Source organism: Sphingomonas fuzhouensis, assembly GCF_034659795.1.
GTDB lineage: Bacteria > Pseudomonadota > Alphaproteobacteria > Sphingomonadales > Sphingomonadaceae > Sphingomonas > Sphingomonas fuzhouensis.
In genome coordinates, this window is sequence record NZ_JAXSQY010000002.1 from 692,289 (window position 1) to 748,298 (window position 56,010).

At 66.4% G+C, this 56,010-nt stretch carries 55 protein-coding genes (2 of these 55 running past the window's edge); 34 read left to right on the top strand and 21 right to left on the bottom strand.

The features are described 5' to 3' along the window. A protein-coding gene (locus tag U1H82_RS07585; RefSeq protein ID WP_322964317.1) for an Lrp/AsnC family transcriptional regulator crosses the window boundary here: on the bottom strand, positions 1-160 show its 5' portion. Its footprint begins 296 nt before the window's first position; only the first 160 of its 456 coding nucleotides appear in the window; the start codon lies at positions 158-160; its stop codon lies off the left edge, out of view. A gap of 114 nt (positions 161-274) precedes the next feature. On the opposite strand from U1H82_RS07585, the gene U1H82_RS07590 reads away from it, so the two are divergent. Then, positions 275-1,489, top strand: coding sequence for a methionine gamma-lyase (locus tag U1H82_RS07590; protein WP_322964318.1), 1,215 nt, complete (start codon positions 275-277; stop codon positions 1,487-1,489). A 248-nt stretch (positions 1,490-1,737) separates the two neighbouring features. Here U1H82_RS07590 and typA read toward each other — a convergent pair whose 3' ends face one another. Further along, complete coding sequence (gene typA, locus U1H82_RS07595) at positions 1,738-3,579, bottom strand: translational GTPase TypA (RefSeq protein WP_306998546.1); 1,842 nt, start codon at positions 3,577-3,579, stop codon at positions 1,738-1,740. A 245-nt stretch (positions 3,580-3,824) separates the two neighbouring features. Next, positions 3,825-6,764: a M16 family metallopeptidase gene (locus U1H82_RS07600; protein ID WP_322964319.1), complete on the bottom strand. Its 2,940-nt coding sequence runs from the start codon at positions 6,762-6,764 to the stop codon at positions 3,825-3,827. Positions 6,765-6,953: 189 nt separating this feature from the next. Between U1H82_RS07600 and U1H82_RS07605 the strand changes: the two genes are divergently transcribed. The 14 genes from U1H82_RS07605 (at position 6,954) to U1H82_RS07670 (ending at position 16,681) form a co-directional block, all read left to right on the top strand. Further along, positions 6,954-7,673, top strand: a complete 720-nt coding sequence (locus U1H82_RS07605) for an aspartyl/asparaginyl beta-hydroxylase domain-containing protein (protein WP_322964320.1) — start codon at positions 6,954-6,956, stop codon at positions 7,671-7,673. An 80-nt stretch (positions 7,674-7,753) separates the two neighbouring features. After that, on the top strand, positions 7,754-8,323 hold the full coding sequence (locus tag U1H82_RS07610; RefSeq protein ID WP_322964321.1) for a NifU family protein: 570 nt from the start codon (positions 7,754-7,756) through the stop codon (positions 8,321-8,323). Next, a complete protein-coding gene (locus tag U1H82_RS07615; protein WP_322964322.1) occupies positions 8,323-8,913 on the top strand; it encodes a malonic semialdehyde reductase in 591 nt (196 codons plus the stop codon). Before U1H82_RS07610 ends, U1H82_RS07615 begins: the two co-directional genes overlap by 1 nt. Positions 8,914-8,920: 7 nt before the next feature. Further along, positions 8,921-9,559: a tRNA (adenosine(37)-N6)-threonylcarbamoyltransferase complex dimerization subunit type 1 TsaB gene (tsaB, locus tag U1H82_RS07620; protein WP_322964323.1), complete on the top strand. Its 639-nt coding sequence runs from the start codon at positions 8,921-8,923 to the stop codon at positions 9,557-9,559. Then, the gene (locus U1H82_RS07625; RefSeq protein WP_322964324.1) at positions 9,559-10,044 is read left to right on the top strand and encodes a GNAT family N-acetyltransferase; all 486 of its coding nucleotides are present in this window, start codon (positions 9,559-9,561) and stop codon (positions 10,042-10,044) included. The genes tsaB and U1H82_RS07625 overlap by 1 nt, the downstream gene beginning before the upstream one ends. A gap of 98 nt (positions 10,045-10,142) precedes the next feature. After that, positions 10,143-10,565 carry a Fur family transcriptional regulator gene (locus U1H82_RS07630; protein ID WP_007406973.1) on the top strand — a complete coding sequence of 141 codons (423 nt, stop codon included), beginning with the start codon at positions 10,143-10,145 and terminating at the stop codon, positions 10,563-10,565. Further along, a complete protein-coding gene (locus U1H82_RS07635) occupies positions 10,565-11,311 on the top strand; it encodes a lysophospholipid acyltransferase family protein (protein WP_375339504.1) in 747 nt (248 codons plus the stop codon). Before U1H82_RS07630 ends, U1H82_RS07635 begins: the two co-directional genes overlap by 1 nt. A 59-nt stretch (positions 11,312-11,370) precedes the next feature. Continuing rightward, positions 11,371-12,693 (top strand): tRNA (N6-isopentenyl adenosine(37)-C2)-methylthiotransferase MiaB, encoded by a 1,323-nt coding sequence (gene miaB / locus U1H82_RS07640; RefSeq protein ID WP_322964326.1) that lies wholly within the window; start codon positions 11,371-11,373, stop codon positions 12,691-12,693. A gap of 416 nt (positions 12,694-13,109) precedes the next feature. Beyond that, a complete protein-coding gene (locus U1H82_RS07645) occupies positions 13,110-14,108 on the top strand; it encodes a PhoH family protein (protein ID WP_322964327.1) in 999 nt (332 codons plus the stop codon). 15 nt (positions 14,109-14,123) lie between these two features. Further along, positions 14,124-14,393 (top strand): type II toxin-antitoxin system VapB family antitoxin, encoded by a 270-nt coding sequence (locus tag U1H82_RS07650; protein WP_322964328.1) that lies wholly within the window; start codon positions 14,124-14,126, stop codon positions 14,391-14,393. Between the two features lie 10 nt (positions 14,394-14,403). Further along, positions 14,404-14,817 carry a type II toxin-antitoxin system VapC family toxin gene (locus U1H82_RS07655; protein ID WP_322964329.1) on the top strand — a complete coding sequence of 138 codons (414 nt, stop codon included), beginning with the start codon at positions 14,404-14,406 and terminating at the stop codon, positions 14,815-14,817. Continuing rightward, positions 14,814-15,329, top strand: a complete 516-nt coding sequence (gene ybeY, locus U1H82_RS07660) for an rRNA maturation RNase YbeY (RefSeq protein WP_322964330.1) — start codon at positions 14,814-14,816, stop codon at positions 15,327-15,329. Before U1H82_RS07655 ends, ybeY begins: the two co-directional genes overlap by 4 nt. Before the next feature lie 9 nt (positions 15,330-15,338). Then, positions 15,339-16,244 carry a hemolysin family protein gene (locus U1H82_RS07665; RefSeq protein WP_322964331.1) on the top strand — a complete coding sequence of 302 codons (906 nt, stop codon included), beginning with the start codon at positions 15,339-15,341 and terminating at the stop codon, positions 16,242-16,244. Next, positions 16,241-16,681 (top strand): GNAT family N-acetyltransferase, encoded by a 441-nt coding sequence (locus U1H82_RS07670; protein ID WP_322964332.1) that lies wholly within the window; start codon positions 16,241-16,243, stop codon positions 16,679-16,681. Before U1H82_RS07665 ends, U1H82_RS07670 begins: the two co-directional genes overlap by 4 nt. 71 nt (positions 16,682-16,752) lie before the next feature. Here U1H82_RS07670 and U1H82_RS07675 read toward each other — a convergent pair whose 3' ends face one another. Together U1H82_RS07675 and U1H82_RS07680 are read right to left on the bottom strand one after the other, a co-directional pair. Then, positions 16,753-17,025 carry a hypothetical protein gene (locus U1H82_RS07675; RefSeq protein WP_322964333.1) on the bottom strand — a complete coding sequence of 91 codons (273 nt, stop codon included), beginning with the start codon at positions 17,023-17,025 and terminating at the stop codon, positions 16,753-16,755. Between the two features lie 295 nt (positions 17,026-17,320). After that, a complete protein-coding gene (locus U1H82_RS07680) occupies positions 17,321-18,130 on the bottom strand; it encodes a hypothetical protein (protein WP_322964334.1) in 810 nt (269 codons plus the stop codon). 259 nt (positions 18,131-18,389) lie between these two features. Between U1H82_RS07680 and U1H82_RS07685 the strand changes: the two genes are divergently transcribed. Further along, positions 18,390-19,718 (top strand): PQQ-dependent sugar dehydrogenase, encoded by a 1,329-nt coding sequence (locus tag U1H82_RS07685; RefSeq protein ID WP_322964335.1) that lies wholly within the window; start codon positions 18,390-18,392, stop codon positions 19,716-19,718. Positions 19,719-19,813: 95 nt separating this feature from the next. On the opposite strand, the gene U1H82_RS07690 is transcribed toward U1H82_RS07685, so the two are convergent. The 4 genes from U1H82_RS07690 to U1H82_RS07705 form a co-directional block, all read right to left on the bottom strand. Next, entirely contained in the window at positions 19,814-20,398 is a 585-nt protein-coding gene (locus U1H82_RS07690; RefSeq protein WP_322964337.1) for a hypothetical protein, read from the bottom strand. Positions 20,399-20,508: 110 nt separating this feature from the next. Further along, positions 20,509-20,811 carry a polyhydroxyalkanoic acid system family protein gene (locus U1H82_RS07695; RefSeq protein WP_322964339.1) on the bottom strand — a complete coding sequence of 101 codons (303 nt, stop codon included), beginning with the start codon at positions 20,809-20,811 and terminating at the stop codon, positions 20,509-20,511. Continuing rightward, the gene (locus tag U1H82_RS07700; RefSeq protein WP_322964340.1) at positions 20,808-21,239 is read right to left on the bottom strand and encodes a VOC family protein; all 432 of its coding nucleotides are present in this window, start codon (positions 21,237-21,239) and stop codon (positions 20,808-20,810) included. The genes U1H82_RS07695 and U1H82_RS07700 overlap by 4 nt, the downstream gene beginning before the upstream one ends. 103 nt (positions 21,240-21,342) lie before the next feature. After that, positions 21,343-22,635: a carbohydrate porin gene (locus U1H82_RS07705; protein ID WP_322964341.1), complete on the bottom strand. Its 1,293-nt coding sequence runs from the start codon at positions 22,633-22,635 to the stop codon at positions 21,343-21,345. Between the two features lie 135 nt (positions 22,636-22,770). Here U1H82_RS07705 and lnt point away from each other — a divergent pair, with 135 nt between their 5' ends. The 3 genes from lnt to U1H82_RS07720 all read left to right on the top strand — a co-directional run bounded on the left by lnt (position 22,771) and on the right by U1H82_RS07720 (position 26,844). Further along, a complete protein-coding gene (gene lnt / locus U1H82_RS07710; protein ID WP_322964342.1) occupies positions 22,771-24,315 on the top strand; it encodes an apolipoprotein N-acyltransferase in 1,545 nt (514 codons plus the stop codon). 41 nt (positions 24,316-24,356) lie between these two features. Further along, complete coding sequence (gene metK, locus U1H82_RS07715) at positions 24,357-25,556, top strand: methionine adenosyltransferase (RefSeq protein WP_322964343.1); 1,200 nt, start codon at positions 24,357-24,359, stop codon at positions 25,554-25,556. A 130-nt stretch (positions 25,557-25,686) separates the two neighbouring features. Next, the gene (locus U1H82_RS07720) at positions 25,687-26,844 is read left to right on the top strand and encodes an acyltransferase family protein (protein WP_322964344.1); all 1,158 of its coding nucleotides are present in this window, start codon (positions 25,687-25,689) and stop codon (positions 26,842-26,844) included. On the opposite strand, the gene U1H82_RS07725 is transcribed toward U1H82_RS07720, so the two are convergent. Continuing rightward, complete coding sequence (locus tag U1H82_RS07725; protein ID WP_322964345.1) at positions 26,798-27,601, bottom strand: formate/nitrite transporter family protein; 804 nt, start codon at positions 27,599-27,601, stop codon at positions 26,798-26,800. The two genes, U1H82_RS07720 and U1H82_RS07725, sit on opposite strands and share 47 nt — an antisense overlap. Before the next feature lie 80 nt (positions 27,602-27,681). Here U1H82_RS07725 and trmB point away from each other — a divergent pair, with 80 nt between their 5' ends. Continuing rightward, positions 27,682-28,362 (top strand): tRNA (guanine(46)-N(7))-methyltransferase TrmB, encoded by a 681-nt coding sequence (trmB, locus tag U1H82_RS07730; protein ID WP_322964347.1) that lies wholly within the window; start codon positions 27,682-27,684, stop codon positions 28,360-28,362. 47 nt (positions 28,363-28,409) lie between these two features. On the opposite strand, the gene U1H82_RS07735 is transcribed toward trmB, so the two are convergent. Together U1H82_RS07735 and U1H82_RS07740 are read right to left on the bottom strand one after the other, a co-directional pair. Next, the gene (locus U1H82_RS07735) at positions 28,410-28,616 is read right to left on the bottom strand and encodes a hypothetical protein (protein ID WP_322964348.1); all 207 of its coding nucleotides are present in this window, start codon (positions 28,614-28,616) and stop codon (positions 28,410-28,412) included. 72 nt (positions 28,617-28,688) lie between these two features. Then, positions 28,689-28,901, bottom strand: coding sequence for a hypothetical protein (locus U1H82_RS07740; RefSeq protein WP_322964349.1), 213 nt, complete (start codon positions 28,899-28,901; stop codon positions 28,689-28,691). Between the two features lie 150 nt (positions 28,902-29,051). Here U1H82_RS07740 and U1H82_RS07745 point away from each other — a divergent pair, with 150 nt between their 5' ends. Then, entirely contained in the window at positions 29,052-29,522 is a 471-nt protein-coding gene (locus U1H82_RS07745) for a hypothetical protein (RefSeq protein ID WP_322964350.1), read from the top strand. Positions 29,523-29,559: 37 nt separating this feature from the next. Then, entirely contained in the window at positions 29,560-30,831 is a 1,272-nt protein-coding gene (locus U1H82_RS07750) for a methyltransferase family protein (protein ID WP_322964351.1), read from the top strand. 4 nt (positions 30,832-30,835) lie between these two features. Here U1H82_RS07750 and U1H82_RS07755 read toward each other — a convergent pair whose 3' ends face one another. Then, positions 30,836-32,209 carry a glutamate--cysteine ligase gene (locus tag U1H82_RS07755; RefSeq protein ID WP_322964352.1) on the bottom strand — a complete coding sequence of 458 codons (1,374 nt, stop codon included), beginning with the start codon at positions 32,207-32,209 and terminating at the stop codon, positions 30,836-30,838. 45 nt (positions 32,210-32,254) lie between these two features. Next, a complete protein-coding gene (locus tag U1H82_RS07760) occupies positions 32,255-32,998 on the bottom strand; it encodes a 16S rRNA (uracil(1498)-N(3))-methyltransferase (RefSeq protein WP_322964353.1) in 744 nt (247 codons plus the stop codon). 75 nt (positions 32,999-33,073) lie between these two features. On the opposite strand from U1H82_RS07760, the gene ppk2 reads away from it, so the two are divergent. The 3 genes from ppk2 to U1H82_RS07775 all read left to right on the top strand — a co-directional run bounded on the left by ppk2 (position 33,074) and on the right by U1H82_RS07775 (position 35,975). Further along, positions 33,074-33,829 carry a polyphosphate kinase 2 gene (ppk2, locus tag U1H82_RS07765; RefSeq protein WP_322964354.1) on the top strand — a complete coding sequence of 252 codons (756 nt, stop codon included), beginning with the start codon at positions 33,074-33,076 and terminating at the stop codon, positions 33,827-33,829. Positions 33,830-33,909: 80 nt separating this feature from the next. Beyond that, positions 33,910-34,920, top strand: a complete 1,011-nt coding sequence (locus tag U1H82_RS07770; RefSeq protein WP_322964355.1) for a glycosyltransferase — start codon at positions 33,910-33,912, stop codon at positions 34,918-34,920. 44 nt (positions 34,921-34,964) lie between these two features. Further along, entirely contained in the window at positions 34,965-35,975 is a 1,011-nt protein-coding gene (locus U1H82_RS07775; RefSeq protein WP_322964356.1) for a glycosyltransferase family 2 protein, read from the top strand. Here the strand turns inward: U1H82_RS07775 and U1H82_RS07780 are convergent. Then, on the bottom strand, positions 35,972-36,181 hold the full coding sequence (locus tag U1H82_RS07780) for a hypothetical protein (RefSeq protein WP_322964358.1): 210 nt from the start codon (positions 36,179-36,181) through the stop codon (positions 35,972-35,974). The genes U1H82_RS07775 and U1H82_RS07780 overlap by 4 nt on opposite strands. 39 nt (positions 36,182-36,220) lie before the next feature. On the opposite strand from U1H82_RS07780, the gene ubiA reads away from it, so the two are divergent. The 8 genes from ubiA (at position 36,221) to glgX (ending at position 49,633) form a co-directional block, all read left to right on the top strand. Further along, complete coding sequence (gene ubiA / locus U1H82_RS07785) at positions 36,221-37,129, top strand: 4-hydroxybenzoate octaprenyltransferase (protein WP_322964432.1); 909 nt, start codon at positions 36,221-36,223, stop codon at positions 37,127-37,129. Positions 37,130-37,315: 186 nt separating this feature from the next. Further along, positions 37,316-38,626: an Nramp family divalent metal transporter gene (locus U1H82_RS07790; protein ID WP_322964359.1), complete on the top strand. Its 1,311-nt coding sequence runs from the start codon at positions 37,316-37,318 to the stop codon at positions 38,624-38,626. 58 nt (positions 38,627-38,684) lie between these two features. Then, on the top strand, positions 38,685-41,117 hold the full coding sequence (locus U1H82_RS07795; protein WP_322964360.1) for a glycogen/starch/alpha-glucan phosphorylase: 2,433 nt from the start codon (positions 38,685-38,687) through the stop codon (positions 41,115-41,117). Further along, a complete protein-coding gene (gene glgB / locus U1H82_RS07800; RefSeq protein ID WP_322964361.1) occupies positions 41,114-43,267 on the top strand; it encodes a 1,4-alpha-glucan branching protein GlgB in 2,154 nt (717 codons plus the stop codon). Before U1H82_RS07795 ends, glgB begins: the two co-directional genes overlap by 4 nt. A gap of 79 nt (positions 43,268-43,346) precedes the next feature. Further along, positions 43,347-44,609, top strand: coding sequence for a glucose-1-phosphate adenylyltransferase (gene glgC / locus U1H82_RS07805; protein ID WP_322964362.1), 1,263 nt, complete (start codon positions 43,347-43,349; stop codon positions 44,607-44,609). 8 nt (positions 44,610-44,617) lie between these two features. Continuing rightward, entirely contained in the window at positions 44,618-46,072 is a 1,455-nt protein-coding gene (gene glgA / locus U1H82_RS07810; protein WP_322964363.1) for a glycogen synthase GlgA, read from the top strand. Continuing rightward, positions 46,069-47,694, top strand: coding sequence for an alpha-D-glucose phosphate-specific phosphoglucomutase (locus U1H82_RS07815; RefSeq protein ID WP_322964364.1), 1,626 nt, complete (start codon positions 46,069-46,071; stop codon positions 47,692-47,694). The genes glgA and U1H82_RS07815 overlap by 4 nt, the downstream gene beginning before the upstream one ends. A gap of 142 nt (positions 47,695-47,836) precedes the next feature. Then, entirely contained in the window at positions 47,837-49,633 is a 1,797-nt protein-coding gene (gene glgX / locus U1H82_RS07820) for a glycogen debranching protein GlgX (RefSeq protein ID WP_322964365.1), read from the top strand. A gap of 123 nt (positions 49,634-49,756) precedes the next feature. On the opposite strand, the gene cyoD is transcribed toward glgX, so the two are convergent. Genes cyoD through U1H82_RS07845 form a run of 5 tightly spaced genes read right to left on the bottom strand, consistent with a single transcriptional unit; the run spans position 49,757 to position 54,185 of the window. Continuing rightward, positions 49,757-50,140, bottom strand: coding sequence for a cytochrome o ubiquinol oxidase subunit IV (gene cyoD, locus U1H82_RS07825; protein WP_322964366.1), 384 nt, complete (start codon positions 50,138-50,140; stop codon positions 49,757-49,759). Then, positions 50,140-50,772: a cytochrome (ubi)quinol oxidase subunit III gene (locus U1H82_RS07830; RefSeq protein ID WP_322964367.1), complete on the bottom strand. Its 633-nt coding sequence runs from the start codon at positions 50,770-50,772 to the stop codon at positions 50,140-50,142. Before U1H82_RS07830 ends, cyoD begins: the two co-directional genes overlap by 1 nt. A gap of 13 nt (positions 50,773-50,785) precedes the next feature. Continuing rightward, positions 50,786-52,798: a cytochrome o ubiquinol oxidase subunit I gene (gene cyoB / locus U1H82_RS07835; RefSeq protein ID WP_322964368.1), complete on the bottom strand. Its 2,013-nt coding sequence runs from the start codon at positions 52,796-52,798 to the stop codon at positions 50,786-50,788. Further along, positions 52,795-53,682, bottom strand: a complete 888-nt coding sequence (cyoA, locus tag U1H82_RS07840; protein WP_322964369.1) for a ubiquinol oxidase subunit II — start codon at positions 53,680-53,682, stop codon at positions 52,795-52,797. The genes cyoB and cyoA overlap by 4 nt, the downstream gene beginning before the upstream one ends. A 59-nt stretch (positions 53,683-53,741) precedes the next feature. Next, positions 53,742-54,185, bottom strand: a complete 444-nt coding sequence (locus U1H82_RS07845; protein WP_322964370.1) for a hypothetical protein — start codon at positions 54,183-54,185, stop codon at positions 53,742-53,744. 118 nt (positions 54,186-54,303) lie between these two features. Here U1H82_RS07845 and U1H82_RS07850 point away from each other — a divergent pair, with 118 nt between their 5' ends. Next, positions 54,304-55,137 (top strand): HpcH/HpaI aldolase/citrate lyase family protein, encoded by an 834-nt coding sequence (locus U1H82_RS07850; protein WP_322964371.1) that lies wholly within the window; start codon positions 54,304-54,306, stop codon positions 55,135-55,137. A 151-nt stretch (positions 55,138-55,288) separates the two neighbouring features. On the opposite strand, the gene U1H82_RS07855 is transcribed toward U1H82_RS07850, so the two are convergent. Then, a protein-coding gene (locus U1H82_RS07855; protein ID WP_322964372.1) for an acetyl-CoA carboxylase biotin carboxylase subunit crosses the window boundary here: on the bottom strand, positions 55,289-56,010 show its 3' end. Its footprint extends 1,276 nt past the window's final position; the window shows 722 of its 1,998 coding nt (coding positions 1,277-1,998); its start codon lies beyond the right edge, outside the window; its stop codon occupies positions 55,289-55,291.

The window sequence follows — 56,010 nt, forward strand, 5'->3', positions numbered from 1 at the left end:
CGATCGCGCCGTATCCCTGAATGACGCCCGCCTGTTCGAGCAGGCGCACCCGCCGCAGACAGGGTGACGGTGACAGGCCGACCCGCTCGGCCAGGTCCTGGTTGGTGAGCCGCCCGTCCTGCTGGAGCAGGCGGACGATCTGGCGGTCCTTGGCGTCCATGCCCGATCTTAGCATATCCTGCCAATCCACCAGCCAGTTTTGGCAAAGAACGCAATTTCGGTAACCGCAATCCGGCTTAGAATGGCGGCATCCCCAATAGAAAGCCCGCCTGCCATGTCGCCCCCCACCCCTTTCGGTTTCGCCACCGCCGCCATCCATCACGGTTACGATCCCCAGGACAATGAGGGCGCGTTGACTCCGCCGCTGCACCTGACCTCGACCTTCGCGTTCGAGAGCGCGGAGGACGGTGCGGCGCGTTTCTCGGGCGAGCGGCCGGGTCATGTCTATAGCCGCATCTCCAACCCGACGCTCGACCTGCTGGAGCGGCGCATCGCGCATCTGGAGGGGGCCGAGGCGGCGCTGGGGACCGCATCGGGCATGGGCGCGATCACCGCGACGCTGTGGACGCTGCTGCGCCCCGGCGACGAAATCCTGACCGACATGACGCTCTATGGCTGCACCTTTGCTTTCATGCAGCATGGGCTGGGCCGGTTCGGCATCCGCGTCACCCATGTCGACATGACCGACATCGCCGCGGTCGAGGGAGCGTTCGGACCGGACACGAGGCTCGTCTATTTCGAGACGCCCGCCAATCCCAACATGCGGCTGGTCGATATTCAGGCGGTCTGCGCACTCGCCAAGGCCCACGGCGCGTGGAGCGTGGTCGACAATACCTATGCCACGCCGCTCATCACCCGCCCGATCGCGCTGGGGGCGGACTTCGTCGTCCACTCCGCCACCAAATATCTGGGCGGGCATGGCGATCTGGTCGCGGGCATGGTGCTGGGCCGCGCGGCGGATATCCAGCAGATCCGGCTGTTCGGCATGAAGGACATGACCGGCGCAGTGCTAGCGCCGTTCAACGCCATGCTGATCCTGCGCGGGCTGAAGACGCTGGAGTTGCGCGTCCAGCGTCATGCCGCCTCGGCGCAAGTCATCGCCGAGCGGCTCCAGGCGCATCCGGCGGTGCATGCGGTCCATTATCCAGGGCTGGAAAGCTTTGCCCAGCACGATCTGGCCCAGCGGCAGATGGCGCTGCCCGGCGGTATGATCGCCTTCCGGGTGCGCGGCGGGTATGAGGCGGGCAAGCGGGTGATGAACCGGCTCAAGCTGATCCAGCGCGCGGTGTCGCTGGGCGATGCCGAGACGCTGATCCAGCATCCCGCCAGCATGACCCACTCCACCTATCCGGTCGAACAGCTGATCGCGCACGGGATCATGCCCGATCTGGTCCGGTTGTCGGTCGGGCTGGAGGATGTCCGGGACATCTGGAGCGATCTGGGCGCCGCCCTCGACGCGGAGCGGGAGACGCTGCCGCACGCGGCGTGATCGGTCCATCTATTCCTCCCCTGCAAGGGGAGGTGGCAGGGCGCAGCCCTGACGGAGGGATGTCGAGCCACCGATAGGGCGACACCCCTCCACCATGCTGCGCATGTGCGCGAGCGAGATGGTGCCCCCGGCACCATCTTGACGTGCCGGGGGGCACGTCAAAGCTCGCACACCCTCCCCTTGCAGGGGAGGAATGATGCAATCCCCAAAGAAAAAGGGCCGGACGTTTCCGTCCGGCCCCTTGTCTCTTACGCCGCCTTCGAGCGAGCCGCGCGCTTGCGCTCGTTCGGGTCGAGGTAGCGCTTGCGCAGACGGATCGACTTCGGGGTCACTTCGACCATCTCGTCGTCGTCGATATAGGCGATCGCCTGTTCCAGCGTCATCTTCTTCGGCGGGGTCAGGCGGATGGCATCGTCCTTGCCACCCGAGGCGCGGAAGTTGGTCAGCTGCTTCGCCTTCATCGGGTTGACCTCGAGGTCATCCGTCTTGGCGTTCTCGCCGATGATCATGCCTTCGTACAGCGCTTCGCCGTGACCGACGAACAGAATGCCGCGCTCTTCGAGCGGACCCAGCGCGTACCCTTGCGCTTCGCCCGCGCCGTTCGAGATCAGAACGCCGTTTTTGCGGCCTTCGATCTTGCCCTTGTGGGGCCCGTAACGCTCGAACAGGCGGTTCATGATGCCGGTGCCGCGCGTGTCCGACAGGAACTCGCCGTGATAGCCGATCATGCCGCGCGAGGGCGCCGAGAAGGTGATGCGGGTCTTGCCGCCGCCCGACGGGCGCATGTCGGTCATCTCGGCCTTGCGCAGGTTCATCTTCTCGACGACCGTGCCCGAATATTCCTCGTCCACGTCGATGATGACGGTTTCATACGGCTCGGTCTTCTTGCCGTCCTCGTCCTCGCCGAACAGCACGCGCGGGCGGCTGATGCCCAGTTCGAAGCCTTCGCGGCGCATCGTCTCGATCAGAACGCCCAGTTGGAGTTCGCCGCGACCGGCCACCTCGAAGCTGTCGCGGTCGTCGCTCTCGGTGACCTTCACCGCGACGTTCGATTCCGCTTCGCGCATCAGGCGGTCGCGGATCATGCGGCTGGTGACCTTGGTGCCCTCACGGCCCGCCATCGGCGAGTCGTTGACCGCAAAACGCATCGACAGCGTCGGCGGATCGATCGGCTGCGCCTGGAGCGGCACGGTGACCGAAGTGTCGGCAATGGTGTTCGCGACAGTAGCGACGGCCAGACCCGCCAGCGAGATGATGTCGCCCGCCTTGGCTTCCTCGACCGGCACGCGGTCCAGACCGCGGAAGGACAGGATTTTCGACGCGCGGCCGGTTTCGATGACATTGCCATCGGCGTCGAGCGCGTGGATCGCCTGGTTCAGCTTGACCGTGCCCGAATTGACGCGGCCCGTCAGGATACGGCCGAGGAAGTTATCGCGGTCGAGCAGCGTCACCAGGAAGGTGAAGGGCACGTCCTCGACTTCGACCTTCGGGGCCGGAACGTGGTTCACGATCGTCTCGAACATCGGGATCAGCGTGCCTTCGCGCGCGTCCATGTCGGTCGAGGCATAGCCGTTGCGGCCCGAAGCATAGAGGACGGGGAAGTCCAGCTGCTCGTCATTCGCGTCGAGCGAGACGAACAGGTCGAACACTTCGTCCAGCACTTCCTGGATACGCGCGTCGGCACGGTCGACCTTGTTGACGACGACGATCGGCTTCAGGCCCAGCGCCAGCGCCTTGCCGGTCACGAACTTCGTCTGCGGCATCGCGCCTTCCGACGAATCGACCAGCAGGACGACGCCGTCGACCATCGACAGGATGCGCTCCACCTCGCCGCCGAAGTCGGCGTGGCCGGGGGTGTCGACGATGTTGATGCGGATCGACTCGTCGCTGCCCGGCGGAGTCCAGTCGACCGAGGTCGGCTTGGCGAGAATCGTGATCCCGCGCTCCTTTTCCAGGTCGTTGGAGTCCATCGCGCGCTCTTCGACGCGCTGGTTGTCGCGGAAGGTGCCCGACTGGCGGAACAGCTGATCGACCAGGGTGGTTTTGCCATGGTCGACGTGCGCGATGATCGCCACGTTGCGGAGGCTCATGCAAATTTCTCTTGTTCGGAGGGTATGTCGCCGCGCGCCATAGCCGAAAGCTGCGCAAAGCGAAAGGGCGGCGCGGTTATTGCGGCGCACAAATATGGTAAGCGGGTAAAACGATGTCGACGCGAACAAGTTCCTCCCCTGCAAGGGAAGGTGGCAGCCCAAAGGGCTGACGGAGGGGTGTCACCATCAGCGGGGCACCCCTCCACCGTGCTCCGCACGGCCCCCCTCCCCTTGCAGGGGAGGAATTATTTGGCCTTCGGCACCACCTTCAGCGTCCAGTCGGTATCGGGCCGCAGATATTTCGCCGCGACCGCTTGCAGGTCCGCCGGGCCGATCGACACGAAGTCCTTGGCCAGCCGCTGGGTCGCTTCGATCCGCTTGGGGTCATAGGCCGCGCCGCCCAACCGCTGCATCCAGAACATGTTGCCCGAGGCCATGCGCGCGAGGCGCTGCGCCATGGGCCGTTTGATCCGTTGCAGTTCGTCGGCATCGATCGGCTTGGAGGCCAGGTCGGCGGCGATCGAGCGGGCGGTCGCCAGGAAGAAGTCGACCTTGTCGGGCGCGACCATGCCGATCGCGATCATCCGTCCGCCGCCGGGCAGGCCGATCGGCCATTGGCTGGCGACCTGCGGGCTGTAGCTCGCCCCCGCCTGCGAGCGGAGCCGGTCGAACAGCCGGTCGGCAAAGACCTGCGCCAGCACGTCCAGCCGGTTGCGGACCCGGTCATCCGCCGAACCGCCGCCGGTCGGCCAGGCGATCACCACCGCCGCCTGGTCGGCCGGGCCGGTATGATAGCGCACGACCGGCGTCGCGACATGCGCGGGGAAGCGGATTGGCGGCACCGGACCGGTATCCGCTTTACGCGCCGGGATCGCGCCGAAGCTGGCCGCCACCGCCTTGATCGCGTCGTCGGCCTTCACGTCGCCGAACACCGACACCTCGATCGGGCCGGAGGCGAGCAGCGGCGCCCAGAGCGCCTTGAACGCCTGGGGCGTGGTCGCCGCCACCACGTCGCGCGGCGGCGTGCCCCAGCGCGGATCGCCGTCTCGCAAGAGCCGCTCCAGATCATGGCCCAGCACCCCGTCGGGCGAGGAGTCGAACCCGTCATAGCCCGCCAGCATCGCCGCCTTGGCCCGGTTGACCGGCGCGGCATCCCAGCGCGGCGCGATGAGCTTGGCCGCCATCAGCTTCAGGTTGTCGGCATAATCGCCCGGCGAAGACAGCGCGTTGAAGGCGAAGGCATCGTCGTCGATGTCGAAGTCCATACCCATGGTCCGCCCGGCGGTCAGCCGGTCGAGATCGCCCTGGTCGAACTTGCCGATCCCGCCCGCGACCAGTGCCAGGTCGGCCGCCCAGGCCGGGCTCTCACGGGTCGCGGGCAAGGCGTCGTAACCACGCCCGAACCGGACCCGCAGGTAAACACGCCCCGTCTCACCGTCATTGGCCAGCAGCAACAGGCGCACGCCATTGGCGAAGGTCACCCGCTCCAGCCCCAGATCGGACACCGTCTCGCGCGACACGACCTTGCCCGGCGTGCCAAGCTTGGGGAGTTGCGCGAAACTGACCGCGCCCTGTCGGCGGCGCTGCTCGGCGAGCGGGCGGACATCGGCCTTCAAGGCGGCGGTCAGCCTGGCGACCGCATCGGCTTGCGCGGTGCGGGTGTTGACCAGCCCACGGGTCGCGGTGCCCTGGAAGATCTTGCGGGTCGAGGCCAGCACCGTGTCGGGCGTGAACATTTTCGCCGCCACCGCCTGCTTGAAGATCTGATAGCTGGTCTCGGGCGCGGTGACGGTTTCGCGGATGTCGAGCGCGCCGACCATGTCATCGGCCTGTTTCGCCCCCGCCTCGACCCGTGCGGTTTCGACCTGGTTGCGCAGGATGCCGTCATAATCGGCGAGTTCACGGTCGATCTCGGCTTGGGTCGGCGGGGTCGCCATCGCATCAGCGATGACCGCACGCACGTCCTTCAGCGCGGCTTCCCAATTGTCGCCGAGCGGCACGACATTGACCGTCGTCATATTGGCCGAGCGCGACACGTCGTCGAGCGCGACGCTGGCCTGCAGGAAGCTGCCCCCGGCCCGCGCCCGATTCTCCAGGCGGCGGCTGATGAGGCGGGCGGCGACCATGTCGACCATCCGCTTCTGGTTGAAGATCGCGGTGTCGTCCTGATACTGCCAGGGGCGCAGCACCGCCATCGCGACGACCGGCGGCATCGACGGCTCGACCAACGCACCCGCGACCGGCGCATCGGCCTTGGGCTTGCCGAAGTCCGGGTCGGGCGGATTGGGGCCGACGCCCTGCCAGCCGCCGAAATTCTTCGCCACCAGCTTGGCCAGCAGCAGCGGGTCCATATCGCCCGAGATGATGACGGTCGCGCGTTCGGGGCGATACCAGCGGTCGTGGAACGCCTTCACCGTCTCGGGCGTGGCGGCCTCCAGCGTGGCGAGCTGGCCGATCGGCGATCGCTCGGCCAGCGGCTGGCCCGCAAAGAAGGTCTCGCGCAGCTTGTCCGAATAGCGGACCTGCGGCCCCGGCTGTTCGCGCCGCTCGGCCAGCACCACCGGGCGCTCGGCATTCAGCGACTGGGCGGTCAGCGAGGGGGCCGCCATCATGCCCGCCAGAATCTTGAGGCTCTCGTCCAGCCCCGCCTCGGTCGCGCCGGGCAGGTCGAGCTGATAGACGGTCTGGGTCGGCGTGGTGGACGCATTGGAGTCCGAGCCGAAGGTCGCGCCCAGCCGCTGCCAGATGCGCTTGGCCTCACCGTCGGGGACATGCTGCGATCCGCGGAAGGACAGATGCTCGATCAGATGGGCGAAGCCGCGCTCGGACGCCTGCTCGTTCAGCGACCCCGCATCGATCCGCACCCGCACCGCCACCTGCCCCGGCGGCACGCCGTTGCGCCGGACGGCGAAGCGCAGGCCATTGGCCAGCCGCCCGAACTTCCACATCTTGTCCTGCGGCAGGTCCGATCCCTTGTAGAGCCAGGGGGTCTGGTCGACGCCGGGGATGGGCGGCAGCGGGGCCAGCGGGTCGGGCGCGGTTCCAACGACGGTGGCGGGAACGGGCAGCCCCTGCGGCACCGAACGGTTGTCGGTCTGGCCGGGAACCTGGCCGATGACGGGAATCGCCAGTCCGAGAAGGACCGGCAGGGCAAGGCTGCGCATCGCGCGGGACGGAAACGCCATGGCATCCTCATAGCCCGCCGCTCGCCGGATCGCCAGCCGCCCCTAAATCGCCCCAATGCGGCGCGGATCGGGCGCGGAACGCCATCATTTCGACCCAGTGGCGGCGTAGCAGGACCAGGCTGATCCCGCGTCACAAGGGCCGTCGATGCCCGGGGCGCCAAGGGTCGGGCCGGGGATGTTCGGAACGTGATGACCAAGTCGATCAAGGCCAGTGCCCAGCGTCAGGGACCGGCCACAATATGGCACAATTCGGGCGAGGCCGAACGGCCCACGCGCCCGGTTCCGACCCTGGTTGCCTCGGTCCCCAGCCTGCCCTCGCCCCCCGCCCTGCCGCATCCCGCACTGGCCCGTCTCTGTCACCTGTTCGACGGCGCGATCGCCGCCTCGTCCTTGGTATCGAACGATCCGGTGCTCGACGTCCGCGACTTCGACTGGACCGCCGGCTTGCGTCGCCAGTGGCGCGCGATCCGGGACGAGGCGCTGGCGGTGACGGGCCCGGCGGCGACAAGCCGGATCGTGCCGCTGCTGCGCGACGGCGCGACGGCAGATCGCTGCGCGGTCGCGACCGCCGTGCTGGCCGAGGTGCCGGGGCTTCACGACGCGGCCTTCGCCCTGCTCGCGCCTGGTGCACATGTCGCGATGCGGCGCGGGACGACCAAGGGGCTGCTGACCTGTCATCTGGGTCTGGCGGTGCCGCGCGACGGCGACGCGCGGATGCGGGTGCGCGACCGGATCGTCCGCTGGGCCGAGGGCGAGACGCTGATCTTCGACGACACGCATCCGCATGAATTGTGGAACGAGGCGAGGGCGGCGCGGATCGTCCTGCGCCTGCGCTTCGCCCGTCCCCTGCGCCAGCCCGGCCGCGCGGTCGCCGACGGAGTGCTGCGCCTGCTGGGCAGCGCGGCCTGACGCTATAGATTGCAGACGGGAAACGCATCCTTTCCCGCGCCCTGCTTGATCCCCGTCGCCACCCGCGCCACATGGGGGTCATGCTGATCGAGACCGAACCGACGCCCAACCCGGCGACGCTGAAATTCCTGCCCGGCCGCAAGGTCATGGACAGCGGCACCCGCGACTTCGCCTCGCCCGAGGAAGCCGAAGCCAGCCCGCTGGCCGAGGCGATCTTCAATCTGGGCGATGTGACCGGCGTGTTCTTCGGCCGCGATTTCGTCTCGGTCACGATCGCGCCGGGGGCCGAATGGTCGGACGTGAAGCCCGATGTGCTCGGCATCCTGCTCGATCACTTCTCGGCACAGATGCCGCTGTTCCGTCAGGGCGCGGCCGATTTCTCGGTGCCGTCGGAAGAAAGCTTCACCGACGATCCCGAGGACGCCGACATCGTCGCGCAGATTCGCGAGCTGATCGACACGCGCGTCCGCCCCGCCGTCGCCAATGACGGCGGCGACATCGTCTATCGCGGCTTCGACAAGGGCAAGGTCTACCTGAAGATGCAGGGCGCCTGCGCCGGTTGCCCCTCGTCCACCGCGACGCTGAAGAACGGCATCGAGCAGTTGCTGCGTCATTATGTTCCCGAAGTCACCGAAGTAAGGGCCGTCTGATGAACCCGATCGACGACGCCAGCCTCGACCGGCTGTTCCGCGAAGGCCGCACCTTCAACCATTATCTCGACACGCCCGTCGGCGAGGACGAGATTCGGGCGATCTGGGATCTGATGAAGATGCCGCCGACCTCGACCAACCAGAGCCCGGCGCGCATGGTCTGGTGCCTGAGTGCGGAGGCCAAGGAAAAGCTGGCCGCCTGCGCTTCAGACAGCAATGCCGACAAGATTCGCGCCGCGCCCGCCGCCGTCATCATCGGCATGGACGTGAATTTCCACGAAACCCTGCCGCAGCTTTTCCCGCATGTGGACGCGAAAAGCTGGTTCGACGGCAATACCGAATTGCGCGAGGCTTCGGCCTTCCGCAACAGCTCGCTCCAGGGGGCCTATCTGATCCTCGCGGCGCGCGCGCTGGGGCTGGATACCGGTGCCATGTCGGGCTTCGATCAGGGCGCGGTGGACAAGGCGTTCTTCGCCGACCAGCCGGGCGTACGGTCGAACTTCATCGCCACGCTGGGCTATGGCGACACGTCCAAGCTGCATCCGCGCCACCCCCGGCTGGCGTTCGAGCAAGCCAACCGGATCGCCTGAGCCGAACTTGCGCACGCTGGTCATCGACACCGCCACCGCCGCCTGCTCGGTTGCCCTTCTCGACGGCGACCGAGTGGTGGCGCGCGCGCATGACGTGGTCGGGCGCGGCCATGCCGAAAAGCTGGTGCCGATGATCGCAGGCTTGCCCGATGGCGGCCGCGCGGAGCGCATCCTGGTCGATTGCGGGCCGGGCAGCTTTACCGGCATCCGCGTCGGCATCGCCGCGGCGCGCGGGCTGGCGCTGGGCTGGGGCATCACCGCTTCGGGCTATCAGTCGCTGGCGCTGGTCGCCGCCGCCGGGTTCGCAGGCTGCGACGACGAGGCGTTGTCGGTCGTGCTGGAGGGTGGGCATGGCGAAGTCTTCGTCCAGCCCTTCGCCCGCGACCTGACGGCGCTTGCCCCCTTCGCCTCGATGAAGCCCGATGCCGCGCTCGCCGCGCTGGAGGGTCGGACGGCGATCGGCAACGGCGTACGCTGGCTGACCGCGCTGTCGCCAGACCTGCCCGTCATCGAAGCGCTGCCCGATGCGGCCGAGGCGTGGCGGCTGCCCTCCGAACTCACCGCCCTGCCCCCGCGCCCCGTTTACGGCCGCGCGCCCGATGCCAAGCTGCCCGGCGGGATCACCCCGCCCGATATGGCCGCCTGATGGCCAGCATCGGCATCTCGCTTCGCCCCGGCGACGCGCGCGACGCCGGGGTCGTCGAACAGGTCATGGCCGCCGCCTTCGACCCGCAATGGGGCGAGGCCTGGACCCGCTCGCAGCTGCTCGGCGTCATGGCGCTGCCCGGCATCAAGCTGTTGATCGCCGAGGCGGGCGAGGAGCCGGCGGGCTTCGCGCTGACCCGCTCGGTGCTGGACGAGGCCGAACTGCTGTTGCTGGGCGTCGTGCCCGACCATCGGCGCGCGCGGATCGGCAGCCTGCTGGTCGAGGCGGTCGTCGCCGACTGTGCCGCGCACGGCGTCGAGATGCTGCATCTGGAGGTGCGCTCGAACAATCCCGCCATCCTGTTCTATGCGACCCACGGCTTTGCCAAGTGCGGGGAACGGCGCAATTATTACAAGGGCGCGGACGGGCGGCATTACGACGCGCACACCTATCGACGCCCTATCGGAACCGAGGCCATCGGCTGACCCGATCACTGTTTCCGGGTTATTGCGAGTCGCTATCCCCTTTTCGCAATTAGGCTTTGCGGGTAGAGAGGGGTTCGCCTGAGGAGTTAGACGTTACCATGGCCCGCAAAATCGATCTGGAAGCGCTGTGCGCACAAAAGGGACTGCGCATCACCGAACAGCGCCGCGTGATCGCCCGCGTCCTGTCGGAAGCGGAGGACCATCCCGATGTGGAAAAGGTCTATGAGCGCGCCGCCAAGATCGATCCGGGCATCTCGATCGCGACCGTGTACCGCACCGTCCGCCTGTTCGAGGAAGCGGGCATCCTGGACCGCCACGATTTCGGCGACGGTCGCGCCCGTTACGAGCCTTCGCCCGAGGCGCATCACGACCATCTGATCGATGTCGAGACGGGCCGGGTGATCGAGTTCGTCGACCCCGAACTGGAACAGCTGCAAAAGGCGATCGCCGAAAAGCTGGGCTTCCGCCTGGTCGATCACCGGATGGAGCTTTACGGCGTCAGCCTCGACCGCAAGGGATGATGGCGGTCGCCGCCTCGTCCCAAGCCGACAGCAAGGGCGGCCTGCGTGCAGCGGGTCGCCTTTTGTGCATCGTGGGCGCGCTGCTGATCGCGCTGGCGCTGCATGGCCTGTGGCGGGCGCTGGGGCGGATGTCGCCATGGCCGCCTCGTTTCCTGCGCCGGGTGGCGATGATCCTTGGGGCAGACATTCGCGTCGTCGGTCAGCCGGAGCGCCATGATGTCATGATCGCGGCCAATCATTTGAGCTGGATGGACATATTGCTGCTGGCAGGCACCTCGGGCGCGCGCTTCGTCGCCAAGGCGGAGGTGGCGGGCCTGCCCCTGATCGGCTGGCTGGCGGGGCTCAACCGCACGCTGTTCGTGGAGCGCGCCGACCGGCTGGGCGTCGGCGACCAGGTCGCGACGATCCGTACCGCGCTGTCCGATGGCCAGCCGCTGGCGGTGTTTCCGGAAGGGACGACGGGCGACGATCTGTCGCTCCTGCCGTTCAAGCCCGCCCTCTTTGCCGCGCTGGTGCCGCCGCTGCCCGGCATCCGGGTGCAGCCGGTACGGATCGACTATGGCGCGGCGGCGGCCGATCTGGCGTGGCTCGGCACCGATCCGGGCGATGCCCATGCCAAGCGGGTGCTGCGGCGACCGGGACGGTTCACCGTGACGCTGCACTATCTCGCCCCCTTCGACCCAGCTGAATTCCCCGACCGCAAGGCCATCGCGGCCGAAGCGCGCGCGCGGATCGCGGCCCGCTGAGGCGCAAGTCGGGATCACCGACGCTGGCGAGCGAACGCGATTTGCGATAAGGGGCGCGGATGCCCGCATCCCCCAAGACCTTTCACGTCAAGTCCTTCGGCTGTCAGATGAACGTCTATGACGGCGAGCGCATGGCCGAGCTGATGGCCGCGCAAGGCCTGACCACGACCGACGATGCCAGCGCCGCCGATCTGGTCGTGCTCAACACCTGTCACATCCGCGAGCGCGCGACGGAGCGGGTCTATTCGGAGATCGGCCGTCTGCGCAAGGACGCGGGCGAACAGGGGCGCAAGCCCATGATCGCGGTCGCGGGCTGCGTCGCCCAGGCCGAAGGGGCGGAGATCGTCCGCCGCGCCAAGGTCGATGTCGTGGTTGGCCCGCAGGCCTATCACAACCTGCCCGATCTGGTCGCCAAGGCGGCGGCAGGCGAAGCCGCGCTCGACACCGACATGCCGGTCGAGTCGAAGTTCGCCCACCTGCCCGGCCGTCGCAAGGTGAACCCGTCCGCCTTCCTGACCGTGCAGGAAGGCTGCGACAAATTCTGCACCTATTGCGTCGTCCCCTATACGCGCGGCGCGGAGGTCAGCCGGTCTTATTCGGCGATCATGGACGAGGCGCGGGCGCTGGTCGATGCGGGCGCGCGCGAGATCACGCTGCTGGGCCAGAACGTCAATGCGTGGAACGACGCGGACGACCGGGGCCTGCACGGCCTGATCCGTGAGATGGACCGGATTCCGGGGCTGCACCGCATCCGCTACACGACCAGCCACCCCAATGACATGACGCAGGGCCTGATCGACGCGCACCGCGATGTCGAAAGCCTGATGCCCTTCCTCCATCTGCCGGTCCAGTCGGGCAGCGACCGCATCCTGAAGGCGATGAACCGCCAGCATAGCCGCGACAGCTATATGCGGGTGATCGACCGGGTGCGTGCGGCCCGCGCCGACATCGCGCTGTCGGGCGACTTCATCGTCGGCTTCCCCGGCGAGACCGAAGAGGATTTCGCCGACACGCTGAGCCTGGTCGATGCGATGAGCCATGCCCAGGCGTTCAGCTTCAAATACTCGCCCCGCCCCGGCACCCCGGCGGCGACCATGGCGGATCAGGTTCCGGCCGAAGTCATGGACGACCGGCTCCAGCGCTTGCAGGCCGCGCTCAACCGCGACCAGCATGCGTTCAACCTCGCCAGCGTCGGGCGGACCTGCACCGTCCTGATCGAGCGGCGCGGCAAGCTGCCCGGCCAGATGCTGGGCAAGTCGCCTTGGCTCCAGTCGGTCCACCTGATCGGCGACCACCAGATCGGCGACCTAGTCGAGGTCGAACTGGTCGCGGCCGGGCCGAATTCGCTGACCGGGCAGGCCAAAGTGAAGGTGGCGGCGTAACCTCCGACATCCGTTCAGGCTGACCGAAGTCGAAGCCCGCGCTTCCTCGTGATTTTTTCGCGCGGAGACGCGGAGGCGCGGAGATGTCCGGCTTGCCGATGGTTCATCCGGCCCTCGCGACCGGGAGACCTAATTGATGCAGACACGCCAGGATCGCGGCTGGATACCCCCTCTCCGCGCCTCCGCGTCTCCGCGTCTCCGCGCGAACCTAAATCTTCTTGATCGCGCAGAGGCGCAGAGCGCGCAGAGGAAGAAGAAGGTCTTCCGATCGCCACGCGGGCACTTCTTCTCCGCGCTCTCTGCGCCTCTGCGCGCCAAAAACCTTGCAAACGTCACACCTATGTCACGCAATTTCGCTGGCGTTCCGAGGCGGGTCACCCCATCTTGGCGGAACCTACTGACGGTGAAAGGACCGCATGAGCCGCAAGCCCCTCCCCGCCCAGGCCGGTGAACGCAGCCGGGCGGAACTCAGCTTCGACAAGCCGCAAGTGCTGGCGCAGCTGTTCGGCCAATATGACCGCAATCTGGTCGCGTTGGAAAATCGATTGGGCGTCTACATTACCGCGCGGGGCAACCGGGTCGGGCTGGAGGGCTCTGCCGAGCAGGTGGCGCTGGCGCGCGACGTGCTCAATGACCTGTACGCCCGCATCCAGCGCGGCGAAGAGATCGACACCGGGCTGGTCGACGCCTCCATCGCGATGGCGTCCGAACCCACGCTCGACGGCATCCTCAGCGCGGAACGCACCGCCGCCCCGCCGATCATGATCCGCACGCGCAAGAAGACGATCGTGCCGCGCACGCCCGCCCAGGCGCATTATATGAAGCAGCTCGTGTCCAACGACATGATCTTCGCGCTGGGACCGGCAGGTACCGGCAAGACCTATGTCGCAGTGGCGCAGGCGGTGGCGCAGCTGATCACCGGATCGGTCCAGCGGCTGATCCTGTCGCGCCCGGCGGTCGAGGCGGGGGAGCGGCTGGGCTTCCTGCCCGGCGATATGAAGGAGAAGGTCGATCCCTATCTCCGCCCGCTCTACGATGCGCTCTATGACTGTCTGCCCGCCGAGCAGGTGGAGCGGCGCATCGCCAGCGGCGAGATCGAGATCGCACCGATCGCCTTCATGCGCGGCCGGACGCTGGCGGATGCCTTCGTCATCCTCGACGAAGCGCAGAACACCACCCCTGCGCAGATGAAGATGTTTCTGACCCGCTTCGGCCAGAATAGCCGCATGGTGATCTGCGGCGATCCCAACCAGGTCGATCTGCCCGGCGGCATTCCGGCGTCGGGCCTGGCGGACGCGGTGCGTCGCCTGGAGGGGGTGGAGGGTATCGCGATGAGCCGCTTCACCGCCGCCGACGTGGTCCGCCACCCGATCGTCGGGCGGATCGTCGATGCCTATGAAGGGCCGAATGCCTGAGATAGGATGCGGGTCATGGCCGAACGCGATCCCTATCCGCCGCTGACGCTGGGCTCCGAAACGCGCGAACAGGTCGCGCGGGCGGCCCAGCGGCTCGGCGTCAGCGAGGAGGAGGCGATTCGGCGGGCGCTGGCGGAGCTTTTGGCAAAGCGCGTGCCCGAAAAGCCCGAACAACGACCGTTGCGAGACGTTATCGCGGAACTGCACCGCACTTCGCCGCTGCCGCCGCCGACAGGGATCGTCATCGACAAGGCATTTTACGACGATCTTTCGGGCGGCCTGTGAAGCTGCCCCGGTGAGCCTGTTCGTCGACGCCTCCGCCTTGGTTGCGATCATCCTGAAAGAACCGGACGTCGAAATGCTCGTCGATCGGCTTGAGCGTCACCAAAGCCGTTTGACCAGCGCCATCGCACTCTGGGAGACGATGGCGGCGATCCGTCGCGCACGCGATACGAGCGTCGAATTGGCATGGGCCGAGGTGGAGAGATTTCGCCTGGCCCTTGGTCTCCGTCTGGTACCGATCGGCGCCGAGGAAGCCCAACAGGCCGTCTTGGCCCATGCCCGCTACGGCAAGGGCCATCATCCCGCCCGCCTCAACATGGGCGATTGCTTCGCCTATGCCTGCGCCCATAGCCAAGACGCGGAACTCTTGTACAAGGGCGACGATTTTGCCCTCACCGACCTGGCGGACATAGAAAGGCTCCGATGATCGAGATTGCGCTGATCCATGAAGAGCCCTGGTCCGGGGACGAGGAAAGCTGGGAGGCGCTCGCCACCCGCGCCGCGCGCGCCGCGATCGAGCGGACGCCCTATGGCCCCTTGCTGACCACCCCCGCGCTGATCGAGATTTCGGTGCGGCTGACCAGCGATGACGAGGTCCACGCGCTCAACCGCCAGTATCGGCAGAAGGACAAGTCGACCAACGTCCTGTCCTTCCCGATGGTGCAGCCCGACCTGATCGAGACGGTCACGCAGAATTCCGACGATGGCGAGGTGCTGCTGGGCGACATCGTCTTGGCCCACGGCGTCTGCATCGCGGAGGCGGCCGAGCGCGGCATCGCGACCGAAACGCATGCGACTCATCTTCTGGTGCATGGCGTGCTGCATCTGCTAGGCTATGACCATATGAACGATGACGAGGCGGACGCGATGGAGGCGATCGAACGTGACGCGCTGGCCAGCCTCGGCATCGGCGACCCTTATCTGATACGCGAGGACTGACACCCCCCGATGGCCGACGGCCCGAGTAGCAGCACCGGCAACGGTGACTCCCACGAATCCGGTATCTGGCGGGGGCTGAAGTCCCTGATCTTCGGCGGCGATCAGGAAGAATCGCTGCGCGACCAGTTGGAAGAGGCGATCGACCGGCATGAGGGCGATCCCGGTCCCGATGCCAAGGGCGACCTGACCCCGCTGGAGCGGCAGATGGTCCGCAACCTCCTCCATTTTGGTGAGCGGGATGCGGGCGACGTGGGCGTCCCCCGCGCCGACATCATCGCGGTGGAGGAGCGGACGACCTTCGACCATCTCGTCCAGATCTTCGCCGAGGCGGGGCATAGCCGCCTGCCCGTCTATCGCGAGACGCTCGACCAGATCATCGGCATGGTCCACATCAAGGACGTGTTCAACATCCTGGCGACCGGTGCGGAGCATCCCGCGACCATCGCCGGGCTGATCCGCGATCCGCTCTATGTGCCCATGTCGCGCGGCGCGCTCGATCTGCTAGCCGATATGCGCCAGAAGCGGGTGCATCTGGCGGTCGTGCTCGACGAATATTCGGGGACGGAAGGCCTCGTCACCATCGAGGATCTGATCGAAGAGATCGTCGGCGAGATCGAGGACGAGCATGACGACGCGCCGCAGGCGCTGCTGGTGCCGCTCGACGGCGGTGCCTGGGACGCCGATGCCCGCGTCGGGCTGGAGGAGGTCGGCCGCGCGGTCGATCCGCAGCTCGAAGAGGCGGAGGACGATGTCGACACGCTGGGCGGCCTGACCGCAGTGCTGGCGGGACAGGTCCCCCCGGTCGGCACCTGCATCGACCACCCCAGCGGCTGGCGGATCGAGGTGACGCAGGCCGACGAACGCCGCATCCACCGCCTGCGCCTGCATCCGGCGGTGGCGGCCGCGGAGGAGTGATCCGCGACTATCGGGCCGAGGACCGCGAGGCTTGTCTGGCGCTGTTCGATGGCAACAGCGCCCCCTATTTTGCGCCGTCCGAGCGCGCCGACTTTGCCCATTTCCTCGATCACGAGGCGGAGAAATGGATGTTTCAGGTGGCGGAGCGGAATGCGCGCATCATAGGCTGCGGCGGCATGGCGATCGGTGCAGACGGCCAAACTGCGCATTTCTGCTGGGGCATGGTCGACCGCACCTTGCATCGCCAGGGCATCGGCACCGCGCTGGTCCGGGCACGACTGGACAGGGCGGCCCAAGCAGGCGTCCGCGAAGTCCGGCTGGATACCAGCCAGCATAGCCGGGCGTTTTACGAGCGGCTGGGTTTTCGCATCGAGATCGTGACGGCAGACGGCTATGGGCCGGGGCTGGATCGCTGCGATATGGCGCTGACGCTGTGAACGCAGCTTGTGGAACGACATGGACGGCGGTTTGCCGGATGATTCGACAAACCGCTGCCTCCTCATCTCCTCTATGCTTGTTGATACCGGAACCGCATCAGACTGGCGGTCTGCGATCCGTCGCGCGGTGCGGTGCAACGCATCGCCGTCTCACGCTCGACGCATTCGTCATAGCTTGAATAATAAATGTCCAGGCGGGGCCGCCCTGCGACGTCATGGCCTGAACAGCGGATTTCCACTTCCTGCTCGCACGTCGGCAAAGCAAGGGCGGGCGTTGCGGTTCCCGCAATGGCGACCGTCGCCAGTGCGACGAACCCCGGAATGGACAGCGCAAATTTCTTCATCTTGGCCTCCCTGAACATGCCCTGTGGCACGGTGGAGTGTAGGCTAGGGGTCACGACCGACAACGGTCTATGGGTCCGTTTCGGACACAATGTCAGCGCCCACCCTAAAATCACCTGATCGATCACAGACCCCATCTTATTGCATTATCTCGATCGAACCGCCTCCCCTATGTTCTGCCGAACAGAAACATCGACCCCAGGCTCCCAGGTTCGATGGCGCGAAATAACTCCCTGACTTTCGCGCCATCGACGGCCGCCGGTGCGCTCCCGTGGCACCGGCGGCCAAATTCATGTTTCAGGAATGAAGCAGCGTACCGACGTCCCGCGCCGCCACAACCCAGCGGTAAAAGGCGTCGTCCAGATAATAACGCAACTGAACGGGTTCCATCGTCACCTTCTTGGCATTTCCGACACACGGTCGGGCCTTATCCAGCACCATCAGGGTCAGACGTTCCTGCAACGCAGGATCGCCATGGGCCTGGACCAGGCGCGTCACCAGATCCGGGCGCAGCCGCGTCATGCAGATGCCGATCTGGAACAGCAGCCGATCGGTCGGAATGCGCCGTGCGTTGCGCCCCGCTTCCCGGACGTTCAATCGTTGCTGAATGACCGGATCATTCACCTCCGCCTCGGTCAGCGTCGCGTCGGGGGCATAGCGCGCCATCGCCTCTTCCAGCAGGGCCCCGCGGTCGTACAGATTGCGGCACGTCACGATCTCGGCCTGCACCACCGGATTGCACTCGCCCAACTGGGGCGGCGCGTTGGCATAGGGCAGGTCGGAATAGCAGCTGGAATTGGCGCGAATGATACGGTCGAGCGCGTAGGTCTGCGGCGCGCTGTTCATATCACCGTCGATCAGCGGACCCAGCATCTGCGCATCGATATTCTTGGCGCATTTGGCGAAGCTTGCCGACCGACTGGCGACCATCGCAAAGCTTTGCCCGGTGATGATCTTGTTGATCCCAGGCGGGGGTGGTGCCTTGCGGTCGTTATTACCCTGAACGACGATATCACCGGACTGCCCTGTCTTACCGGAGTTTTCCGTCTTGGGCTTTTCCTGCCCCGCCGCGACAACCTGCCCGGTCGGCAACATCATTGTCGCCATGACCAGTATCAATGCCCTGAACATGCCCCCTCCCGAAAATACAACCCATCGCATCTATGGAGCCAAATACGGCTCTTGACGATGACTTTCTGGAAATCGTGGAAATACTTGGATTTTGCTGGACCTGCGCCTCGCCGACAGCCATCGGATCATCCTGCAGCCCGCACAACGGACTGAACGAGTAAGGTTTTCGAAGAAAAAGACGGGACACCTCACCTTCGTTCTTTCCCCCGCGCCGCGCTCATCCTATCCTCGGGCCATGCGCAAACATGTCCTGATCGTCCTCGGCATCATCGTCCTGATCGGCATCGGTGCCGTCACCTGGCTCGCCTGGCCCGATACGGCGCGGTTGAGCGTCGATCAGGTCGCCGGGTCGCGTCCGACGCTCGAGGCACCGCGCGAGCAGGTCATTCCGACCGTCGACATCGCCAAGCCCATCGGCTGGGCGAACGGTGCCAAGCCCAGCGTGGCGCCGGGGCTGGCCATTCAGGCGTTCGCGACCGGGCTCGACCATCCGCGCTGGCTGTATCAATTGCCCAATGGCGACGTGCTGGTCGCCGAAACCAATTCGCCGCCACGGCCCAGCGCCGGGATCACCGACCGGGTGATGAACTTCTTCCTGGGCCGGGCGGGTGCGGCGGTGCCGTCGGCCAACCGGATCACCCTGTTGCGCGATACCAATGGCGACGGCGTGGCGGACCTGAAGACGCCGTTCATGACCGGGCTCAACTCGCCCTTCGGCATGGTGCTGTTCGACGGGCAACTCTACATCGCCGATACCGATGCGCTCGTCCGTGTCCCCTATCGCGACGGTGAGACGAAGATCACCGCCAAGCCCGAAAAGGTCATCCCCCTGCCCCCGGCGGGCAATCACTGGGCGCGCAACGTCATCGCCTCGGGCGATGGGCAGACACTGTTCGTGTCGGTCGGCTCGTCGAGCAACATCGCCGAGAACGGCCTCGACGCCGAGAAGAACCGTGCCGCGATCCTTCAGGTCTGGCCGAAGGACAAGAACTGGCGCATCTATGCGGCGGGCCTGCGCAACCCGACCGGCATGGCGCTCAATCCGCAGAACGGGCGGCTGTGGACCGTGGTCAATGAGCGCGACATGCTGGGCTCCGACCTGGCGCCCGACTATCTGACCCAGGTCGAGTTCGGCGATCACTTCGGCTGGCCTTGGTATTATTGGGGCGGCTATCCCGATAACCGGGTCCAGCCCGCCAATCCGCAGCTGCAGCAATATGTGAAGCGTCCCGATTACGCGCTGGGGCCGCACGTCGCCGCCCTCGGCCTGACCTTCTCAGAAGGTGCCAAGCTGGGCGCCCAGTTCGCCCAAGGCGCCATTGTCGGCGAGCATGGTTCGTGGAACCGCAAGCCGCCCTCGGGCTACAAGGTCGTCTATGTACCGTTCGGCGCGAACGGCTTCCCGGTAAAGGGCGCCAAGCCGGTCGACATGGCCAGCGGCTTCCTGAACGCCAAGGGCGAGGCGCAGGGTCGACCCGTGGGCGTGATCGTCGACAAGACCGGCGGGCTGCTGGTCGCGGACGATGTCGGCAATGTGGTGTGGAAGGTCAGCGCGGCGAAATAGTCGCGCCGATAGCCGCCGCCTGCGGCGATGCGGCCCGGTCGCGACTGCCGGAACGCCCGCGGCATCAACGGGCGCTCCGGCAGTCGGCGAAGGACCTATTGCCCGGCGCCGACTACCAATTGGCGCACCATACGGATTTCGACACCGCTGCGGGCCCGGCCGTCCGCACCCTTTGGCGCCGTAGTGAAAAGGTAGAAGGCCTCCATTGCGCCATGGGGACCCGGCTTTTGGGCACCGCTGGCCTCGATTTCGGTATTGCCGGTTTGAAATCGGCGCGTCGGCATCTCGGTAAAACCACCGCCGGCCCTCGCCTGCGCTGCTGCGATCAAACGCTGCCAAATCGGCTTGTCGATCACGCCATCGGTATTGGTCATTCGGATGGCGCAGGCGCGCACGGGCGCATGTTCCAGGGTGACGACGATATCACTGGTGCCTGCCGGAATGATCCAGCCCTGACCAGGATCGTCCCTCAAATAGGTACGAACTTCATCCGGCTTGAGCGCACGGGCACTCGGCAATTTGCCCATGACCTCGGCAATCCGGGCATCGTCGGGGAAGACATGATTGCACAACATGTCGAAAAGCCGCATTTGCCCTTCACCGCGAAATCGCGGCGCATCCGAAGCCTGCGGCGCAGCAGCCTGAACCATCAAGGCAAGTAAAGCCGTCGAAATCATCATGCCCCCCGACCACGCAACCTATTGATAGCGCATGGCGGGCGCAAAATCCTCTATCTTTTTTGGAGCAGAGCAGAGCTGCAATACTGTTCAGCTTATTCGAATGCCATATGTCATTTCAACAGCTTCGGCGCTTCCGACCGGATCACCGCCTCCAACTGGCTGGAAAACAGCGACAGGAAGGCGGGCAGGTTCACCACCGCATGGACCTTGTCCTCGAACACCGTGGCCTGCGCGCCGATCGACTGGCCCATCGCGCCGACGGTGAAGTGCATCGTGTCACCGTCCCAGCGATGCTCGACGGTCGCGCCGCCGGGGATCATGCGGCCGATCTTGCCGATGCCGCCGTCCAGACGCTGGCGAACGCCTTCCTTGCCGAGCTGGTGCGGAATATCGAGCGAAATGGGGGCGCTCATCGGGGCATCTCCGTGGCAAAGAGCATCGCGTCATCGGCAAAGGCCTTGAACTCCAGCGCGTTGCCGCTGGGGTCGCGGAAGAACATCGTCGCCTGCTCGCCGGGCTGCCCCTTGAAGCGGACATAAGGCGCAATGCCGAAGGGCACACCCGCCGCCTCGACGCGGGCGGCCAGCGCTTCCCAGTCCGGCATCGTCAGGACGACGCCGAAATGCGGCACCGGCACCTGATGGCCGTCGACCGCATTCTCGACCGCGACCGGCCTGGCGGCGGGGTCGAGATGCGCGACGATCTGATGCCCGAACAGGTCGAAGTCGATCCAATGGTCGCTCGACCGCCCCTCCGCACAGCCCAGGATCGTGCCGTAGAAATGACGGGCCTCGGCCAGATCATGGACCGGGAAGGCGAGATGGAAGGGGCGCAGGGTCATGATCTGAACCTAGGAACGCCACCGCCGCTTTGCCAGCCTTTGGAAGAGGCCATTGGAAAAGGATGACATGAGCTGGATCGGGTCAAACCGATGTCATCCCGCTCTAGAAGATGATGGTGGCGCGCAGGCCGGGGGCGATGACGCTGGGCGTCCGGCGGCCCGCCTGGGCCTCGCTGGTCGCCGGGTTGACGACGAGTTGCACATTGGGATGGAGCGAAAAGGCGGAGGTCCACTGGAATAGGTAGCCCAGCTCGATCACATCCTCCGACCGGGGCGGCGGCGCGCTCGCCAGCGTGCGGGTGATCGCGACATGCGTCCAGCCCAGCCCGATCGCGTCATGCGGCCGCGATGCCGACGGCCCGGTCAGCACCAGCCCACCATCGAGATAGAAGGGCACCAGATTGCGATCGGCGGGCGACACGGTGGCGCGGGCAAAGGCGCTGAGGCGGCCCACCTCCTGCCCTTCCGGCGTCAGGCGAATGTCGACCACGCCATACCCTGCCCAATTGCCGCGATAGGTGACGCCGGGAAACAGGTCCGCTTCCTCCACCTGGGCGAAGCGGTCGAAATGCCGCCAGCCGCCCAGCTTGAAGACGGCGGGGCCCGCCTTCACCGCGACCTCTGCAATGGCGAAGGGCTGGCCGCGCAGCGCGAAGGCGCGAAAGCCATGGCCGTCCGATCGCTGCGGGTCGGGGCCGTACTGGCCGGAGGGGCGTCCGGCAAAGACCGCCGCCGACAGCCGCACCGGCGCATCCGCCGAACTGCTCGCCATCACGCCGGGCGCGGACAGCGGCCAGGCGGGGCCGCCATCGGGCAGGTCGCTGCCGAAGCTGGTCGGCCAGCCAAAGGTCGTGTTGACGAAAAACGCCGCGGTATCGCTGGTGACGAAGGTCGGGGTGGCGGGGAACTTGCCGATGCGCAGCCGGATCGGGCCGACCGGCATCTCGATCCAGGCCTGGTTCAGCCGGGTCGCGGGCTCCGCCTCGATGCTGGAAACCTGCGAGATATTGCCGATATAGGTGCTCGACAGGCCGGTGCCGTGGATGGTGATCGCGCTGGCATGGGCGATGACGCCGTTCAGCCCGATCAGCCGCCCCAGATCGGCATCGACCACCACCGACGCCTTGCCGAGCACCGCCGCGCCGCCCGGCCCGCCGCCAGATTTCGTGATCGCGGCATTGGCGTCGAGATTATAGCTGCCCTGCACCCGCACCGGATCATCGTCCTCGCCGGGCGTGGAGGGCACTTCGAACTCGGGTTGCGCGACCGTGGGAATGGAGCGGCGCGGGCGATTCGATGCCCGATCCGCTGCGACCGGCTGGGGATCGGGGACCGCATCGGCCTGTCCGGCCTCCGCCTGAAGCATCGCCATGCCCAACACCGCCAACCCGATCATGTCACGTCCTCCCCCAGCCCCCATTCTACCGCTTAATCTATTTTATTTGAAGCATTCTTCGCGAATGAGGAGCCTTGCGACCGCAGCGGCCCATCACATCGCGCATTGCTCCTGTCACAGGGGCTTGCCATAGCCATGCCCGTGACCCGCTATCCCGCTTTGATCGCGCTGCTTGCCGGTGCCGTCGCCGCCTGTGGCTTTGCCCCGCTCGACCTCTGGCCGCTGCTGCTGGTCGGGCTGATCGTCCTGCTTGCGGTGGTGCATGACGCCCCCAGCATCCGGGGCGCGCTGTGGCGGGGATGGGCGTTCGGGGTCGGGCATTTCACCGTCAACAACAACTGGTTCCAGCACGCCTTCGACTTTCAGGACAAGATGCCCCCGGTGCTGGGCTATTTCGCGGCGGTCGGGCTGGCGCTGTATCTCGCCATCTTCCCCATGGCGGCGGCGGGGGTCGCGTGGCGATTTCGCGGGCGGCGGCCGGATGCGCCTTACGTCCTGATCTTCGGCGCAGGCTGGATCGCAACCGAATATCTGCGGGCGAGGCTGTTCACCGGCTATGCCTGGGACCCGTTATCGGTGGCGTGGTTGCCGGTCATCGGCGTCGCGCGGATGAGCGCGTTCGTCGGCACCTATGCGCTGTCGGGGCTGACCGTGGTGCTGGCGGGCGCGATCTGGCTGGCGCTTCGGCGGCGCTGGCATCTGGCGGCGGTGATGGTCCCCGCCACCGGGCTCGCCGCGCTCTCCGCCCCGCTCACCCGCGCGCCAGAGCCGGGTCCCGACGCGCCGCTGGTCCGCGTGGTCCAGCCCAATGTCAGCCAGGATCAGCGCGGGCAGAGCGACGGCCCGTTGCTGCTCGAACGGCTAACCGAACTGTCGGGACGACCCGGCCCCCGCCCCCGTCTGGTCGTCTGGCCCGAAGGCGTGGTGCGCGACATGATCGAGGATGGCTATCCCGACTGGGCCTATTTCGGCTTCAACTATGCGCCGCCCGCCTGGACCCGTCGCCAGATCGCCGCCGTGCTGGGCCCGCGCGACACCGCTTTGGTCGGCGGCACCGCACTGATCTTCTCGCCCGACCGCGCGCGGGTGAACAGCGCGACCAACAGCGTCTTTGCGATCAACCCACGCGCGCAGATCACCGGCCGTTATGACAAGGCGCATCTGGTGCCCTATGGCGAATATCTGCCCATGCCGTGGCTGTTGAAGCCGCTGGGTCTGGCGCGGCTGGTGCCCGGCGACATGGACTTCACCCCCGGTCCGGGCCCACGCAACCTGCGCGTGCCCAGCTTCGGGCCCGTTGGGGTACAGCTCTGCTACGAGATCATCTTCTCGGGCCAGGTGGTCGACGAGGCGCATCGCCCGCGCCTGCTCTTCAACCCGTCCAACGATGCCTGGTTCGGCCGCTGGGGCCCGCCCCAGCATCTGGCACAGGCGCGGATGCGCGCGATCGAGGAAGGGCTGCCGATCATCCGCGCCACGCCCACCGGCATCTCGGCGATCATCGCCGCCGATGGCCGCCTGATCGCCACCGTGCCGCACGAGACGGCGGGCGCGGCGCAAGCCCCCCTGCCCGCCGCGCTGCCGCCAACGGTTTTTTCACGGGTCGGCAATATGCTGGCCCTGGCAATCGCCCTGGCGCTGGCCGCGATCGGCGTTGCCATCCGTCGTCGCGCCCGCTAGGACCGATATAAAGCTATCTTTATATCCTTATGAGGACGAGAATGCGGAACTCGTACATCTTCACCTCGGAATCGGTTTCCGAAGGTCACCCCGACAAGGTCGCAGACCAGATCAGCGACGCCATCGTCGACCTGTTCCTGTCCAAGGATTCGGAAGCGCGCATCGCGTGCGAGACGCTGACCACCACCAACAAGGTCGTGCTGGCCGGTGAAATCCGCTGCAAGGGCGTGTTCGAGAACGACCAGTGGGCCGAGGGCGCGCTGGAAGAGATCGAGCGGACCGTGCGCGATACCGTCAAGCGCATCGGCTATGAGCAGTCGGGCTTCCACTGGGAGAATTTCGACTTCTCGAACAACCTGCACGGCCAGTCGGCGCACATCGCGATGGGCGTGGACGAGAGCGGCAACAAGGACGAAGGCGCCGGCGACCAGGGCATCATGTTCGGGTATGCGACCGACGAGACGCCCGGCCTGATGCCCGCCACCCTCTATTACAGCCACAAGATCCTGGAAAAGATGGCGGCCGACCGCCACTCCGGCGCGGCCCCCTTCCTGGAGCCGGACGCCAAGAGCCAGGTGACGCTGCAGTACGAGAACGGCGTGCCGGTGCGTGCGACCGCGATCGTCGTGTCGACCCAGCACTCGGCCGAACTGTCGAACGAGGCGGGCCAGGCCAAGCTTCGCGACTATGTGACGTCGGTGCTGACCAAGGTGCTGCCCGAGGGCTGGCTGCCCGAAGAGAAGCAGATCTACGTCAACCCGACCGGCCTGTTCGAAATCGGCGGCCCGGATGGTGACGCAGGGCTCACCGGCCGCAAGATCATCGTCGACACGTACGGCGGCGCCGCCCCGCATGGCGGCGGCGCGTTCAGCGGCAAGGACCCGACCAAGGTCGACCGTTCGGCGGCCTATGTCGCGCGCTACCTCGCCAAGAACGTCGTTGCGGCGGGCCTGGCCAAGCGCTGCACCATCCAGCTGTCCTATGCGATCGGCGTCGCCGAGCCGCTGTCGGTCTATGTCGACCTGCACGGCACCGGCACCGTCGAAGAAGCCAAGCTGGAGGCCGCGCTGCCCAAGCTGGTGCGCCTGACGCCCAAGGGCATCCGCGAGCATCTGAAGCTGAATGCGCCGATCTATTCGAAGACCGCCGCCTATGGGCACTTCGGCCGCGAAGCCGAAGGCGCGCTGTTCACCTGGGAAAAGACCGATCTGGTCGACCAGATCAAGGCCGCCGTCGCCTGATCCTGTCGAACCGGTAGGGGAAAGACGCCCGTGCGGGGATGACCCGCGCGGGCGTTTTTTCATGCGTACCCGCCTCGCCCCGGATAAGCGTTTCGATTATGCGGGCCCCTCGGGAGGGGCTGGGGGCAGGATGGCGTCGGCAACGGCATGGGTGGATGAGCGCGGCAAGGACGCGCCCCTGGGCGAGAAGGGCCGCGGCTACCCTGCCTTGGACGGCTTTCGCGGTCTCGCTGCGATCATCGTCGTCTATTACCACGTCATGGGGCTGGCCACCGCCTTCCAGAGTCCAGGCCTGGGGCATGGCCATCTGGCCGTCGACCTGTTCTTCGCGCTCAGTGGCTTTGTGCTGTTTCACGCCTATTTCGACCGATTTCGGCAGGGCCTGTCGCCCCGCAAACTCCTGATATTGCGGTTGATCCGGCTCTATCCGCTCTATGCCGTCGGCCTGTTCATCGGCATATCGGCCCAGATTTTCATCCTGCTGATCGACCCGGCACAGGCCATGTCGCCGCTCCGATTGCTGGCGAACATCGTGACGGGGCTGTTCATCCTCCCCTCCTATCCGCCACGCGATGCGCTGTTTCCGCTAAACGGTCCGTTCTGGACGCTGATGTTCGAACTGATCGTCAACATTCTGATGGCGATCCTGTGGCGACACATCGGTTTCCGACGGATCGCGATCCTATGCGTGGTGTTGGCCGCGATCCTGGCGGCCTATGTCATCGGGCATGGTGATGCCGCCGCCGGCGATACATGGAAGGGCCTTGTCTTCGGCTTCGTGCGATGTGCCTCGTCCTTCTGCATCGGCATCCTGGTCTATAGGATCGCACATGGTCGACGGATCACGATGATCCCGCACAATCTGCTGTTCGGCATCCTATGCGCCGCGATCGTCGGCTTTCTGCTCTGGCCGCCGCCCGTCGCCTATGCCGCTATCTACGATCTGGTCTTCATCCTGCTGATATCGCCGCTGTCCATCCTGCTGGGATCGCGCATCGTTCTGACCGGACCGATGGTGCGGCTCTGCACCCTGCTCGGCGTGACGTCCTATGCCTTTTACGTCACGCACTGCCCGATGATCCGTGTGCTACTGTTGTGGTGCGACAGGACGGGCGCCATCGATTATCGCGATCATCTGGTCCTGTTCGCAAGCGGCTATACGCTGGTCTTTGTGATCCTGGCCTATGCGCTGGATCGCTTCTACGACTTTCCGGTTCGGCGCTGGCTAAGCCGCCGCGCCGCTATTCGCGTGTCTCGCCCTGTACCTGACCATGGGCGAGCAGGGTGAACAGCCCCGCGCCGCCGACCAGATTGCCCAGGATCGCCGGGATCAGCAGGCCGAACACGGTCCGCCCGACACCAGCCTGACCGCTGAAGAGCAACAGGAACGCCTCGTCCGCGCCGACGATCGAATGGCTGAACCCGGCGATGGCAATGACATAGGTGATCGCCAGGATGATCCAGAAAGCCTGGGTCCGGCCATTGGGCAATATCCAGGCGACCACCGCGATCAGGAACCCCGCCGGGATCGCGTTGACGAAGGTCGACCAGCCGTCCAGTTCCAGGATGCGCGCCGACACCGCGACCATCGCCTCGCGAATCTCGGCATTGCCCAGCGCACCGGCGGCGACCATCCCGGCGGCGAGCGCCGTGCCGATCAGATTGGCGACCAGCACGATCGCCCAGAGCCGCAGCGTCCGCCGGAGCGCCCAGCCCGATGGCTTCGTCACCAATGGCAGCATCGCGGTGATCGTGCTTTCGGTGAACAGCTGCATCCGCCCCAGGATCACGACCAGAAACCCGACCGGATAGCCGAGCGCGGCGACCAGCCCGCGCCACGGCGCCTCGGGCAGCCCGGCATGGAGCGCGCCCTCGGCGATCAGCGAACTATGGATCGCGATCCCTGCCGCCAGCCCCGACCAGAACAACGCGCCCGCGGGGCGGTCCAGCTCGCTCTCCCCCGCCTCGCGCACCGCACGGTGGAGGTCCTTGGCATCGGCGGCCTTCTGCGCCTTGCCCTCGGCTTGGGGAGTCTCGTCATCCATCTGCCCGCGCCAACGAGCGAGGTCAGCCTTGGCTCCCGCTCCCCTTGGCTCTCCGCCTTACGCACGCTAAGGGCCCGGCGATGAACGATCCGACGACGATCCGCCGCCTTTATGGTCGGCGTCAGGGCCACAAGCTGCGCCAGGGCCAGGCTGCTTTGGTCGAGGACATGCTGCCGACGCTCAGCGTGCCCGAGGATGGGCCGCTCGATGCGATGCGGTTGTTCGGCGAGGATCGCCCGCTTCAGGTTGAGATCGGCTTCGGCGCGGGCGAGCATCTGGCGGGCCAGGCCGAGGCGACGCCCGGCACCGGCTTTATCGGCTGCGAGCCGTTCCTGAACGGCGTGGTCGGCGCGCTCGGCCATATCCGCGACCGCGCGCTCACCAATGTCCGCCTGCACATGGGCGACGCGCTGGAGGTGATCGAGCGGCTGCCCGATGCCAGCCTGACCCGCGTCTACCTGCTCCATCCCGATCCCTGGCCCAAGGCACGCCATGCCAAGCGGCGGATGATGAACCACGGCCCGCTCGACACGATCGCGCGCAAACTGAAGTCCGGCGGCGAGTTCCGGCTGGGCACCGACGACCCGACCTATTGCCACTGGTCGATGATGATCATGAACGGCCGGGACGATTTCGAATGGCAGGCGCGCACGCCCGCCGATTTCCTCACCCGCCCCGCCGACTGGCCCGAGACGCGCTACGAGCGCAAGGCACGGCGCCAGGGGCATGAGGTGTGGTATTTCCGGTATATCCGGCAATAAGGCTGTTTGGCGCCACCACCGACGTTCCCGGTCCGGGACCTGTACCGTCAGTGGTCGTGCGCATCCGGATGGGTGATGGCCGGATGGGTGATGGATTGCCGCATGGCGCAGCTTGCCAGGCGCAGATCGGCGGCGCGCTGACGCGTGGTCACCGCCGATTCACGTTGCAGACGACAGGCCTGTACCAATTCCGATGACCGTCCGAGCACGCCGGTTACTCCTGCCCAGCTGTCGCGCCACCCGTCTTGGTCCATGTCGTGCCCCATTGCCCCCGATAGCCAAGCCGAACGGCCAAAGCGCCGGGGAGTTCCGGGCGTTTCGTTCGCTCAGATGCGAAGCGCGACGCTCCGCCCATCCGCGCGGTGGGTATCGAGCAGTCCCGGCATGGCCGCGATCGGACGCAGGCCGCGCTGGGTCATCTCGGCCTGGATGACTTGCGCATCGTCGCTGCCCGGCGTGGCGCTGGCCATGGCGAAGGCCAGCAGCAGCGATTCGTCGTCCATGAATTCAATAAGGTCGGGGTCGAGCATCGGGTTCATCACCATCCTCCCTGTCTATTCTGCATCAATAACAAGCAGATCACGCTCGGGTTGCCAAATGGCCTTGTTCGCGTGACCTCGGCCGTCGATCCCTCTGGATAGGGCGGGCCGAGCCGCTATAGACGGCGGCCTTGAATCAAGGGGGCCGACATGGTCGATGACAGCTGGGGCGTGACGCCGCCGCGTGGCGGACTGCGCGTCCGGACGAATGACAGCCTGGAAGAGCGCGCCGCCGCACGCGCCAGGGCACGCGAGGCGCGGGCGGGCGAACGCGAGGCGCTGATGGCCGGGCGGATGGAGGCGCGGGCGGCCTTTCGCGAGCGCGAGACGGCGGCGCGGGAGGCCGACCGCACCGCACGCCGCGAGGCCGAGACGATCGCCGCGGCCAAGGACCCCCATGCCGTCGCCGCCAAGCGGCACCGCAGCTCGGGCCGCAAGGATGTGGTGCGCGAACAGCGCGACACGCGCGGCTATACCACCTTGGTCGATGAGGGCCGGATACGCGAATTGTCCAAGCGGGGCGCCTCGCTGTCGGGGCTGGCGGCCGCGTTCGGCATCCCGGCGGACGAGGTGGAGCGGATTCTCGCGGCCGAGGATGAGGGGGCTACGCATTCGGCCTAACGCCTTGCTTACCGAATTGCGCTAAAGCCCCCGCTCCATGGCCGATTCCGTCCCGCCGCCCGTGCGCCCGCCGCGTCCCCGCTCCGCCGTCAGCCATGGCGTCGGGCTGGCGGGGCTGGTCGGATCGCTGGCCTGGATCGCTATCGCGCGCTGGCGGCATCTCGACGGGCCCTATGCGGCGCTGCTGCATCTGGCCTGCGCGGGCGTGCCGATGCTGCTCTGGTCGGTGCTGGTCGACCGGGTCCATCGCCATGGCTCGACTGGAATCGACTGGGCCAACCCCCGCCCCGCGCACGAGACGCTGGATATCAGCCTGACCAAGCTGGCCGGGTTATGGGCGACCTTTGGCGGGATCGCGCTGATCTTTGCGACGGGGCGCTTCTATTGGCAGGGGATTTTCGCCTTTGCGATGTGGTGCCTGGGCTGGATCGCGCCGGTGCTGTTCCTGCTCTCCATTCCCTATGTGATCTGGCTCGACCGGCGGCTGGTCGAGCCCAAGGACGGCGCGTGGATGCTGGGTGCGTGGCTGACCGGGCAGCCGGGGGTCGAGCCGGAGGCCATCTACGCGCATCTGCGATCCTGGGCGGTGAAGGCCTTCTTCCTGCCCTTCATGCTGGGCGTCGTGCCGAGCGGGTTCGGAATGTTCGTGCGGACCGACCTGAACGCCGCGCTGCATGATCCGGTGGCGCTGGCCAACTGGCTGATTACCCTGATGTTCCTGATCGACGTCGCCTTTGCGACGATCGGCTATCTGCTGACCCTGCGGCCGCTGGATGCGCATATCCGATCGGCCAATCCTTATGCGGCGGCCTGGACGGCGGCGCTGATCTGTTACCCGCCGACGATCCTGATGGGCGATGGCGGCCCGCTCAACTATCGGCCGGGGACCACCGAGTGGAGCTATTGGTTCGCCGGGCATCCGGTCATCCTGAGCGCGATCGGGGCCATGCTGGTGGTACTGACCGCCATCTATGCCTGGTCGACCGTCGCGTTCGGCATCCGCTTTTCCAACCTGACCCATCGGGGCATCCTGACCCACGGGCCCTATGCGGTGTCGCGCCATCCGGCCTATTTATCGAAGAACATCTTCTGGTGGATCGCGACGATCCCCGTGCTGTCGACCGGGACCTGGGTGGATGCGGGCCGCAGCACCTTGCTGCTGGGGGTGGTCAGCGGCATCTATTACTGGCGTGCCCGCACCGAGGAGCGGCATCTGTCCGCCGATCCGGCGTACCGGGATTATTATGACTGGATGGCGCGGTACGGGCTAGTACCGCGCTTCTTCAAATGGGTGACGGGGCGAACCTAAGCCGTCAGAAGCTCGCCTCGTCATAAACCCGCGAAATGTCGCCGCCCCATTCGCCATGATAGCGGTCGAGCAGCACCTGCGCGGGCACCTTGCCCGAACGGACGATCTCGCGCAGCGGATCGAGGAAGCCGGTCTCGTTATCCCCCGCCCCGTTCAGCCGCCCGCGCGCGGCCAGCCCTGCATGCGCGATGTCGAGCACCTCGCCCGCGATATCGCGCAGACGCCCGCCACCCGGCAGCGGCGCATCGAGCGCCAGTTCGGGCACCGAGTCGCGCAACGCCTGCCGCTCGGTCAGCGACCAGCCCTTGACCAGATCCCACGCCGCATCGAGCGCGCCATTGTCATAGAGCAGCCCGACCCAGAGCGCGGGCAATGCGCAGATACGGCTCCACGGACCACCATCGGCGCCGCGCATCTCCAGGAAGGTCTTGAGCCGCACTTCGGGGAAGGCGGTCGACAGATGGTCGTTCCAGTCGTCGATCGTCGGCAGTTCGCCCGGCAGGACGGACAATTCGCCCTTCAGGAAGTCGCGGAACGACAGCCCAGCCGCGTCGATATATTTGCCCTCGCGGTAGACGAAGTACATCGGCACATCGAGCGCATAGTCCGCATAGCGTTCGTACCCGAACCCGTCCTCAAACACGAAGGGCAGCATGCCGGTGCGCGCGGGGTCGGTGTCCGACCAGATATGGCTGCGGAAGGACAGCTTGCCGTTGGGCTTGCCTTCGGTGAAGGGCGAGTTGGCGAACAACGCGGTCGCCAGCGGCTGCAGCGCCAACCCGACGCGGAACTTCTTCACCATGTCGGCTTCCGACGCGTAGTCCAGATTCACCTGGATCGTCGAGGTCCGCAGCATCATGTCGAGCCCGAGCGAACCGACGCGCGGCATGTGGCGCAGCATGATCGCATAGCGCCCCTTGGGCATGATCGGCAGCTCGGCGCGGGTCTTGTCCGGCCACATGCCCAGGCCCAGGAATCCGACGCCCAGCGTGTCGCCCGCCGCCTTCACCTGCTGCAAATGCCGCCCCGTCTCGGCACAGGTCTGGTGCAGATTGTCGAGCGGCGCACCCGACAATTCGAACTGTCCGGCGGGCTCCAGGCTGATCGAGCCGTCCGCGCCGGTCAGCGCGATGACGTTGCCGCCCTCCAGCACCGGTTCCCAGCCATATTGCTCCAACTGCCCCAGCAACGCGCGGATGCCCGATGCCTCGTCATAGGAGGGGGCGTGATGGTCGCTCAGCGCATAGACGAACTTCTCGTGTTCGGTGCCTATCCGCCAGCGATCACTGGGTTTTTCACCGCGCGCAAAGCTGGCGATCAACTGGTCGCGCGACTCGATGATGGCGCCCTTGGCGGTGCTCGCGGTCTTGGTGCTCATGAACCGCGCCTTACGCGGGCGCGGCGCTGTACGCCATAGGGTGAATCAACCCCAGTCGCCCGCCGCCGCCATCCACAGCGACACCGCCGCCGCCGCCGCCGTATCGGCGCGCAGGATGCGGGGGCCGAGGCCGATGCCGATCGCCGCCGGGTGCGCGCGGATCGCCTCGCGCTCTTCCGCATCGAAGCCGCCTTCGGGGCCGATCAGGATCGCCGCCGGGCCCTTATGCGCGCGCATCGCGTCCAGCGCGGGTGCGCCACCCGTTTCATCGGCGAAGAACAGCGCACGCTCGGGCGACCAGTCGCGGAGCAACGCGGCCAGCTTCACCGGCTCGGCGACGTGCGGCAGCGCGGTGCGGCCGCATTGCTCGGCCGCCTCGATCATATGGGCGCGAAGCCGCTCGGTATTGGGCTTGTCGACCACGGTGCGGCGGGTGACGACCGGGACCAGCCGTGCGACGCCCAGTTCGCAGGCCTTTTCCGCCAGCCAGTCGACCCGGCCCTTCTTCAACGGCGCAGCGCAGAGCCAGAGGTCGGGCACCGCCTCGCGCGCGCGCAGAAGCTGGGTGACGTCCAGCGTCAGGTCGCGCTTGCCCACCGAGGCCGCGACGCCCAGCCACTCGCCGGTGCGGTCGTCGAACAGCTTCACCGGATCGCCGACCTTGGTGCGCATCACCGACACCAGATAATGCGCCGCCGGGCCGTCGATGCGGATCGGCCCTTCGGCCAGCATCTGGTCGACGAACAGGCGGGGGGTGGATTGCGGCGGCCAGGCGGGGGTAGCGGGCATGGGGGACGCTTACACGCCTCGCGCGCGCCATGCCACTTTTGCCGTCCTGCGCGTTTTCCGGGGCAGGAGGTGACGATGGCGAAACATTATCAGGAGGAGCTGGAGGCGCTGCAACGCGCGCTGGTCCGCACCCAGATGGCGATGATGGGGTCCGATGAGCGCGTGGTCATCGTGCTGGAGGGTCGCGACGGCGCAGGGAAAGACGGCACGATCAAGCGGATCACCGAGCATCTCTCGGTCCGCGCCACCCGCGTCGTGGCGCTGCCCAAGCCGTCCGACCGCGAACGCACCCAATGGTATTTCCAACGCTATGTCGCGCATCTGCCCGCGGCCGGCGAGATCGTGATCTTCAACCGCAGCTGGTACAACCGGGCCGGGGTCGAGGTCGTCATGGGCTTTTCCACCGCCACCGAGCAGGAGGCGTTCCTGCGCGACGCGCCCGATTTCGAGCGGATGCTGGTCGAAAGCGGGATCAGGCTGGTCAAGATCTGGCTCGACATCTCGAAGAGCGAGCAGGAGAAACGGCTGGAGGCGCGGCGGACCGATCCGCTGAAAGCGCTGAAGGTTTCCGACATGGACAAGGTCGCACAGGCGAAATGGGCCGATTATTCGGCGGCGCGCGACACGATGCTGACCCGCACCCACACCCCCTTCGCGCCCTGGCATATCGTGCGCGCCGACGACAAGAAGGACGCACGGATCGCGATCATCCGTCATATCCTCCACCGCATCGCCCCCGCCGACATCGCGGACGCCGTCGCCGCGCCCGATCCGGATATCCTGTTCCCCTTCGCGATGGCGGCGCTGGAGGATGGGCGGCTGGCGAAATAGGGTTATCGCCGCATTAGGCAAATCTTCATGGGGCGGGGGGTAATCACGGCACAAATCCCCAGCGTCGAGGACTGCCCAGGATGTTGCCCCCTGCCCCCCGTATCGCCGCGACGCTGATCGTCCGTAACGAGGCGCGCTGCCTCGCGCGCTGTCTGGAAAGCGTCGCGCCGTTCGTCGATCGGATCGTGGTGCTCGACACCGGGTCGACCGACCGAACCGTCGCCATCGCCAAGGCGGCGGGCGCCGAGGTGCATCACCTGCCCTGGCCCGACGACTTCGCCGAGGCGCGCAACCATGTGCTGGCCTGCGCCGATGCCGACTGGAACCTGATGCTCGACGCCGACGAGTGGATCAGCGCGGGCGGCGAGCAGCTGCGTCGCTGGTGCGCCGGGCCGCCCCGGCTGGGGTCGGTCTGCATCGAGAACGCCGTGGACGGCAGCCCCGATCCGACGCGCAGCTGGATTCCCCGCCTGTTGCCGCGCGGTGCCTATTATCAGGGGCGTATCCACGAGCATGTTGTCTCGCCTCTGCCGATCGTCCGCACCCCGATCCATGTCGGCCATGACGGCTATCTCGCGGCGCAGAAGGCGAAGAAGATCGACCGCAATTACGAGCTGTTGCAGCGCGAACTCGCCGCGCAGCCGGACAATCCCTATCTGATGTTCCAGTTCGGCATGGAGGCGCAGGCGCGGCGCGATCTGACGACGGCCTGCGACTATCTGGAACGCGCTCTGGCGACCGCGCCGCGCGATGCCGGTTGGCGGCACCCGCTGGTGACGAGCGCCATGACGTTGATGGCCCATATGGGGCGGCGCGACGAGGCGCTGGCGCTCGCCGATGCCGAATTTCCGCATTGGCCGCACTCGCCGGACTATTTCTATGTACTGGGGGACATATTGTTCGACCGGGCGCTGGCCGATCCGGCGCAGGCGATCGACCATTGGCTGCCGCTGGCGCAAGGAGCCTGGGAACGCTGCCTGGCGATCGGCGAACGCCCCGACCTGGACGGCAGCGTCGCGGGGCGCGGCAGCTATCTGGCGCAGCAGAGCCTGGACATCGTCCGCTCGCAACTGGCGACGCTGGCCGCCTGACACGAACATCCGACCCCCACTGCCCTCATAATCCGATAGGCTTCATGTCTCCGCCAGCATCCATCGCCGCGACCCTGATCGTCCGTAACGAGGCGCGCTGCATCGCGCGGTGCCTGGCCAGCGTCGCACCGTTCGTGGACAAGATGGTGGTGCTCGATACCGGTTCGACCGATGACACCGTCGCCATTGCCAAAGGGCTGGGCGCCGAGGTCCATCACCTGCCCTGGCCGGACAGTTTCGCGGTCGCCCGCAACCATGTGTTGACGCTTGCCGATGCCAACTGGAACCTGATGCTCGACGCCGATGAATGGATCATCGATGGTGGTGCAAATTTGCGCGACTGGTGCGCGGGGGATACCGATCGGCTGGGCTGTCCCTGCATCCATAACGAGGCGGAGGGGGCGGAAACCGCCCTGCGCAACTGGATCACACGGCTGATCCCGCGCGGGGTCCGCTATGAGGGGCGTGTGCATGAACAGGTCGCATCGCCCCTGCCCCGCTACCGCATCGCGCTCGACATCGGGCATGACGGATATCGTGCGGCGCAGATCGACCGGAAGAAGGATCGCAACCATCGGCTGTTGTTGGAGGAACTCGCCGAACGACCCGATGACGCCTATCTTCTCTATCAGATCGCCAAGGACGCGCAGATGCGCGACGACCGCGATACGGGTTGCGCCTTTTACGCCCGCGCGCTGGCCGCCACGCCGCCGACCGCGAATTGGCGGCACGATCTGGTGATCCATGCGGTGCCATTCCTGGCCAAGGTCGGGCGGCTGGACGACGCGCTGACGCTGGCGGATGGCGAGTTTCCCAACTGGCAGGACTCGCCCGATTATTTCTTCGTGCTGGGCGAACTGCTGCTGGACCTTGCGATCGCCGAGCCGGGCCGCGCGGTCGACCATTGGCTGCCGCTGGCCGAGGGGGCGTGGGAACGCTGCCTGGCGATCGGCGAACGCCCGGACCTGGAAGGCAGCGTCGCCGGGCGTGGCAGCCATTTGGCGCAACACAATCTGGAGGTGATCCGCTCGCAACTGGCGATGCTGGCCGCCTAACGCCGTCGCCGGATCACCCACCACAGCACGCTAAGCGCGATGCCGACGAGCAGCACTACGCCGCCGATCATCCCCGCGACACGCAGGATCGCCCAGAACAGCGCCTCGACGAAACGGCCGACCGCGACCGACAGGCCGATCATGAGATGGGGAACGCGCGGGAGGTCACGCGGGCGACGATAGCCGCGAACGGGCTTGCGCGCCACGGGTCGCCCCCATAGGCCCCCGTCATGACGATAGAGCCGATGACCATCGAGATCGTACCCGATAGCGAGCATAAGGGACTGGTGGGCCGCTTGCCGCCCCGGCTGCGGGGGCTGGCGCTGCTGGCGCGGTTCGACCGGCCGATCGGCTGGTGGCTGCTGTTCTGGCCGGGCGTCTGGGCGATCGCGCTGGCGGGCGGGCTGCCGCAGCGCTGGCCGCTGATCCTGTGGTTCCTGCTCGGTGCGATCGCGATGCGCGGCGCAGGCTGCGTGTTCAACGACATCGTCGACCGCGATCTGGACGCCAAGGTGGCGCGGACGCGGGCACGCCCGATCCCCTCCGGGTTGGTATCGGTAAAGCTGGCGGCGATCTGGCTGGGCGTATTGTGCCTTATCGGGCTGGTCGTACTCGTCCAGTTGCGCCCGCTCGCCGTGATTGTCGCAGTGGCCAGCCTGGCGCCGGTCGCCGCCTATCCCTTCATGAAGCGGATCACCTGGTGGCCGCAGGCCTGGCTGGGCCTGGTGTTCAGCTGGGCCGCCCTGGTCGGCTGGGCCGAAGTCGCGGGCGAACTCTCCGCACCGCTCTGGCTGCTCTATGCCGGGTCGATCGCCTGGGTGATCGGTTATGACACCATCTATGCGCTTCAGGACCGCGAGGATGATGCGCTGATCGGCGTGCGCTCCTCGGCGCTGCGCATGGGCGCCTATGTGAAGCCGGGCGTCGGGGCCTTTTATCTGGCGGCGGTGCTGTTGTGGGCGGGGGCGATCTGGCTGGTGCGGCCCGACATTCTGGCGGTCGCGGCGCTGGTGCCGGTGGCGCTGCATCTGGCGTGGCAGGTGGTGACGCTGAACCCGGAGGACGGCGTAGGCGCGCTGCACCGGTTCCGGTCGAACCGCTTTGCCGGACTGCTGATGGCGCTGGCCTGCGCGGTGGTGGGCAGTTCCCTTTAGCTCCTCCCTTGTAAGGGGAGGGGGCAGTCCGAAGGACTGACGGAGGGGTGTCCACGCTGGCGGTTACACCCCTCCACCACCGCTTCGCGGCGGTCCCCCTCCCCGTGCCGGGGAGGAATGCCTTGATCTCACGCAACGCTTTGGCGGGTTGTCGGTTCTCGGAAACTCCGTCACATCTGAAAGTCGATGACCGTAGCCACGCCCGCCACCCGCTCGCTTGCCGAAAGCCATCGTTCGATCGCCATTCCGGAGGGTGCGTCCTTCCTGCGGCGGCTGTTCGCCTTTGCCGGGCCCGGCTATCTGGTCGCGGTCGGCTATATGGACCCCGGCAACTGGGCGACCGACATCGCGGGCGGATCGGCCTATGGCTATGCGCTGCTGTCGGTCATCCTCTTCTCCAACATCATGGCGATGATCCTGCAGGCGCTGTCGGCGCGGCTGGGCATCGCCGCCGGGCTGGACCTCGCCCAGGCGTGCCGGGCGGCGTATTCCAAGCCGGTTTCGCGCATATTGTGGCTGCTGTGCGAGATCGCCATCATCGCCTGCGACCTGGCCGAAGTGTTGGGCACCGCCATCGCGCTGCAACTGCTGTTCGACCTGCCTTTGGTGTGGGGCGTGCTCATCACCGGGTTCGACGTCTTCCTGATCCTGGCGCTCCAGCGTTACGGGTTCAGGAAGATCGAGGCGTTCATCATCGCGCTGCTGCTCATCATCGGCGGCTGCTTCCTGTACGAACTGATCGCCTCGCGCCCCGATCCGGGCGCGGTGATGGCGGGCTTCCTTCCGACGACACGGATCGTGACCGATCCGGCGATGCTCTACATCGCGATCGGCATCCTCGGCGCGACGGTGATGCCGCACAATCTCTATCTTCATTCCTCGGTGGTGCAGACCCGCGCCTATGGCCTGACGACTGAGGGCAAGCGCGATGCCATCAAAATGGCGACGATCGACAGTACGGTGGCGCTGTTCTTCGCCTTCTTCATCAACGCCGCGATCCTGATCGTGGCGGCCGCCACCTTCCATGTCGCAGGGCGAACCGACGTGGCGGAGATCGACCAGGCGTACCGGCTGCTTGCCCCGATGCTGGGCGTCGGCGGGGCGAGCGTGGTGTTCGGCATCGCGCTGCTCGCCTCGGGCCAGAATTCGACCGTGACGGGCACGCTGGCCGGACAGATCGTGATGGAGGGGTTCCTCGACCTTCGGCTCGCGCCCTGGCTGCGGCGGCTCATCACGCGGGGCCTGGCCATCATCCCGGCGGTGCTGGTGGTCGGCGCGTCCGGCCAGGCGGGGGCGACCAAGCTGCTGGTGCTGAGCCAGGTGATCCTCAGCCTCCAGCTCCCCTTCGCGGTGGTGCCTTTGGTCCGCTTCACGGCCAACAGGGGGATGATGGGGCCCTTTGCCAGCCCGGTCTGGCTGCGCATCGTCGCCTGGGTCATCGCAGCGGCGATCATCGGTCTCAATCTGACCCTGCTCTGGGGCATCGCGACGGGGTGACTTCGGCCCAAGCGGGGTTAAGCTGACCGGGACTGGACCGATAGGGACGCCCGAATCAATGACGACCACGATCACCACCCTGCATGTCGACGATACCGGGCCGCTGGCCGACGCCATCGTCGATACGCTGGTGCACCGGATCGGCAAGGATGCCGCCAATGCCCGCCCGCATGACTGGCTGGCCGCGACGATCCTGACCGTCCGCAACGACATTATCGAACGCTGGATGGCCTCGACCCGCGCCGCCCATGCGGCGGGCGCCAAGCGGGTCTATTATCTCAGCCTGGAGTTCCTGATCGGGCGGCTGCTACGCGATGCGCTGTCCAATCTGGGCGTGATGGCGCAGGTGGCGGGCGCGCTGCAATCGCTGGGCGTCGACCTCGCCGAACTGGAGGAGATGGAACCCGACGCCGCGCTGGGCAATGGCGGCCTGGGACGACTGGCGGCATGCTTCATGGAGAGCCTCGCCAGCCTCGACCTGCCCGCTTACGGCTATGGCATCCGCTATGTGAACGGCATGTTCCGCCAGCGGATCGATGACGGCTGGCAGGTGGAACTGCCCGAAACCTGGCTGAGCCATGGCAACCCCTGGGAGTTCGAGCGTCGCGAGAGCGCCTATTTCGTCGGCTTCGGCGGCGAGGTGGTGGGCACCGAAACCGGCGCGGTCCACTGGAAGCCGGCCGAGGCGGTCGAGGCGATCGCGGTCGACACCCCGGTCGTCGGCTGGCGCGGCAAGCGGGTCAACACGCTGCGGCTGTGGACGGCGCAGGCGATCGATCCCATCCGGCTCGACCGGTTCAACGCGGGCGACTATACCGGCGCGCTCGCCGGGGCGCTCGCTGCCGACACGCTGGTCCGCGTCCTCTATCCGTCGGACAGTTCGCCTGCGGGCCAAGAACTGCGGCTGCGGCAGGAATATTTCTTCTCCTCCGCCTCGATCCAGGACATCGTCCGGCGGCACATCCAGTATTTCCATGACATCCATACCCTGCCCGACAAGGCGGCGATCCAGCTGAACGACACCCATCCGGCGGTGTCGGTCGCCGAGCTGATGCGGCTGCTGGTCGATCATCATGACCTGGGTTTCGAGGAAGCGTGGGACATCACCCGCCGCACCTTCGGCTATACCAACCACACGCTGCTGCCCGAGGCGCTGGAAAGCTGGCCGCTGCATCTGTTCGAACGGCTGCTGCCGCGTCACATGCAGCTGATCTATGCGATCAATGCCAAGCTGCTGCGCGAGGCGCGCGAAATGGCGGGGGTGGATGACCGCGCCATCGCCGCGATCAGCCTGATCGACGAGGGCGGCGAGCGGCGGGTGCGCATGGCGAACCTGGCCTTTGCGGGCAGCCACAGCGTCAACGGTGTCGCCGCGCTCCACACCGAATTGATGAAGCAGACGGTCTTTGCCGACCTGCATCACCTCTATCCGACGCGGATCAACAACAAGACCAACGGCATCACCCCGCGCCGCTGGTTGCAGCAATGCAATCCGCAACTGACCGCGCTGATCCGCGAGGCGATCGGACCGGGTTTCCAGGATGACGCGGAAAAGCTGATAGCGCTCACGGATTTTGCGCAGGACGCGAATTTCAGGGAACGCTTTCTGGCGATCAAACGTTCCAACAAGGTGGGGCTGGCAAATTATCTCCGGGAATCGAGCGGGCTGCGCATAGACCCCGATGCGTTGTTCGACGTCCAGATCAAACGCATCCACGAATATAAGCGCCAATTGCTCAACATCATCGAGACGGTGGCGCTGTACGACCAGATTCGCAGCCATCCCGAGCGCGACTGGACGCCGCGCGTCAAGCTGTTCGCGGGCAAGGCGGCGTCGAGCTATCATAACGCGAAACTGGTCATCAAACTGGCCAATGACGTGGCCCGCCGGATCAATTCGGACCCCAGCGTCGGCCATCTGCTGAAGGTCGGGTTCATCCCCAATTACAATGTCAGCCTGGCCGAGAAGATCATTCCCGCCGCCGATCTGTCCGAACAGATTTCAACCGCAGGGATGGAGGCATCGGGCACCGGCAACATGAAGTTCGCGCTGAACGGCGCGCTGACCATCGGCACGCTCGACGGCGCCAATGTCGAGATCAAGGAACATGTCGGCGACGAGCATATCGTTATCTTCGGCCTGACCGCCGACGAGGTCGCGGCCAAGCGCCGCGACGGCTACAACCCGCGCGCGGTGATCGAGGGCAGCCCGGAGCTGCGCCAGGCCGTCTCCGCCATCGCCTCGGGCGTATTCTCGCCCGATGATCCCGGCCGTTATGCCGGGCTGATGGGCGGGCTGTATGACGGCGACTGGTTCATGGTCGCCGCCGATTTCGACGCCTATGCCGCCGCGCAGCGTCAGGTCGATGCTCGCTGGCAGGACCAGGCGGGCTGGGCGACCTCGGCCATCCACAATGTCGCGAAAGTCGGCTGGTTCTCCTCCGATCGCACCATCCGGCAATATGCCGAGGAAATCTGGAACGTGATGTGAAGCCACCCCGTGCCGCTCTGGATGCCCTGATCGAGGGCCGCAACGCCGATCCCTTCGCGTTGCTGGGACCTCATGAAGGGCCGGGCGGCACGTTCCTCCGCGCACTCGTGCCGGGGGCGGAGGCGGTCACCGCCTTCGACCTGGCGGGCACGAAGCTGGGCGACCTGAAGCCGGTCGACACGCGCGGCCTGTTCGAAGGTCCGGTGTCGGGTGAGCCGCAGCCGGTCAAATATTGCGCCAAGGGCCACGGTGCGGAGTGGTGGATCACCGATCCCTACAGCTTCGGCCCGGTGCTAGGCCCGCTCGATGATTTCCTGATGGGCGAAGGCAATCACTTCCGCCTCTATGACAAGATGGGTGCGCACCTGATCGCGCATCAGGGCGTGACCGGCGTCCATTTCGCGGTCTGGGCCCCCAATGCCGAGCGGGTCGCGGTGGTCGGCGACTTCAACGACTGGAATCCCGGCCGCCATGTCATGCGCCGCCGCCTGGATGTCGGCGTCTGGGAAATCTTCATCCCCGATATCGGCGAGGGCCGCGCCTACAAGTTCGCCATCACCGGCCCGCATGGCGCGGAACAGCCGATGAAGGCCGATCCCTTCGCCTTTGCCGCCGAACTTCGCCCCAAGACCGCCTCGATCACCACCGCGCCCCCTGCGCATCGCTGGCAGGACAAGGCGCACCGCGAGCATTGGGCCACGGTCGATCCGCGCCGCGTGCCGATCAGCATCTATGAAGTCCATGCCGGATCATGGGACCGCGACGAAAATGGCTGGTACTTGAGCTGGGATGCGCTGGCCGACCGGCTGATCCCCTATGTGGTCGAGATGGGCTTCACCCATATCGAATTCCTGCCCATCTCCGAACACCCCTATGACCCCAGCTGGGGCTATCAGACGACCGGGCTTTACGCGCCGTCGGCGCGGTTCGGCGATGTCGAGGGCTTCTCCCGCTTCGTCGACGGCGCGCACCGGGCAGGCGTGGGCGTGATCCTCGACTGGGTGCCCGCCCATTTCCCCACCGACGCGCACGGGCTGGCGCATTTCGACGGCACCGCGCTCTACGAGCATCAAGACCCGCGCCAGGGTTTCCACCCCGACTGGAACACCGCCATCTATAATTTCGGGCGGCGCGAGGTGGCGAGCTTCCTGGTCAACAACGCGCTGTTCTGGCCCGAGCGTTACCATATCGACGGGCTGCGCGTGGATGCCGTCGCCTCGATGCTCTACCGCGATTACAGCCGCAAGGACGGCGAGTGGGTGCCCAACGAACAGGGCGGGCGTGAGAATTGGGAGGCGGTCGAGTTCCTTCGCCAGGTCAACCGACAGGTTTACGGCCAGCATCCCGGCGTCTTCACCGTCGCCGAGGAATCCACCGCCTGGCCCGGCGTCTCGGCCCCCGCGCATGACGGCGGCTTGGGCTTCGGCTTCAAGTGGAACATGGGCTTCATGCACGACACGCTCCAGTACATGGCGCGCGAGCCGGTGCATCGGCGGCACCATCATGGCGAGATCCTGTTCGGCCTCCACTATGCGTTCGACGAGAATTTCGTCCTGCCGCTCAGCCATGACGAGGTGGTGCATGGCAAGGGCAGCCTCCTCACCAAGATGGCGGGCGACGACTGGCAGAAATTCGCGAACCTGCGCGCCTATTACGCCTTCATGTGGGCCTATCCGGGCAAGAAGCTGCTCTTCATGGGCCAGGAATTCGCCCAGCGCGAGGAATGGTCGGAAAGCCGCCCGCTCGACTGGCATTTGCGGTGCAGCCATTCGCACGAAGGGGTCCGCTCGCTGGTGCGCGACCTGAACCACCTCTACCGCGAGACGCCCGCGCTGCATGCCCGTGATTGCGAGCGCGAAGGGTTCGAATGGCTGGTCGCGGATGACAGCGCCCATTCGATCTTCGCCTGGCTACGCAAGGCGCCGGGCGAGAAGCCGGTGGCGGTCGTGGCCAATATGACGCCGGTCGCCCGCGCGCCCTATCGCCTGCCCCTGCCGCATGACGGCCGCTGGACCGAGGTGCTGAACTCCGATGCCACGCAATATTGGGGATCGGGCCTCGGCAATATGGGCGGCGTCGATGCGAGTGACGGCGCGGCCTGGGTCACGCTGCCGCCGCTCGCCACCGTCATCCTGCGCTTCGACGGCTGATCTGGATCGAGGCTTTTACAAGAATACCAACGCCTTGCCTGCGCGTTGCGACATGAACACAAGGGACGGGAGACGGACGATGGACCTGAGGCGCGGACAACCGCTGGCGCGCGATGCCATGGCCTATGTGCTGGCGGGCGGCCGCGGCAGCCGCCTGATGGAAATGACCGACACCCGTGCCAAGCCCGCCGTCTATTTCGGCGGCAAGGCGCGGATCATCGACTTCGCTTTGTCCAACGCGATCAACTCCGGCATCCGCCGCATCGGCGTGGCGACCCAGTACAAGGCGCACTCGCTGATCCGTCACCTTCAGCGCGGCTGGAACTTCCTGCGCGACGAACGCAACGAGAGCTTCGACATCCTCCCCGCCAGCCAGCGGATCAGCGAATTCCAATGGTATGAGGGCACGGCCGACGCGGTCTTTCAGAATATCGACATCATCGAGAGCTATGCGCCCGAGTTCATGGTCATTCTGGCGGGCGATCATGTCTACAAGATGGACTATGAGCTGATGCTCCAGCAGCATTGCGACAGTGGCGCCGACGTCACCGTCGCCTGTCTGGAGGTCAGCCGCGCCGAGGCCAGCGCCTTCGGCGTGATGCATGTCGACGAGACCGACCGCATCGTCGATTTCGTCGAGAAGCCCGCCGATCCGCCCTCCATCCCCGGCAATCCGGACGTCGCGCTGGCGTCCCTGGGCATCTATGTCTTCCGCACCGCTTTCCTGTTCGAGCAATTGCGCCGCGATGCCGCCACGCCCGGCTCGTCGCGCGACTTCGGCAAGGACATCATCCCCTATCTGGTCGAACACGGCAAAGCCCAGGCGCACCGCTTCTCCGCCAGCTGCGTCCGCTCGCATGACGAGCCCGGCGCCTATTGGCGCGATGTCGGCACGGTCGACGCCTATTGGGAAGCCAGCCTCGACCTGACCGACGTGGTGCCGCAACTCGACCTGTACGACCGCAGCTGGCCGCTCTGGACCTATGCCGAGATCACGCCGCCCGCCAAGTTCGTCCATGATATCGATGGGCGTCGCGGCTCGGCGGTCGCCAGCCTGGTCGCGGGCGACTGCATCGTGTCGGGATCGTCGATCCACCGCTCGCTGCTGTCGACCGGCGTGCGCACCCACAGCTTCGCGATGCTCGACGAAGCGGTGGTCCTGCCCTTCTGCCATATCGGGCGGGGCGCGCGGCTGCGGCGCGTGATCCTCGATCGCGGCGTCAAAATCCCCGACGGGCTGGTGGTCGGCGACGATCCCGTGCTCGACGGACAGCGCTTCCGGCGCACCGACAAGGGCATCTGCCTCATCACCCAGCCGATGATCGATCGTCTGGCCAACTGAAAGTCCCCATGACCCTCTCCGTCCTGTCGGTCGCCTCGGAGGCGTTTCCGCTCATCAAGACTGGCGGCCTTGCCGATGTGGTCGGCGCGCTGCCCGAGGCTTTGGCGCCGCACGACATCGCCGTCACCACGCTGATCCCCGGCTTTCCCAAGGTGATGCGCGCGATCGGCGAGGACGCGCCGCGCGTCCATCACTGGACGCATATCATCGGCACCGACGCGTGGCTTCGCGAGGCGAAGATCGGCACCCACCGGCTGCTGGTGATCGAGGCGCCGCAGCTTTGGGAGCGCGAGGGGTTGCCTTACGTCGATACCGCCGGGAATGACTGGCCCGATAACTGGCGGCGCTTCGCGGTGCTGGCACGCGCCGGGGCCGATCTCGCCTCGGGCACGGTGCCGGGTTACGACTTCGACCTGCTCCACGCGCATGACTGGCAGGCGGCGCTGGCGCCTGCCTTCCTCCATTATGCGCCTGGCCCCGGCAAGGTCGCCAAGAGCATCGTCACCATCCACAACATCGCCTTTCAGGGCTCGTTCGCGGCGCATCACTTCCCCGATCTCGGCCTGCCGCCCGAAGCGTGGAGCGTCGAGGGCGTCGAATATTATGGCCAGATCGGCTATCTGAAGGCGGGTCTGCGCACCGCCGATGCGATCACCACGGTCAGCCCGACCTATGCCGAGGAAATCCACCGCACCCAGTACGGCATGGGCCTGGAAGGGCTGATCGCCGCCCGCGCCGAGTGCGTCAGCGGCATCGTCAACGGCATCGACCCCGCCATCTGGAGCCCCAAGGCCGACGCCGCCCTGCCCGCACCCTTCACCGTCGACACCCTGGACGACCGCATCGCCAACAAGCGCGCGGTCGAGAAGGCGTTCGGGCTGGACGAGGATGACAGCCCGATCTTCACCGTCATCAGCCGCCTGACCTGGCAAAAGGGCATGGACGTGCTGGTCGAGGTGGTCGACGACCTGGTGGCGCTGGGCGGACGGCTGGTCGTGCTGGGCACGGGCGACCCCGCGCTGGAAATCGCCTTCGCCACCGCCGCGCTGCGTCATCCGGGCCGCGTCGCGGTGCGGATCGGCTATGACGAGCCCGTCTCGCACCTGCTCCAGGGCGGCTGCGATGCAATTCTGATCCCGTCACGGTTCGAGCCGTGCGGGCTGACCCAGCTTTACGGCCTGGCCTATGGCTGCGTCCCCGTGGTCGCGCGGACCGGCGGGCTGGCCGATACGATCATCGATGCCAACGAGGCCGCGCTGGCGATGGGCGTGCCCACCGGCCTGCAATTCGACAATGTCACCACCGACAATATCGTCGCGGTGCTGCGTCGCACAATGAGACTATACGCCGACCAAGACCAATGGCGGACCATGCAGGTCAATGGCATGAACGCCGACTATAGCTGGCACCATAGCGGCCGCCACTATGCCGAACTCTATCGATCCGTGCTGGGGAACCCATGATCAAGACCGTCGCGACCGAGCCTTATCTCGACCAGAAGCCCGGCACCTCGGGCCTGCGCAAGAAGGTCCGCGTCTTTCAACAGCCCAATTATGCCGAGAATTTCGTCCAGTCGGTGTTCGACGCGTTGGGCGACGAAAAGACCGGCCAGACGCTGGTAATCGGCGGCGACGGGCGCTTCCTGAACCGTGAGGTGATCCAGGTCGCGATCCGCATGGCGGCGGCCAACGGTTTTGCCCGCGTCGTGGTCGGCCAGGGCGGCATCCTGTCGACCCCGGCGGCCAGCAACGTGATCCGGCAGCGGGGGGCACTGGGCGGCCTGGTCCTGTCGGCCAGCCACAATCCCGGCGGCCCGGACGAAGACTTCGGCATCAAGTACAATATCTCGAACGGCGGCCCCGCGCCGGAGAAGGTGACGGACGCGATCCACGCCAACACCAAATCGATCAGCCGCTGGCTGACCGTCGAGGCCGATGACATCGATCTCGATACGCTGGGCGAGGTGACGGTGGGCGGCATGACGGTCGAGGTGATCGATTCAGTCGCCGACTATGCGGCGCTGATGGAGAGCCTGTTCGACTTCGCCGCGATCCAGCGCGCGGTCGAGGGCGGCTTCACCATGTCGTTCGACGCGATGAGCGCGGTGACCGGGCCGTACGCGATCGAAATCCTGGAAAAGCGCCTCGGCTTCGCAAGCGGCACCGTGAAGAACGGCACGCCGCTCCCCGATTTCGGCGGGCATCATCCCGACCCCAATCTGGTCCATGCCAAGGAACTCTACGACCGGATGATGGCAGCAGCCGCGCCCGATTTCGGCGCGGCGTCGGACGGCGACGGCGACCGCAACCTCATCATCGGGCGCGGGCGCTTCATCACACCGTCGGACAGCCTGGCGATGCTGGCGGCGAACGCGCATCTCGCGCCCGCCTATGCCGGTGGCCTGAAGGGCATCGCCCGCTCGATGCCGACCAGCGCCGCCGCCGACCGGGTGGCCGAGAAGCTGGGCATCCCGGCCTATGAGACGCCGACCGGCTGGAAGTTCTTCGGCAACCTGCTCGACGCCGGGATGGCGACCATCTGCGGTGAGGAAAGCGCGGGCACCGGCTCGGACCATGTGCGTGAGAAGGACGGGCTGTGGGCGGTGCTGCTCTGGCTCAACATCCTCGCCGCCTCGGGCAAGTCGGTCGACCAGATCGCGCGCGATCACTGGGCGACCTATGGCCGCAATTACTATGCGCGCCACGATTATGAGGGCGTCGAGAGCGAGCGCGCCGATGCGCTGATGGCCGACCTGCGCGCCAAGCTGCCGACCCTGCCGGGCGAGAGCTTCGCCGGCCTGACGGTCGAGACGGCGGACGACTTCGCCTATACCGACCCGACCGACCAGTCGGTCAGCCGCAACCAGGGCATCCGCGTGCTGTTCGAAGGCGGCAGTCGCGTCGTGTTCCGCCTGTCGGGCACCGGGACCAGCGGCGCGACTTTACGCGTCTATCTGGAGCGTTACTCCGCCGACCAGCTCGACCGCGAGACGCCCGAGATGCTCGCCGACATCATCGCGGCGGCGGACGAGATTGCCGGGATCACCCAACATACCGGCCGCACCGAACCCGATGTGGTGACGTAAGGTTTCTAAAATTCCTCCCCTGCAAGGGGAGGGGGACCAGCGAAGCTGGTGGAGGGGTGTCCCCGCTGGCCGTGACACCCCTCCGTCATCGCTGACGCGATGCCACCTCCCCTTCTAGGGGAGGAATTGCAATGCTGGCGCCATGACGAATCAGCCTGCCCTTCCCCTCGGTGCGACGCCGATCCCAGGCGGCACCCGCTTCGCCGTACGTTCGACCGCCGAACGGGTGGAGCTTTGCCTGTTCGAAGGGGCCGACGAACGCCGCGTCACCATGACCCGCGAGGGCGACATATGGACCGCCACTGTTCCCGGCCCCGCCCCTCTCTACGGCTACCGCGCACATGGGGAATACGACCCGGCGCGCAATCTGTGGTTCGACCCCGCCAAGCTGCTGGTCGACCCTTATGCGCTCGAACTCGACCGTCCTTTCGTTCAGTCGCCGCGTCTTGGCATCTACGGCGAGGACACCGCCGACATCGTCCCCCGCGCCCGCGTCGTCGCCCCCCTGACCGCCACCCCGGCCCTGCCGCTCTTCCGGCCCGGCGGGCTGATCTACGAACTCAATGTGCGCGGTTTCACCATGCGCCATCCCGCCATTCCGACCGAACAGCGCGGCACATTGGCTGCGCTCGCGCATCCGGCGGTGCTCGACCATCTGCGCAAGCTGGGCGTGGCGGCGGTCGAACTCATGCCGATCACCGCCGCCATCGACGAGCGGCATTTGCCCCCGCTCGGCCTGCGCAACGCATGGGGTTATAACCCGGTCGTACCGATGGCGCTCTGCCCCGAGCGGGTGCCGGGGGGCGTCGCCGAACTGGCCGCCACGATCGCAGCGCTGCGTAAGGCTGGAATCGGCGTCATCCTCGATCTCGTCTTCAACCATATGGGCGAGAGCGATGTTCAGGGCGGCACCTTGTCCGTTCGAGGCCTCGATCCGGAGGTATATGCACGGAACCCCACCGGCACGCTCATCAACGATGCGGGCACCGGTAACACGCTCGACGCCAGCCGCCCGAGCGTCCGCGCGATCATCCTCGACAGCCTGCGCCATTTCGCGCGGGCGGGGGTGGACGGCTTCCGCTTCGACCTCGCGCCGGTGCTGGCACGCGGGCCGGGCTTCGATGCCCACGCCCCCATCTTCGCCGAGATCGCCGCCGATCCCATCCTGTCGACCCGCGTCATGATCGCCGAGCCCTGGGACATCGGACCCGGCGGATACCAGCTCGGCAACTTTCCCGAGCATTGGCTGGAATGGAACGACACATATCGCGATCAGCTGCGCCGTTTCTGGCGTGGCGACGGGCGCAGCGGCGATCTGGCGACGCGGATCGCGGGGTCGGCGGACGTGTTCGCCAGCGCCTATAGCCGATCGGTCAATTTCGTCGCGGCGCATGACGGCTTCACCCTCGCCGACCTGACCGCCTATGCCGCGCGCCACAACCACGCCAATGGCGAGGACAATCGCGACGGCCATGGCGACGAGGTGTCGTGGAACCATGGGCAGGAAGGCCCGACCGACGATCCCGCCATCCGCGCCGCCCGCGCCCGATCGGTCCGCGCGATGCTGGCGACGCTGTTCCTCTCGCGTGGCACCCCGATGCTGACCGCAGGCGACGAGTTCGGCCGCAGCCAGCGGGGCAACAACAACGGCTATGCCCAGGATAACGAGACGACATGGCTCGACTGGGACGCGCGCGACGCGGTGCTGGAGGATTTCGTCGCAGCGCTCAGCCGGTTCCGCCGGGATACGCCGCTCGACTGGATCGACTGGCTGACCGATGCCGAGTGGCGCACGCTATCGGGTGATCCGATGACGGCGGCGGATTGGGACGGTGACGGCTTCGTGCTTCATCTGCCGTTGGGCGACCAGAGCCTGATCCTGCGCTTCGATCGGACACACGGCGTCTCCGCCATCCGGGGCACAATGTTAGCAAGCTAAAACATACATACTCCCCTCCCCTTCAGGGGAGGGGCCAGGGGTGGGGCGCTTCCGCAAACGCGACGCTTGTGGAGAAGCCCCACCCCAACCCCTCCCCTGAAGGGGAGGGGCTCCAAGCGATGGTCACGGCGTCGCCATCGGCCCCATCAGATTATGGTTCAGATGCCCCATGATCCAGATCGAACCCAGCAGCACCAGCGCCACGATCAGCACCCCGAACAACAATGCCAGCACATTGTTGGTATTGTCCGGCCCGGTCGTGATGTGGAGGAAGAAGACCAGGTGCACGCCCATCTGCCCGATCGCCAGCGCCACCAGGGCGGCGGGCACGGCGGGGCCCCAGACGATGTCGAACTGGACGAGCGCAAAGGATGCCGCCGTCAGGATCGCCGCCGCGACCAGCCCGACCACATAGCTGCGCACGCCGCCGACGATCGAATCCTGCTCGCTCTGTTCGCCCGGTGCGGTTTCGTCTCGGGCCATTTCCTCGTCGGGCCGCTCGCTCATCAGCGTATTCCCATCAGATAGACCATGGTGAACAACGCCACCCAGATGATGTCGAGCGCATGCCAGAACAGGCTGAAGCACAGGATGCGGCGCAGGACATCCTCGCGAAACCCCTTGGCCCAGGCCTGCGCCATCATCGTGCTCAGCCAGAGCAGGCCGAGCGTGACGTGAAAGCCATGGCACCCGACCAACGCGAAGAACGCCGACAGGAAGGCGCTGCGCCCCGGCCCATAGCCTTCGCCGATCAGGTGGAGAAACTCATAGGCCTCCAGCGCCAGGAACCCCGCGCCCAACAACCCCGTCGCCGCCATCGCGATCTGGAACCAGCGCATGTCGCGCGCCAGCGTGGCGATCCCGGCCAGCCCGCAGGCGAAGCTGGAGAGGAGGAGCAGTGCCGTCTCCGCCTCGACCAGCTTCAGTTCGAACAGTTCATGTCCCGAAGGACCGCCCGCCGTCGCGTCCTTCAACACCGCATAGGCAGCGAAGAAACATGAGAACAGGATGAAGTCCGACAGCAGGAAGATCCAGAAGCCATAGGACACCACGATACGCTTGGGCGCGGGACCATCGGGGTTCGGCTCGCTGTCCCGGCCCAGCTTGTTGGGATCATGCGCCTTGGCGGTCTGGCTCATGCCAAGCTCTTGTTCATGACAGGGCCTCTTCGGGCAGGTCGAGCAAGGTCGCCTTGCTGCGGCGGCGCGCCTGATCGAGCCGCGCGACCTCATCGACCGGGATTTCATATTCGGCCTTGTCGCGCCACGCGAAGACGATGAACGTCCCCCAGGCACCGAAGAAGCCCAGGATCACCAGCCACCAGATATGCCAGATCAGCGCAAAGCCCATGGCGGTGGCGAAAAAGGCCGCGACGATCCCGGTCGGCGAGTTGCGCGGCATCTCGATCGGTTCGTAATCGGGGCGGTCGGACAGAGCGCGGTTCTCGCGTGCACGCGCCTTGATGCCCCAATAGGCCTCCTCCCCCTTCACATCGGGCAATACCGCGAAGTTGAAAGCGGGCGGCGGCGAGGTGGTGATCCATTCCAGCGTGCGCCCGTCCCAGGGATCGCCGCTCTCGTCGATGCGGTCGCCCCGCGTCTTGATCGAGACGTAAAGCATCCTGATCTGGCACGCGATGCCGCCCAGGATCAACAGCGCGCCGAACGCCGCCGCGATCAGCCAGGGATGCCAGCCGGGCACGTCATAATGCTGCATCCGCCGCGTCATGCCCATCAGGCCCAGGACATAGAGCGGCATGAAGGCGAGGTAGAAGCCGCTCAGCCACAGCCAGAAGGCACGCTTGCCCCAGGTCTCGTCCAGCGTGAAGCCGAACATCTTGGGGAACCAGAAGGTGAAGCCCGCAAAGGCCCCGAACAGCACGCCGCCGATGATGACGTTGTGGAAATGCGCGACCAGGAACAGCGAGTTGTGCAGCACGAAGTCGGCGGGCGGGACCGCCAGCATCACGCCGGTCATGCCGCCGATGACGAAGGTCACGATGAACCCGATCGACCACAGCATCATCGAGGTGAAGCGGATGCGCCCGCCATACATGGTGAACAGCCAGTTGAAGACCTTCACCCCCGTCGGCACCGCGATGATCATCGTGGTGATGCCGAAAAAGCCGTTCACATCGGCCCCGGCGCCCATGGTGAAGAAATGGTGCAGCCAGACCATGAAGGACAGGATGCAGATCACCATGGTCGCGATGACCATCGACCGGTATCCGAACAAAGGCTTGGACGAAAAGGTCGAGATCACCTCGGAAAAGATGCCGAAGGCGGGCAGTACCAGGATGTAGACCTCGGGATGACCCCAGGCCCAGATGAGGTTGACGAACATCATCTGGTTGCCGCCCATTTCGGGGGTGAAGAAATGAAAGCCCAGATAGCGGTCGAGGATCAGCATCGCCAGACAGGCGGTGAGCACCGGAAAGGCCGCGACGATCAGCAGGTTGGAGGCCAGCGCGGTCCAGGTGAACATCGGCATCCGGCTGTAACCCATGCCCGGCGCGCGCATCTTCAGGATGGTGGCGACCATGTTGACGCCGGCCAGCAGCGTTCCCACCCCCGATATCTGGAGCGCCCAGCAATAATAATCGACGCCGACACCCGGCGAAAAGCGCAGCTCGGACAGCGGCGGATAGACCAGCCAGCCGGTCTTGGCGAACTCGCCGATGACCAGACTCATGTTGACGAGCAACGCGCCGCTGCACGTCAGCCAGAAGCTGACCGAATTGAGCGTCGGAAAGGCGACGTCGCGCGCGCCGATCTGGAGCGGAACGACGAAGTTCATCAGCCCGATCATGAACGGCATCGCCACGAAGAAGATCATGATCGTGCCATGCGCCGAAAAAATCTGGTCGTAATGATGCGGCGGCAGATAGCCTTCGCTATTATAGGCGATCGCCTGTTGCGAGCGCATCAGGATCGCGTCGGAAAAGCCGCGCAGCAGCATCACGCCCGCCAGGACGCAATACATCACGCCGATCCGCTTGTGATCGACGCTGGTGATCCATTCGCGCCACAGATAGGGGACATGGCCGCGCCACCAGGCCCAGACGCAGGTGGCGAACAATACCGCCCCCACCACGCCCGCGGCGACCAGCGGCAACGGTTCGCTGAAGGGGATCGAGTCCCAGCCGAGCTTGCCGGTCAGGGTCATTGCTGACGCCCGTCCTTCGCCGTCTTGCTGATCGGTGCCCCTTTTTGCATCACGATCTGGTCATAGAGTCCGGGCTGAAGCCGCGGATAGCTGGCCGGGCGGACATTCAGGCTCGGCCGCGCCACCGCGACGAACTCGGCCCAATCGAGCGTCTTGCCCTGCCCGGCCTTGGCCTGCGCGACGAAGCGGTCGAACGCCTGTTGCGGTACGGCATCGGCGAAAAAGTCCATATCGGCAAAGCCTTCCCCGCTATAATGCGCCGACAGCCCGCGATACCGCCCCACCTTGTCCGCCCGCAGGTGGAGCGTGGAGTCCATGCCCGACATGGCGTAGATTTGGCTGCCCAGTTGCGGCACGAAGAAACTGTTCATCACGCCCGCCGAGGTGATGCGGAACTTGACCGGGGTTCCGACCGGCACGACCAGCCGGTTGATCGTGGCGATCCCCTGTTCGGGATAGAGGAACAGCCATTTCCAGTCGGTCGCGACGACCTCGACCGTCATCGGCTTTGCGTGTGAGGCGATCGGCTTGGGCGGGTCGAGATCATGGCTGCCGATCCAGGCGATGCCGCCCAGGAACATGATCGCCAGCGCCGGGATGGACCAGACCAACAGCTCCAGCCGCCCCGAATAGGCCCATTCGGGCAGATGCTTGGCGGCGCCGTTACTCGCGCGGAACCACCAGCTGAAGGCGAAGACCAGGATGATGACCGGCACGACGATCGCCAGCATCACCGCCAGCGCGTTGAAGAAAATGCTCCGCTCACCCGCCGCGATAGGACCGGCGGGGTCGAGCACGCCCGGCACACACCCCGCCAGCGCGGCGCAAAGACACGCCGACGCCAGTCGCGCAACGATCGAGAGTGAGCGCGGGACGGGTTTCATTCGCGCTGTGAACCCCGATCAGCGATTTTAGTTCCGGATCGAGTTTCATATTCGAAAAATCAGGCAACCAGCCTGTCATGATCGTCATCGCCATGGTCGTTGGCGGGCGGGCGAACCCGACGCGTCCGCACGCCGCGCGCCGCACTTCGCCGGGCGACGATCCGGCGGATCACCGGCCAGCGTCCCAGCATCGACGAGGACAGGATCGCGGCCATGGCCAATTCGGCCACCCCACCCCATTCGATCGCCGAGGCCATCATGACCAGATCGCCCATCGATCCGCCCGCCATGGCAAGCATCCGGATTTCGTCGATCTCGAACCAGATCGCCAGCCCGATCAGGCCCATTCCCAGCAGCATAACACCCCATTGCGCCCGACTTACCCGATTGAGCCAGCGAGCCGGAGCCTCGACCATGAACCGCGATAGCCAGCGGCTGATCGGCAACGCCGGATAGAGACGAAGCAACGCCGTCAGGCCCAGAAGCACCAGCGCGGCCATCATCGCCGCATTCCGATCGATCGCATCATAGTCCCCCTTGATCCTTCGACTATGGGGTGGCGGCGGTGATTTACCAGAGGCGGACGTGACGGGGCGGGGCTTGCCCGTCTATGGTCCGCCCATGATCTTGCGCAGCGCCCTGTTCCTCCCCGCATCCAATCCGCGCGCCATCGCCAAGGCGCGGACGCTGGCCAGCGATGCGGTGATCCTCGACCTGGAGGATGCGGTCGCCCCCGATCTCAAGACGGAGGCGCGCGACGCAGCGGCGGCGGCGGTTCGCGAGGGCGGCTTTGGCGAACGGTTGCTGGTCGTGCGGACCAACGGGCTCGACACCCCCCATGCGGCGGACGATCTCGCCGCGCTGGCGACCGCGCGTCCGGCGGCGGTGCTGATCCCCAAGGTCGATGATGTCACCACACTCGCCACCGCGCGGTCGACATTGGGGCCGGGCATTCCGCTCTGGGCGATGATCGAGACGTGTCGCGGCATCCTGTCGCTCGGCGCGATCGCGACGGCGGCGCGTGAGCTGGGCCTTGCGGCCTTGGTCGCGGGCACCAACGACCTCGCCAAGGAAATGCGCCTGCCCGCCCCGCCTGCGCCCGAAGCCCTCCTGCCGCTGCGCGTTCAGATCGTCGTCGCGGCGCGGGCCGCCGGACTGGTAGCGCTCGACGGTGTGTGCAACGCCCTCGACGCGCCGGAGCGGCTGACGGCCGAATGCGCCGAGGGACGGCGGCTGGGCTTTGACGGCAAGACGCTGATCCACCCGAACCAGATCGCGGCGGCCAATACGGGATTTGGACCCGACGAAGCCGAGATCGCCTGGGCGCAGCGAGTGGTCGCGGCCTTTTCCGATCCCGCCCAGGCAGCGCTCGGCGCGATCCGACTGGACGGGCAGATGGTCGAACGGCTGCACCTGGCCGAAGCCGAGCGGATATTGGCGGTCGCTGGCCAGTAGCGCCCTCCCCCATTCCTCCCCTGCAAGGGGAGGTGGCTGGGCGTAGCCCTGACGGAGGGGTGTCACCCTATCGAGAGCGGAACACCCCTCCACCATGCTGCGCATGGTCCCCCTCCCCTTGCAGGGGAGGAATAAGTCTGGCTTCTCGCGCTTACTCCAGTTCGAGAATCACGGCATCGACGGCCAGGCTGTCGCCGGTCTTGGCGGTGATGGTCTTGACCGTACCCGTCTTCGCCGCGCGCAGGATGTTTTCCATCTTCATCGCCTCGACCACCGCGAGCGGCTGACCTGCCTCGACCTTATCCCCTTCGGCCACGTCGAGGCGGACGAGCAGGCCCGGCATCGGCGCGATGAGGAATTTCGACAGGTCGGGCGGGACCTTCTCGATCAGGTGCTTTGCATAGGCCGCCGCGCGGGCGGGCAGGACGCGGACTGAGTGGCTGGCCCCGCGTGTGGTCAGGCGGAAACCGGTGCGGGTTTTCGCGATGCGGACGTGAAGCGTCTCGCCCGCGTCATCCTCGACCGCGATCATCCGGTCGCCCGGCGTATAGGCGATGGCGAGGTCCAGAGCCGCCCCATCGACGCTGAGGCCGTCGGTCGACACGTTGACCTGATGATCGACACGGCCGATCCGTACCGTCCAGTCGGCGGGGGGTTGCAGCCGGTGGCCGAGTTGGCCGTCGATACGGCGCGCGCGGTCGGCTTCGGCGGTGGCGGCGAAGGCCGCGATGGCCGCGAGCGTCCGGGTCAAGTCCTCCGACGCAGGCGCGCCCTGGAAGCCTTCGGGATATTCCTCGGCGATGAAGCCGGTCGACAGCGCGCCTGACCGGAAGCGCGGATGCTGCATCAGTGCCGAGACGAAGTCGATATTCG

What these genes read in the sequence shown, in the direction of transcription:
- U1H82_RS07590 (WP_322964318.1), top strand. Translation starts at nt 275, where the DNA reads ATGTCGCCCCCCACCCCTTTCGGTTTCGCCACCGCCGCCATCCATCAC.
- U1H82_RS07605 (WP_322964320.1), top strand. Translation starts at nt 6,954, where the DNA reads ATGACCAAGTCGATCAAGGCCAGTGCCCAGCGTCAGGGACCGGCCACA.
- U1H82_RS07725 (WP_322964345.1), bottom strand. Translation starts at nt 27,601, where the DNA reads ATGGATGACGAGACTCCCCAAGCCGAGGGCAAGGCGCAGAAGGCCGCC.
- U1H82_RS07770 (WP_322964355.1), top strand. Translation starts at nt 33,910, where the DNA reads ATGTTGCCCCCTGCCCCCCGTATCGCCGCGACGCTGATCGTCCGTAAC.
- U1H82_RS07750 (WP_322964351.1), top strand. Translation starts at nt 29,560, where the DNA reads ATGGCCGATTCCGTCCCGCCGCCCGTGCGCCCGCCGCGTCCCCGCTCC.
- U1H82_RS07675 (WP_322964333.1), bottom strand. Translation starts at nt 17,025, where the DNA reads ATGAAGAAATTTGCGCTGTCCATTCCGGGGTTCGTCGCACTGGCGACG.
- U1H82_RS07625 (WP_322964324.1), top strand. Translation starts at nt 9,559, where the DNA reads ATGGCCAGCATCGGCATCTCGCTTCGCCCCGGCGACGCGCGCGACGCC.
- U1H82_RS07740 (WP_322964349.1), bottom strand. Translation starts at nt 28,901, where the DNA reads ATGAACCCGATGCTCGACCCCGACCTTATTGAATTCATGGACGACGAA.
- U1H82_RS07735 (WP_322964348.1), bottom strand. Translation starts at nt 28,616, where the DNA reads ATGGACCAAGACGGGTGGCGCGACAGCTGGGCAGGAGTAACCGGCGTG.
- miaB (WP_322964326.1), top strand. Translation starts at nt 11,371, where the DNA reads ATGCCCGCATCCCCCAAGACCTTTCACGTCAAGTCCTTCGGCTGTCAG.
- U1H82_RS07600 (WP_322964319.1), bottom strand. Translation starts at nt 6,764, where the DNA reads ATGGCGTTTCCGTCCCGCGCGATGCGCAGCCTTGCCCTGCCGGTCCTT.
- U1H82_RS07790 (WP_322964359.1), top strand. Translation starts at nt 37,316, where the DNA reads ATGACCGTAGCCACGCCCGCCACCCGCTCGCTTGCCGAAAGCCATCGT.
- U1H82_RS07680 (WP_322964334.1), bottom strand. Translation starts at nt 18,130, where the DNA reads ATGGCGACAATGATGTTGCCGACCGGGCAGGTTGTCGCGGCGGGGCAG.
- ppk2 (WP_322964354.1), top strand. Translation starts at nt 33,074, where the DNA reads ATGGCGAAACATTATCAGGAGGAGCTGGAGGCGCTGCAACGCGCGCTG.
- glgX (WP_322964365.1), top strand. Translation starts at nt 47,837, where the DNA reads ATGACGAATCAGCCTGCCCTTCCCCTCGGTGCGACGCCGATCCCAGGC.
- U1H82_RS07830 (WP_322964367.1), bottom strand. Translation starts at nt 50,772, where the DNA reads ATGAGCCAGACCGCCAAGGCGCATGATCCCAACAAGCTGGGCCGGGAC.
- U1H82_RS07845 (WP_322964370.1), bottom strand. Translation starts at nt 54,185, where the DNA reads ATGATGGCCGCGCTGGTGCTTCTGGGCCTGACGGCGTTGCTTCGTCTC.
- U1H82_RS07650 (WP_322964328.1), top strand. Translation starts at nt 14,124, where the DNA reads ATGGCCGAACGCGATCCCTATCCGCCGCTGACGCTGGGCTCCGAAACG.
- U1H82_RS07745 (WP_322964350.1), top strand. Translation starts at nt 29,052, where the DNA reads ATGGTCGATGACAGCTGGGGCGTGACGCCGCCGCGTGGCGGACTGCGC.
- U1H82_RS07720 (WP_322964344.1), top strand. Translation starts at nt 25,687, where the DNA reads ATGGCGTCGGCAACGGCATGGGTGGATGAGCGCGGCAAGGACGCGCCC.
- U1H82_RS07610 (WP_322964321.1), top strand. Translation starts at nt 7,754, where the DNA reads ATGCTGATCGAGACCGAACCGACGCCCAACCCGGCGACGCTGAAATTC.
- trmB (WP_322964347.1), top strand. Translation starts at nt 27,682, where the DNA reads ATGAACGATCCGACGACGATCCGCCGCCTTTATGGTCGGCGTCAGGGC.
- U1H82_RS07760 (WP_322964353.1), bottom strand. Translation starts at nt 32,998, where the DNA reads ATGCCCGCTACCCCCGCCTGGCCGCCGCAATCCACCCCCCGCCTGTTC.
- U1H82_RS07685 (WP_322964335.1), top strand. Translation starts at nt 18,390, where the DNA reads ATGCGCAAACATGTCCTGATCGTCCTCGGCATCATCGTCCTGATCGGC.
- lnt (WP_322964342.1), top strand. Translation starts at nt 22,771, where the DNA reads ATGCCCGTGACCCGCTATCCCGCTTTGATCGCGCTGCTTGCCGGTGCC.
- U1H82_RS07775 (WP_322964356.1), top strand. Translation starts at nt 34,965, where the DNA reads ATGTCTCCGCCAGCATCCATCGCCGCGACCCTGATCGTCCGTAACGAG.
- U1H82_RS07795 (WP_322964360.1), top strand. Translation starts at nt 38,685, where the DNA reads ATGACGACCACGATCACCACCCTGCATGTCGACGATACCGGGCCGCTG.
- U1H82_RS07815 (WP_322964364.1), top strand. Translation starts at nt 46,069, where the DNA reads ATGATCAAGACCGTCGCGACCGAGCCTTATCTCGACCAGAAGCCCGGC.
- typA (WP_306998546.1), bottom strand. Translation starts at nt 3,579, where the DNA reads ATGAGCCTCCGCAACGTGGCGATCATCGCGCACGTCGACCATGGCAAA.
- glgA (WP_322964363.1), top strand. Translation starts at nt 44,618, where the DNA reads ATGACCCTCTCCGTCCTGTCGGTCGCCTCGGAGGCGTTTCCGCTCATC.
- cyoA (WP_322964369.1), bottom strand. Translation starts at nt 53,682, where the DNA reads ATGAAACCCGTCCCGCGCTCACTCTCGATCGTTGCGCGACTGGCGTCG.
- U1H82_RS07690 (WP_322964337.1), bottom strand. Translation starts at nt 20,398, where the DNA reads ATGATGATTTCGACGGCTTTACTTGCCTTGATGGTTCAGGCTGCTGCG.
- ubiA (WP_322964432.1), top strand. Translation starts at nt 36,221, where the DNA reads ATGACCATCGAGATCGTACCCGATAGCGAGCATAAGGGACTGGTGGGC.
- U1H82_RS07695 (WP_322964339.1), bottom strand. Translation starts at nt 20,811, where the DNA reads ATGAGCGCCCCCATTTCGCTCGATATTCCGCACCAGCTCGGCAAGGAA.
- U1H82_RS07755 (WP_322964352.1), bottom strand. Translation starts at nt 32,209, where the DNA reads ATGAGCACCAAGACCGCGAGCACCGCCAAGGGCGCCATCATCGAGTCG.
- U1H82_RS07700 (WP_322964340.1), bottom strand. Translation starts at nt 21,239, where the DNA reads ATGACCCTGCGCCCCTTCCATCTCGCCTTCCCGGTCCATGATCTGGCC.
- U1H82_RS07615 (WP_322964322.1), top strand. Translation starts at nt 8,323, where the DNA reads ATGAACCCGATCGACGACGCCAGCCTCGACCGGCTGTTCCGCGAAGGC.
- cyoB (WP_322964368.1), bottom strand. Translation starts at nt 52,798, where the DNA reads ATGACCCTGACCGGCAAGCTCGGCTGGGACTCGATCCCCTTCAGCGAA.
- U1H82_RS07635 (WP_375339504.1), top strand. Translation starts at nt 10,565, where the DNA reads ATGGCGGTCGCCGCCTCGTCCCAAGCCGACAGCAAGGGCGGCCTGCGT.
- U1H82_RS07665 (WP_322964331.1), top strand. Translation starts at nt 15,339, where the DNA reads ATGGCCGACGGCCCGAGTAGCAGCACCGGCAACGGTGACTCCCACGAA.
- U1H82_RS07705 (WP_322964341.1), bottom strand. Translation starts at nt 22,635, where the DNA reads ATGATCGGGTTGGCGGTGTTGGGCATGGCGATGCTTCAGGCGGAGGCC.
- U1H82_RS07645 (WP_322964327.1), top strand. Translation starts at nt 13,110, where the DNA reads ATGAGCCGCAAGCCCCTCCCCGCCCAGGCCGGTGAACGCAGCCGGGCG.
- metK (WP_322964343.1), top strand. Translation starts at nt 24,357, where the DNA reads ATGCGGAACTCGTACATCTTCACCTCGGAATCGGTTTCCGAAGGTCAC.
- ybeY (WP_322964330.1), top strand. Translation starts at nt 14,814, where the DNA reads ATGATCGAGATTGCGCTGATCCATGAAGAGCCCTGGTCCGGGGACGAG.
- cyoD (WP_322964366.1), bottom strand. Translation starts at nt 50,140, where the DNA reads ATGAGCGAGCGGCCCGACGAGGAAATGGCCCGAGACGAAACCGCACCG.
- glgC (WP_322964362.1), top strand. Translation starts at nt 43,347, where the DNA reads ATGGACCTGAGGCGCGGACAACCGCTGGCGCGCGATGCCATGGCCTAT.
- U1H82_RS07630 (WP_007406973.1), top strand. Translation starts at nt 10,143, where the DNA reads ATGGCCCGCAAAATCGATCTGGAAGCGCTGTGCGCACAAAAGGGACTG.
- U1H82_RS07850 (WP_322964371.1), top strand. Translation starts at nt 54,304, where the DNA reads ATGATCTTGCGCAGCGCCCTGTTCCTCCCCGCATCCAATCCGCGCGCC.